General features: G+C 70.3%; 33 protein-coding genes and 3 pseudogenes (1 of these 36 running past the window's edge). 24 read left to right on the forward strand and 12 right to left on the reverse strand.

The annotated features are described in order from the left end of the window. The 4 genes and pseudogenes from GTY84_RS09010 to ribB all read left to right on the forward strand — a co-directional run. On the forward strand, positions 1-339 hold the 3' end of the coding sequence (locus GTY84_RS09010; protein ID WP_161225618.1) for an LLM class flavin-dependent oxidoreductase. 963 nt of this gene lie to the left of the window's left edge; only the last 339 of its 1302 coding nucleotides appear in the window; its start codon lies off the left edge, out of view; it ends in the stop codon at positions 337-339. Between the two features lie 329 nt (positions 340-668). Then, positions 669-1367 (forward strand): tRNA-dependent cyclodipeptide synthase, encoded by a 699-nt coding sequence (locus GTY84_RS09015; protein WP_161225619.1) that lies wholly within the window; start codon positions 669-671, stop codon positions 1365-1367. Between the two features lie 203 nt (positions 1368-1570). Further along, positions 1571-2092 (forward strand): pyridoxamine 5'-phosphate oxidase family protein, encoded by a 522-nt coding sequence (locus tag GTY84_RS09020; protein WP_161225620.1) that lies wholly within the window; start codon positions 1571-1573, stop codon positions 2090-2092. A gap of 235 nt (positions 2093-2327) precedes the next feature. Then, positions 2328-2924, forward strand: a pseudogene (ribB, locus tag GTY84_RS09025) (3,4-dihydroxy-2-butanone-4-phosphate synthase); the annotation flags it as partial. Positions 2925-3153: 229 nt separating this feature from the next. On the opposite strand, the gene GTY84_RS09030 reads toward ribB, so the two are convergent. Further along, positions 3154-7050: an amino acid adenylation domain-containing protein gene (locus GTY84_RS09030; protein WP_161225621.1), complete on the reverse strand. Its 3897-nt coding sequence runs from the start codon at positions 7048-7050 to the stop codon at positions 3154-3156. Between the two features lie 612 nt (positions 7051-7662). Here GTY84_RS09030 and GTY84_RS09035 point away from each other — a divergent pair. From GTY84_RS09035 to GTY84_RS09060, 6 genes are all read left to right on the forward strand, one after another. Beyond that, positions 7663-8934 carry an alpha/beta fold hydrolase gene (locus GTY84_RS09035; RefSeq protein WP_161225622.1) on the forward strand — a complete coding sequence of 424 codons (1272 nt, stop codon included), beginning with the start codon at positions 7663-7665 and terminating at the stop codon, positions 8932-8934. A gap of 182 nt (positions 8935-9116) precedes the next feature. Next, positions 9117-10379, forward strand: coding sequence for a hypothetical protein (locus GTY84_RS09040; RefSeq protein WP_161225623.1), 1263 nt, complete (start codon positions 9117-9119; stop codon positions 10377-10379). A 174-nt stretch (positions 10380-10553) separates the two neighbouring features. Beyond that, entirely contained in the window at positions 10554-12167 is a 1614-nt protein-coding gene (locus tag GTY84_RS09045) for a TIGR02677 family protein (RefSeq protein WP_161225624.1), read from the forward strand. After that, on the forward strand, positions 12164-13453 hold the full coding sequence (locus GTY84_RS09050; protein WP_161225625.1) for a TIGR02678 family protein: 1290 nt from the start codon (positions 12164-12166) through the stop codon (positions 13451-13453). Before GTY84_RS09045 ends, GTY84_RS09050 begins: the two co-directional genes overlap by 4 nt. 8 nt (positions 13454-13461) lie before the next feature. Then, entirely contained in the window at positions 13462-17694 is a 4233-nt protein-coding gene (locus tag GTY84_RS09055) for a TIGR02680 family protein (protein ID WP_161225626.1), read from the forward strand. Between the two features lie 176 nt (positions 17695-17870). Next, positions 17871-19043 (forward strand): TIGR02679 family protein, encoded by a 1173-nt coding sequence (locus GTY84_RS09060; RefSeq protein ID WP_345943377.1) that lies wholly within the window; start codon positions 17871-17873, stop codon positions 19041-19043. 228 nt (positions 19044-19271) lie between these two features. On the opposite strand, the gene GTY84_RS09065 is transcribed toward GTY84_RS09060, so the two are convergent. Further along, positions 19272-20801 carry a UDP-N-acetylglucosamine 1-carboxyvinyltransferase gene (locus GTY84_RS09065; protein ID WP_161225627.1) on the reverse strand — a complete coding sequence of 510 codons (1530 nt, stop codon included), beginning with the start codon at positions 20799-20801 and terminating at the stop codon, positions 19272-19274. Positions 20802-21506: 705 nt separating this feature from the next. Here GTY84_RS09065 and acnA point away from each other — a divergent pair. The 6 genes and pseudogenes from acnA (at position 21507) to GTY84_RS09095 (ending at position 33866) form a co-directional block, all read left to right on the forward strand. Then, the gene (acnA, locus tag GTY84_RS09070) at positions 21507-24221 is read left to right on the forward strand and encodes an aconitate hydratase AcnA (protein WP_161225649.1); all 2715 of its coding nucleotides are present in this window, start codon (positions 21507-21509) and stop codon (positions 24219-24221) included. A 405-nt stretch (positions 24222-24626) separates the two neighbouring features. After that, complete coding sequence (locus GTY84_RS33595; protein WP_237532148.1) at positions 24627-24752, forward strand: hypothetical protein; 126 nt, start codon at positions 24627-24629, stop codon at positions 24750-24752. A gap of 136 nt (positions 24753-24888) precedes the next feature. After that, a complete protein-coding gene (locus tag GTY84_RS09080) occupies positions 24889-26181 on the forward strand; it encodes an IS256 family transposase (protein ID WP_161225628.1) in 1293 nt (430 codons plus the stop codon). A 479-nt stretch (positions 26182-26660) separates the two neighbouring features. Then, on the forward strand, positions 26661-26837 hold the full coding sequence (locus GTY84_RS09085) for a hypothetical protein (protein WP_161225629.1): 177 nt from the start codon (positions 26661-26663) through the stop codon (positions 26835-26837). A 415-nt stretch (positions 26838-27252) separates the two neighbouring features. Further along, positions 27253-33047: pseudogene (locus GTY84_RS09090) on the forward strand (DNRLRE domain-containing protein); the annotation flags it as partial. 534 nt (positions 33048-33581) lie between these two features. Then, positions 33582-33866, forward strand: a complete 285-nt coding sequence (locus GTY84_RS09095) for a hypothetical protein (protein ID WP_161225630.1) — start codon at positions 33582-33584, stop codon at positions 33864-33866. 211 nt (positions 33867-34077) lie between these two features. Here GTY84_RS09095 and GTY84_RS09100 read toward each other — a convergent pair. From GTY84_RS09100 to GTY84_RS09135, 9 genes and pseudogenes are all read right to left on the reverse strand, one after another. After that, positions 34078-34509, reverse strand: a pseudogene (locus tag GTY84_RS09100) (helix-turn-helix domain-containing protein); the annotation flags it as partial. A gap of 389 nt (positions 34510-34898) precedes the next feature. Continuing rightward, on the reverse strand, positions 34899-35153 hold the full coding sequence (locus tag GTY84_RS34875) for an IS3 family transposase (RefSeq protein WP_161225631.1): 255 nt from the start codon (positions 35151-35153) through the stop codon (positions 34899-34901). A 304-nt stretch (positions 35154-35457) separates the two neighbouring features. After that, the gene (locus tag GTY84_RS09110; protein WP_161225632.1) at positions 35458-35634 is read right to left on the reverse strand and encodes a transposase; all 177 of its coding nucleotides are present in this window, start codon (positions 35632-35634) and stop codon (positions 35458-35460) included. A gap of 144 nt (positions 35635-35778) precedes the next feature. Further along, the gene (locus tag GTY84_RS34550; protein ID WP_272919172.1) at positions 35779-35904 is read right to left on the reverse strand and encodes a hypothetical protein; all 126 of its coding nucleotides are present in this window, start codon (positions 35902-35904) and stop codon (positions 35779-35781) included. An 85-nt stretch (positions 35905-35989) separates the two neighbouring features. Further along, the gene (locus GTY84_RS09115; protein WP_202550209.1) at positions 35990-37189 is read right to left on the reverse strand and encodes an acetyl-CoA C-acetyltransferase; all 1200 of its coding nucleotides are present in this window, start codon (positions 37187-37189) and stop codon (positions 35990-35992) included. Between the two features lie 238 nt (positions 37190-37427). Continuing rightward, positions 37428-38264, reverse strand: coding sequence for an N-acyl homoserine lactonase family protein (locus GTY84_RS09120; protein WP_345943371.1), 837 nt, complete (start codon positions 38262-38264; stop codon positions 37428-37430). Positions 38265-38275: 11 nt separating this feature from the next. Further along, positions 38276-38701, reverse strand: coding sequence for a carboxymuconolactone decarboxylase family protein (locus GTY84_RS09125; RefSeq protein ID WP_161225634.1), 426 nt, complete (start codon positions 38699-38701; stop codon positions 38276-38278). Beyond that, positions 38701-39624, reverse strand: a complete 924-nt coding sequence (locus GTY84_RS09130) for an NAD(P)-dependent oxidoreductase (RefSeq protein ID WP_161225635.1) — start codon at positions 39622-39624, stop codon at positions 38701-38703. Before GTY84_RS09130 ends, GTY84_RS09125 begins: the two co-directional genes overlap by 1 nt. A 192-nt stretch (positions 39625-39816) precedes the next feature. Next, entirely contained in the window at positions 39817-41583 is a 1767-nt protein-coding gene (locus GTY84_RS09135) for a GAF domain-containing protein (protein WP_161225636.1), read from the reverse strand. Positions 41584-41693: 110 nt separating this feature from the next. Between GTY84_RS09135 and GTY84_RS09140 the strand changes: the two genes are divergently transcribed. Genes GTY84_RS09140 through GTY84_RS09170 form a run of 7 tightly spaced genes read left to right on the forward strand, consistent with a single transcriptional unit; the run spans position 41694 to position 48205 of the window. Further along, positions 41694-42614 carry a 3-hydroxyacyl-CoA dehydrogenase NAD-binding domain-containing protein gene (locus GTY84_RS09140; RefSeq protein ID WP_345943372.1) on the forward strand — a complete coding sequence of 307 codons (921 nt, stop codon included), beginning with the start codon at positions 41694-41696 and terminating at the stop codon, positions 42612-42614. Continuing rightward, on the forward strand, positions 42611-43966 hold the full coding sequence (locus GTY84_RS09145) for an MFS transporter (RefSeq protein WP_202550210.1): 1356 nt from the start codon (positions 42611-42613) through the stop codon (positions 43964-43966). The genes GTY84_RS09140 and GTY84_RS09145 overlap by 4 nt, the downstream gene beginning before the upstream one ends. Then, the gene (locus GTY84_RS09150) at positions 43963-44745 is read left to right on the forward strand and encodes an SDR family oxidoreductase (RefSeq protein WP_161225638.1); all 783 of its coding nucleotides are present in this window, start codon (positions 43963-43965) and stop codon (positions 44743-44745) included. The genes GTY84_RS09145 and GTY84_RS09150 overlap by 4 nt, the downstream gene beginning before the upstream one ends. A gap of 20 nt (positions 44746-44765) precedes the next feature. Then, a complete protein-coding gene (locus GTY84_RS09155) occupies positions 44766-45695 on the forward strand; it encodes a 3-keto-5-aminohexanoate cleavage protein (protein WP_161225639.1) in 930 nt (309 codons plus the stop codon). Then, the gene (locus GTY84_RS09160) at positions 45692-46786 is read left to right on the forward strand and encodes a 3-hydroxyisobutyryl-CoA hydrolase (protein WP_161225640.1); all 1095 of its coding nucleotides are present in this window, start codon (positions 45692-45694) and stop codon (positions 46784-46786) included. Before GTY84_RS09155 ends, GTY84_RS09160 begins: the two co-directional genes overlap by 4 nt. Further along, positions 46786-47571 carry a CoA transferase subunit A gene (locus GTY84_RS09165; protein WP_345943378.1) on the forward strand — a complete coding sequence of 262 codons (786 nt, stop codon included), beginning with the start codon at positions 46786-46788 and terminating at the stop codon, positions 47569-47571. Before GTY84_RS09160 ends, GTY84_RS09165 begins: the two co-directional genes overlap by 1 nt. Beyond that, positions 47564-48205, forward strand: a complete 642-nt coding sequence (locus tag GTY84_RS09170; protein ID WP_161225642.1) for a 3-oxoacid CoA-transferase subunit B — start codon at positions 47564-47566, stop codon at positions 48203-48205. Before GTY84_RS09165 ends, GTY84_RS09170 begins: the two co-directional genes overlap by 8 nt. Here the strand turns inward: GTY84_RS09170 and GTY84_RS09175 are convergent. Continuing rightward, a protein-coding gene (locus tag GTY84_RS09175) for an IS5 family transposase (protein ID WP_345943373.1) occupies positions 48202-49112 on the reverse strand; the annotation gives its coding sequence in 2 pieces (ribosomal slippage) (positions 48202-48764 and positions 48764-49112; 912 coding nt in all). The two genes, GTY84_RS09170 and GTY84_RS09175, sit on opposite strands and share 4 nt — an antisense overlap. Positions 49113-49181: 69 nt before the next feature. On the opposite strand from GTY84_RS09175, the gene GTY84_RS09180 reads away from it, so the two are divergent. Next, positions 49182-49955 (forward strand): transposase, encoded by a 774-nt coding sequence (locus tag GTY84_RS09180; protein WP_161225643.1) that lies wholly within the window; start codon positions 49182-49184, stop codon positions 49953-49955. The last annotated feature ends 56 nt before the right edge of the window (positions 49956-50011 follow it).

Below are 50011 nucleotides of genomic sequence, written 5' to 3' on the forward strand. Positions count from 1 at the left end.
GTCATCCTGCTGCAGGCGGTCGGCCACAACCGGCACGAGCACATCTGCGAGTCGCTGGAGCTCTTCGGCAGGGACATCCTGCCCCCGTTCCGCGCCCGTGACGTACTGGCGCAGGCGCGGAAGGACGAGAGCCTCGAAGGGCATTTCGCCGCGGCCCGGGACAGAAGGGCGCGGCTGACGCGGTATCCCCGGAGCGAGGACATCCCCGTGATCCGCGCCGCGGCACGCCAGGAGGCCCTGAGGGACCGGCTGGTCCCGCCCGAGGGGGAGATCGGCGGTGGGCTGCCCATGCTGCACGAGAGTCCCGGCGCGGCCCGTCCCGGCCAGGACTCCGGCTGAGGCGGGACGGGGAAGCGGGGAGGGGCAGCGGGAAGGGGCACACGGGGCGTGCCCGCCGCCCCGCCGGAGCCGGCCGTGGCCACACCCCGGGGGAGCCGGGGCCGCGCGGTGGCGGGGCCCCGAGCCCGTGGATCCCGCCGACGGACCGCCCCGGGGAGCCCCGGCGGCGGAACGCGGCGGGGCGGAACGGACGCGGAACGGACGCGGAACGGACGCGGAACGGACGCGGAACGGACGCGGAACGGACGCGGAACGGATCAGGCGGAACCGATACGAGACGTTCGTCCTCGGAACGGTCATCGCCCGGGGAGGAACGAAAGGAGCCCGGGATGTCCCCGACGGATCCCTCAGTGGATGCCCTCTTCACTCCGATCGACCCCAGGAGCGCGCGACTGCTGGACAGGGCCGAGCACGGCATGCTCACACTCAGCGTGTTCAACAGCTACTTCAGCCAGGAGATCATCAACTTCAGCGTGCTGGCCGTGCACAGGCGCTTTCACACCTTCGACGTGGTGACGCCGGGAACCGAGCTGGGCATCCTCCTGGAGGCCGCGGGATACAGCCCCGAGAGGGCCGAGGCGAAGGTCCGCAAGAACCTCGCCATGCTCCGGGGACGCATCCTCAAGGCGTACGACCTCATCGGTGTGCCGCGCCTGACCGCCGAGCGGCACATCCTCACCTTCGGCGGCATGCGGGGGAATCCCGTGTACGAGGAACTCTCGGCCGTCATCAGCCGGGAGATCGACCGCGACGCCGTCTTCCGGGACGCCTGCTGCAACATATCCCGGCGTGTCCTGGGGCGCATCAACCAGGGCTCGCGGCCCACCCGGGAGCAACTCGACGCGGGAGTCAGGTACTACATCGGAGAGGCCGCGGTCATGACCGACGCGGCCGGGATGCTCGGCCACGACAGCTCGGTCACCTGCTACCGCCATGTCATCGAGTTCATCAAGCCCCTGTACGAGGGCAGGCTGAGATGGCGGCCGGCCGAGAACCAGGGATACGCGAGCCTCCGGCCGCTCCCCTGATCACCGCACGTCCGGACTGCCGGGGGTGCCCCGGCCCTCCGGCGGTCGTCCTCCCGTCCCGGGAACCCGTCCCCCCAGGAGGTTGCCGTGTCCCTTCCCACCGAGCCCCGCCGACGTCCTGACGGCCCGTCCCGGAGCCGTCGCCCCCGCGCGGGCGCGGCCCGCGGCACCTGCCCGGTCCCGCCCGGCACGGGGTCGTGGGTATGACGGCCCGGCGGCAGGTCTCCCGCCCCACCATGTCGCGGGCCGAGGTCGACGCGTTCCTCGGGGAGCAGCGTGTCTGCCGGGTCGCGACCGTGTCCCGCGAGGGCGTCCCGCACGTGACGCCGATGTGGTTCGTGTGGGACGGCTCCGCCCTGTGGCTGTACTCCCTGACTCGCAGTCGGCGATGGGCCGACCTCGAACACGATCCGCGGATCGCCGCCGTCGTCGATGCCGGCGGGGCGTTCGACGAACTGCGCGGTGTGGAACTGTCCGGGCGGGCCGAGTTCGTCGGGGAGGTACCGCGGACGGGAAGGCCGCACGGGGCGCTGCGAGAGGTGGAACGCGCCTATGCGCGGCAGTACCTCGACCTGCCCGAACTCCCGCACGACGGTCTCCACGGATGGGTCCGGATCGGGCCGCGGGCGATCCGTACGTGGGACTTCCGGAAGCTCGCCGAACCCCACTGGCCGTTCTCGGCCGCGTCCCGCCCCGGCACCGACGGGACGCGTCGGCCCGGATAGGCGGCCGGAGCCGGTCCGCGGGGGAGGGCGGCTCCGTTCCGGGCCGGGGTGCCGTCCGTCCGGAGCACGTGAACGGCTCCGCCCTGCGGCGGAATTCCGCCCACCCCACACACCGGAGTCCCGTATGACCACGCCCGTGCCCGACCCGCCCGGCACTCCGCGTCTCCCGGCCTCCCGGCACCGGCCGCCCCGGGGCCGGCCCCCGGGCCGCTCGACGGGGACCGCGCTCGATCCGGTGGAACGCGCCATCACCGACATCGCCGCCGGCCGTCCTGTCGTCGTCGTGGACGACGAAAGGCGCGAGAACGAGGGAGACCTCGTCATCGCGGCCCAGAAGGCCACTCCGGAAACCGTCGCCTTCATGATGCGCGAGTGCCGCGGGCTGATCTGCGCGCCCATGGCAGGTCCCGAACTGGACCGGCTCATGCTGCCCCAGATGGCCGAGCGGAACACCGAGGCCATGGGCACCGCGTTCACCGTCTCCGTCGACGCGAGCAGCGCGCACGGGGTGTCCACCGGCATCTCGGCGGCGGATCGCGCCACCACCCTGAGACTGCTGGCGAGCGGTGGAGCGGGGCCCGGGGACTTCGTGCGCCCCGGGCACCTCTTTCCGCTGCGCGCCCGGCCCGGGGGCGTCCTCACCCGTCCCGGCCACACCGAGGCCGCCGTCGACCTGGCACGTTCCGCCGGAATGCGTCCGGCGGGAGCGATAGTCGAGATCGCCGCCCCGGACGGGTCCATGCTTCGGCTTCCCGGCCTGCTGGCCTTCGCCCGTGAGCACGCGCTGTCGATCATCTCCATCGAGGACCTCGCCGCCCACCTGCGCGGAGCCCGGGGCGGACGGATCCGCGGTCCCCGCGACGACGGAGTCGGTTCCGCCCCGTAGTGACGCGGGCGCGGGGGACACCACGACGGCGTGCCGCGGCCGGTCCGTCGACGGAGCCCGCGCTCCGGGCGCCGCGCGTCCCGCCCCGGCCGGGAGCCGGCCCCGCGCGTGAGTGAGGGGGGAGCAACGGCGGCGCGGAGCGGAGGGGGCGGGTCCCCGGCTTCGGACGCCGGTCTCACAGCGCGGCGACGGTGCGCCAGTAGGAGGTGAGCACGTGGTCCAACCGCTCGGCGGCCCGCACCAGTGCGGCGGCGGGCTCCCCGGCGCCGACCGCGTCCTCGGCGAGGCGGGTGGCGGCGGCTCGTAGCCCGGTCGCGGGCTGGACGAAGGGGACGAGGTACGCGCGGACGGGGTCCGGCACCGGTGTGCGGGACACGGACAGGCCGTGGACCAGTTCCGCGCACACCGCGGGCCAGAGCACGAGTTCGTTGCGCAGTACCACCGCGGCGGCGCCGGCCGACGCGGTCCGGGCGAGGTCGGAGTGGAAGTCCGCGAGTTCACGTGCTCCGGACGGGACGGGGCGGTCGTCGGCGCCGGTGACGGGCAGCCCCAGGGACGCGGCTGCGGCTTCCAGCGGTCCGCGGACCAGATGCAGGGACCGCGCGGCGTCCCGGAACAGCCGGCCGGCGGCACCCGCGGGAAAGCGCGAGGCGAGCCGGTCGAACGAGGCGGCCTCGGCGGGCTGGGCATGCAGCTCGCTGACGATCAGGCGCCGGATCTGCTCCATGGTGACGGCCCCCCGCAGGAGCGCGGGGCGCAGAGCGTTGGCCCGTAGGTGACCGGCCACGTGGGGCAGGAGGTCCTTCACCAGGCGACGGGAGGTGTCCGGGGTGCGCTCGGCGGGGATCCGGGGCGCGCCGTTGATGAACGGCGGACGCGGCGCGGGAGCCGGCGTGGCCGGGGCGGTGGCCCGGGGAGCGGCGGTCGGCGCGCCGAGGAACCCGGAGTCCTGGAAGTGCCGCAGGTACAGGTCGATCAACTCCGCGTCCACCGGTGGGAGTACCAGGCCGGCACCGCGGGTGCTCCGCTCGGTGTTGTACCTGCTGAACTCCGGGAAGGTCTCGGCGAAGTACATCTCCTTCACCGTGATGTCCGCGCCGGCGGCACTGTCGTGGAACATCGGCATGAACGCCGTCATGGGGTGGCGGGGGTCGCGGCGGGTCAGCCGGGTGACGGCGTCGGTCCATTCGCCGTACGGGACCTCCCGCACCGGGTACCCGAGAGCGCGGAGCCGCTCGACGAGGAGGCCCAGCCGGGCATCGCGGGGGTTGGTGAGGTGGTACACCCGGCCGTCGGGTTCCTCGTTGCGCAGGATGTGGACGATGGCCTCGGCCGTGTAGTCGACGGGGACGAAGTCGAGCGGCAGGCCGACGTCGGGTGCCAGCCCGGTCTCCGCGATCGTACGGAACCAGGCGCACATGAGGGTGTCGGTGTTCCAGATGCCGCGGTCCCGGGTGCCGGTGATCTCGTACGGACGGTACAGGGAGACGGGGAGGCCCGCCCCGGCGGCCCGGCGCACGAGCTCCTCCGCGACCCACTTGCTCTCCGCGTATCCGAGCGTGATCCGCTCGGGGAAGGCCGGTGGCCGGTCCTCCATCACATAGCGTTCCCCGGCCGTCCCGAAGCCCACCAGGGAGATCATCGTGGAGACGTGGTGGAACGGCTTGAGACGGTGGCGGGAGGCCAGTTCCAGCAGGGTGCGGACCCCGTCCACGTTGGTCGTGCGGAGAGTGGTGTACGGATAGGCGAAGTTGACCAGGGAACCGGAATGGACGATCGCGTCCACCGACCGGGCCAGGGTGTCGAAGGCGTCGGGCCCCAGCCCCAGAAGAGGCCGGGACAGGTCACCGGGGACGGGGACCACGTGGTCGCGCACCGCCTCGGGGTCGAGGCCGTAGCGGCGGGCGCGTCCGGCAAGGCGCCGCAGGACATGAGCGTCGTCGTCGGCGCGCACCAGGCAGTACACCTTCCCGGTCCCCGACGCGACCAGCCGGTCGAGGAGGAACACCCCCAGGAATCCGGTGGCGCCCGTCAGGAGAACACGGCGCGGGTCGCGAGGGGCGTCGACCGGCGGGGCGCCGAAGCCCACGGCCGGGGGGAGCGCCGCCTCCGACGCGAAGTCCACCGGAGCGGCATCCGTGCGCCCGGGGGCGAGGGCCCGGAGGTCCTCGGCGAAGGCGACCGCGGTGGGGTTGCGCAGCAGCGACCGGATCACCTCGCTCTCCCGTCCGGCCGGTATGCCCAGCCGCGCGGTGACCGCTGCCGCCACCTGGGCCGTCTGCAACGACTGGCCGCCCAGGTCGAAGAAGTTGTCCGACCGGCCGACGGGTGTACCCAGCACGCGCCGCCACACCTCGGCCACGGCCCGCTCCGTGCGCCCGAGCGGCTGCTCCTCCCGCGGCACCGCTGCCGCCGCAATCACGCCCCGGGAAGCCGTGAGCGCCGCCCGGTCGACCTTCCCGCGCGCGTCGACCGGCATCGCCTCCACGAGAACGATGTCCTGCGGCACCATGAACACCGGAAGTCTGTCCCGCAGGTAGGTCCGCAGCCAGCCGGGCAGCGTCCGCGGGTCGGCCGCCTCCTCCGCCACGGCCCAGCCGCGGAGCCGCTCCGCACCATCCTCCTCGACCACGGCCACGGCGGCCTCCCTCACCCGGGGGTGAGCCGCCAGCACGGTCTCGATCCCCCGCAGGTCGACGCGGAAGCCGCCGATCTTCGTCTGACGGTCCCGCCGCCCCAGGAACTCGATCACGCCGTCCGTACGCCACCGCGCCATGTCCCCGGTGCGGTACAGGCGCGCCCCTGGGCGCGAGCCGAAGGGGTCGGGAACGAACCGTTCCGCGGTCAGTCCGGGCTGCCCCAGGTAGCCGATCGCCACGCCGTCGCCCCCGACCCACAGTTCGCCCTCCTCCGACACATCCGCGAGGGAGCCGTCCTCACGGACCACGTAGGCGGTGCAGTTCGACAGGGGGCGGCCGATCGGTACCGGTTCCCCTTCCGGGGGGGCCTCATCGATCACATGGGCCGTGCACAGGACCGCGTTCTCCGTCGGCCCGTAGCCGTCGACCAGCCGTCCGGGCGCGCCGTGCTCCAGCACCCCGCGCACCGCCGCGGGGCTCACCACGTCGCCGCCGACCACCAGGCACCGCAGCGTGCCGAACATCCGCGGGCGGAGCCTGGCCAGTTGGTGGAAGAGCGCCGCCCCCAGCCACATGACCGATATCCGCTCCCGCACCAGCAGGCCCTCCAGAGCCACCGCCGACAGCAGTGTCGCCTGGGTGGGGACCACCAGCCGCGCTCCGTTCAGAAGTGCTCCGAACAGATCGAAGACCGACAGGTCGAAGGTCAGGTTCACGGTCGAGCACACCGTGTCCTCGGGGGCGAACCCCATGACCGGCTGGCCTCGCACCAGGCGCACTATGCCCCGGTGCGGGACGACCACGCCCTTGGGAGCCCCGGTCGAACCCGAGGTGTACAGCACATATGCCGGGTCCTCGGCCCCCACCCCGGGGAGCACGTCCCGCAGCGGTTCCCGCATGGCCCCGGCGATGTCCACGCGCTGCGTCACACCGCCGGACGGTCCGCGGTGATCGCCCCTGGAGACGATCGTGACACGGCATCCGGCGTCCCTGACGACGGACTCGATGAGCCGGGTCGGAGAGTTCAGGTCCAGTGGTACGTAGACCGCCCCGGCCCGCAGGATGCCGAGGATCGCCACGTACCCCTCGACGGACCGCTCCAGGGCCACGGCCACCCGGTCCCGCGGGCGCACTCCACGGGCGGACAGCGCCGACGCCACCCGGTCCACCCGGTCCAGCAGTTGTCCGTAGGTGAGGTCGTCGCCGCCCTCGGGGGAGAGCGCCACCGCGGTCGGCCGCCGCCGCGCCGTCTCGGCGAACAGCTCGTGCGCCGTCGCCTCCCGCGGGTACTCCCTCTCCGTACGGTTCCACTCCCGGATCCGCCGCGGCAGGTCCTCCTCGGTCCCGGGCGCCGCCGCCCCGTCACCGGCCGACGGAGGTCCGGCGGGCGTGGCCGAGCCGTCTCCATGGGGATGGTGTGTACCGGCCGCCATGTTCATCACCGCACTCGCCGAGTGCCGTCCCCTTCGATCGACGGGTCACGGGAAACGTCCGAGTCGCGTGACGGGATCCCCTCGGCCCCGGCGGCCCCGCACGGCTCCGGATCGCGGGGGACCGGCGAAGGGCGGCATCGGGCACCTGCCCGGACGTTCCTCCAGTGTGTGCGGCATCGGCGGGTGCCGGGAAGCGCCGGCGCCCGGGTAGCCGTGAACACGTTGAAGGCCCGGCGCGGAGTGCGCCGGAGGCCGCGTCCGGAGGCGGGAGACGCCGGAGCGCGCCGGGGCTCCGCGGACGCGTCAGGCCGTCGATCCGCTCGGGCGGGGCCGTGTCGGCCCGGTTTCGGATGCCGGGCAGTGGGCCGGCGGAGGGTCCCGGGCGCTGGGCGGTTCCCTCCCGGCAGACGGGCGGATTCAACGCGTTCACGCGTCGGACGGCATCCGGGTCTTCCCCCGCACGGGCTGCCCGGTCCTACTGGAAGCCGGGTGAGAGCCCGGCACGCGCGGGCGTCGCCCGCACCGGCCAGGAGACCCGACCGCCTCCGCACGCCTTCGAGCGGGGCGGCCGGGGCGAGCCCCTGGACCCGACCTCCTGTGAAAGGTGCTTCCATGCCCGCTGAGAGCCGCTCCCGTACGTGCCCCGGGCTGGTCGGTGTCTGGCATCTGACATCGTTCACCGTGCGCGACCGGAGCGGCGGCGTCATCGGACATCCCATGGGCGTCTGTCCGACCGGAGTGCTCACGTACGGTGCCGACGGTTCCATGTCCGTGCACCTCGGCGCCTCCGGGCCCGCTGTCCCCGGGGACGGAGCACCCCACCCGGAGGGTACGGAGGGCCTGGTCCGCCAGCGGCCCTACCTCGGGTACGCGGGTACCTTCGCCCACACGGGCGACCGCGTCGTGCACCGACTGGAGATCGCCTCGGTTCCGCAGTGGGTCGGGACGGAGCAGGTGCGCGCCGTCCGCTTCGACGGTGACGAACTCACGCTGTCGCCGCCTCCCGAGAACGACCGCACACTCGCCCTGACCTGGCGACGGCACCGCACGTCCACCGGTCCGCGGCCCAGGAGCGGGTTCATCGGCCTGCCGGCGGGACGGTTCCACTACCTGTCGTGGGCGGCCGACGGCACCCGGCGGCCCTGCGCGGTGCTCCTGCACGGCAACGCGGGTTCGGCCCGGGGCTTCGGCCGTCTGGCACCGGACCTCGCCGAGCGGTACCGGGTGTTCGCCCTCGACATGCGCGGGCACGGCTCCAGCGTGCGACCGGACCCGGGCGACTACGGCCTGCGCGCGGCCGCCGATGACGTACGCGGCTTCCTGGCCGCTCTCGAACTCACCGACCCCCTGGTCATGGGCCACTCCTGGGGCGCGGCCGTCGCACTGGTCCTGGCCGTGGGCGCGGAGTCGCGGGAGCCGCCTCCGCGCCTGTCCGGGCTCGTACTGGAAGACCTGCCCGCGACCATGGCGTTCCCCGACGACGTCGTCGTCAAGCTGCAGAAACTGGTCGCCACCCCGTACCGGGATCTGCGCTCCCGACTCGAAGCGCGCAATCCGTCCTGGCACGCGGCGGATCTCGACGCCATGGCGTGGGGGCTCCAGGAGGCGGACCCCTCCCTCGTCCGCCGGCTGTGCGAGGACGGCGCCCGGTCGGGCGATCTGCTCCCGCTCCTGCGACGGGTGGCCGCCCCGCTGCTGCTCATGCGGGCCGACCCGCGAAGGGACGGAGTGCTCGACGGTGCCGCCTGGGCGCGGGCGCGCGCCCACCTGCCCGCCCGCGCGATCACCGCCGAACCGGCGGGTGTGTCCCACAACATGCACTACGACGGGTACCGGCGGGTCCTCGACACCCTCCTCGACTTCACGGACGGCCTGGAGCGCTGAGGCCCGTACCCGGCGTCCCGCGTCTCCGTGCGCCCCGTCGGCCCGGAACCGACGACCCGATCACGACCCGTAGAGGGGAGGAGGGCACCCTGACCGCACCGAGGCTTCCCAACTCCGCGCTGAGGACGCTGCTCGCCGAATGCGGCTGGACCGGTGTGCGGCTCGCGCGCGAGGTCAACGACATGGGACGCGAAGCGGGGCTGCACCTTCGCTATGAGCGGCCGTCGGTCGCCCAGTGGCTCGCGGGCACGCATCCCCGTACTCCGGTGCCGGCCCTGGTGGCCGAAGCCCTCAGCCGCCGGCTCGGACGTACGATCACGACGGCGGAGGCGGGGTTCACCGGCCGAAGGGCCGAAGGACGGCCGCCGGTCCGGCCCGAGGAGACGCTGACGCTCCTCGCGCGAGCCGGAGGCGCGTCCCACCTCGCCTACACGGTGACGGGACTCGCCGACGTTCCCCGCGCGGCCGGGACGGGATGCTACGAGGGCCCGCGCAGGCCGGACGGGCAGGCGGCCGGACTGTCCGAGGCACTGGTGGAGTGGTCGAGGGCCACCACCACGATGTTCGCGCGGTCCGGCGACCTCCTGGGCGCGGGGGCGATACGCACCCCCCTGGTCGGCCATCTGGCGAACGTCGTCCCCTCGGCTCTGGCAGCACCGGGCAAGCCGTCCCTGCGGCGGGAGATGCTCATCGTCGCCTCCGGCATGGCACGGCTGTCCGGGTCCGTCCACTGGGACGACGGACTCCACGGCACGGCCCAGGCCTACTACCGGGTCAGCGCGCGCCTCGCCGACGAATCCGGTGACCGGAACAGCCTCGCCAGGGTCCTGCGCACGCTCAGCATGCAGGCGGGACACCTGGGGCACCCGTCCGCCGCGCTCGATCTGGCACGGGCGGCGCTGGACCAGGGCCAGTACGGCGATGTCGCCCTGCGGGCCCTGCTGCACGGCCAACTCGCCAGTGCGGGTGCGGCGGTCGGCGACGACCGCGCGGCCCGCGCGAACATGGAGGAAGCCCGTGCCCTCGTCTCCTCGGGACACGACCGGAACCTGTCGCCCCGCAAGGTCGCGGTCGTCCGGGCACAGCTCGACTGCCACCGGGCGACACTGGCCCGGTACCAGGGCGACCGGGACCGGATGATCCAGGCCCTGCGGGAGGCCGTGCGCCGCTGCCCCTGCGAGGCGGCCCGGCGGCGGGTCCTCATGCTGGCGCGGCTGGCGGAGTCACAGGCGGGGAGCGGCCATGTGGAACGCGCCTGCCTGACGTGGACGCGGTTCCTGGAAGAGAGCACGATGATCCGCTCCCGCAGCGTCGAGCACGCCGTGACCGAGCTGCGGTCCCTGCTCCGCCCCCACCGTGAGCGGAAGCCCGTCAGGGAACTGCTGCGCAGAGTCGACCGGAGCCGGGGCCCCGCGGGACGGGACGTGTCCCGGCACCGGTACTGAAGCGTTCGCGGCGCCGGCTGCCGCCGCTCCGGCCCGGCGGGTCCCGCCGCCCTCCGGGGCCGGCACCTCCGGCCGGGAGATCCGGGCAGGACGGTCCGGACAGGACGGTCCGGGCGGAGCGAGTGTTCGCGACTCCCATGTGGGCCAGGGGTCCTGGTGGAAGAATGCGGCGGGATGACCGCCAGTGACTACTCTCCGTTCGCCCACCTCACCGCCCCCAACGCCCCCCTCTACCGCCAGGTCATGCGCGCCTTCCTCGCCGCCAAGGAGCGGTTCGCGGTGCATCTGCGACCGGAGGACGTGCACGCCGCCCTGGACGCCGGGAGCAGGCCCGCCGACCCGGACGCGGTGACGCAGGCGCTGGACCAGCTCGTGGAGTGGGGCAACCTGCGGGCCGACCCCGATCACGCGCGGGTGACGGCGGTGGAGGACTTCTACCGCAGGCGGTTCATCTACCAGCTCACCCGGGTCGGTGAGGCGGCCGAGGCCGCGCTGGGGACGTACGACGAGGTGCTGGGGCGGCGCGGCGAACTCCAGGCGGTCGCGCTGCACGACATCGTCACGCAGCTGCGGGCGCTCCTGGTGATCGCCGCGGAGGACGGGCCCGACCCGGCCAAGGCACACCTCGCTCTGTCCGTGCTGACCGCGCGGTTCACCGACCTCGCCGACAACGCCCGCGCCTTCATGGGCTCGCTCCAGCGCACCATCGACCTGCACGACATCGAGGTGGAGGCGTTCCTCGCCTACAAGGACCGGTTGATCCAGTACCTGGAGCGGTTCATCCAGGACCTCATCACCCTCGGCGGGCGGATCGCCCTGCTCATCGGGGAGCTGGAGGAGCAGGAGCGGGTCGGTCCGCTGCTGCGGATCGCCGCCGCCCGCGAGGCCGCCGACGCCGCTCCCGAGGACGCCGAGCGGGCGGAGGCGGTGGCGTACGAGCGGTGGGCCGCCCGGTGGTCCGGGCTCGCCGAGTGGTTCGTGTCGGGAGAGGGGCGGGAGTCGCAGGCCAGACTGCTGCGTGGGCGGGCACTCGGCTCCATACCGCAGCTTCTGACCGTCGTACGGCAGCTCAACGAGCGGCGGGCCGGACGCTCGGACCGCTCGGCCGACTTCCGCACCCTCGCGCGCTGGTTCGCCCAGGCCCCGGACGACGCGGCGCGGCACCGGCTGTGGCGCGTGGCGTTCGGGCTGCACTCCTCCCGGCACCTGACCGTCGACGCCGAGACCCTCGACGGACGGACGGCCGACCCCGAGCCGGCCTCCATCCCGTGGAGCGAGGCGCGACCACTGAGGATCAGCCCGCAGCTGCGCCGCACCGGCAGCTATGAGAGGCGCGGCAGGCCGCGCCGGGTGGCCGACCGCGGGGAGGCGAAGCGGCGGCTCGCCGAGATCGCCGCCCGGCAGACGGAGGAGACCAGACGGGCGCGGGACCGTCTCGTGACGGACGGACCCGTGCGGCTGTCCCGGCTCGGCGGACTCGACCCGCATGCCTTCCAGTTGTTCCTGCGGCTGCTCGGCGACGCGCTCGCCACCTGGCGGCCGGGCACCGTCACCACCGTCGCCACCAGCGGGGACGGTTCGATGGAGATCCGGCTGACCGCCCCCGGCGACGGATCGACAGCCGAGGTGCACACTCCCGACGGCGTGTTCAGCGGTCCCGACCACCTGATCGACATCGTCGACCTCACGGCGGGACGCGGCGGCCCCGCCGCCGCCCCGCCGACGGCATCCGTACCCCTCCCCGCCCCGCGAGGGGACACCACTGCCCGACTCCTGGAGGACCGATGAGCGGCCCCCTCGCCGAGGTCCTCGACGGCCAGCGGCAGGCAGACCTCCGGAAGGCCGCGCGCGCCCTCCTGAAGCAGCCGCTGCTCACGGCCGACGGGCCGTACGCGGACGAGTTCAAGCTGGTGCGTCGGCACACCGCCGAGCTGCGGGAGTGGTTCGAACGCAATGTCGGCTGGGCGCTGCGCACGGACGCCGACGCCGCACGGCTGCGCAAGACACCGGGCACCCTCACCGACGCCACACACCCGGCGCGCGAGGCCGCCCGCAGCGCCCTGCCCTTCACCCGCCGCCGCTACGTCCTGCTCTGCCTGGCCCTGGCCGCGCTGGAACGGGGCGAGTCGCAGGTGGCGCTCGGCCGCCTCGCCGAACAGGTCGTCCTTGCCGCCGCCGATCCCGCGCTCGTCGCGGCCGGGATCACGTTCACCCTGGAGCGGCGCGACGAGCGCCTCGACCTCGCGGCCGTCGTCCGTCTGCTGCTGCGGCTCGGCGTGCTGCGGAGGGTCGCCGGCGACGAGGACGCCTACGTCAGCGGATCGGGCGACGTGCTGTACGACGTGCGGCGGCGCGTGCTGGCCGGGATGCCCGCGTCCCTGCGGGGTCCCTCCCTGGTCGAGGCCGAGGGCTTCGAGGAGCGCCTGGCGGAGATGACCGCGCCGACCGTGCTCGACAGCGACGAGCTCAGGTTCCGCGCGCTCCGCTGGAAACTGACCCGCATCCTGCTGGACGACCCGGTGCTGTACTACGACGACCTGACCGACGACGAACTGGCCTACCTCACCCGGCAGCGCGGATTCATCACCGCCCGCATCAACGAGCTGACGGGACTCGTCCCCGAGACCCGGGCCGAGGGCATCGCCATGGTCGACCCGCTGGACGACCTCACGGACGCACGCATGCCGGAACAGGGCACCCACGGTCACATCACCCTGCTGCTGGCGCAGCACCTGGCCCGGGCGGACGGGCCCGTCGACCCGGCGGAACTGGCGGTCCGTGTCCGCGAACTGGCCGTGGAGCACGGCGGTTTCTGGTCCAAGTCGGCGAGGGAACCGGGAGCGGAGCCCGAACTGGTCGAGCAGGCGCTGGCCAGGCTGGTGGCGCTGGGGCTCGCCGAGCGCACCGGAGGGGGCGTCGTACCGAGGCCGGCCCTCGCGCGGTACGCGGTCGGTGAACCCGTGGTCACGGCACCCGGACGGACCCGCCGGTCCGCCACGACGGAGCAACCCGCGCACCCCGCGCACTCCGCGCAACCCGTGCACCCCGCGCAACCCGTGCAGGACGAAAGGTGAACCGCCCCGTGACCGCGCTCTCCGGACCCGATTCGCCCGGCCCCGCCCTGCCCGCTCCCGCGCCCGGCCGGTGGCGGCCCCTGCGCATCGGACTCGTCGATCTCTTCCACTACGACGTCGAGGAGTTCTGGTTCCGCGACGGCCGGCTGCTGCTGCGCGGCAACAACGGCACCGGCAAGTCGAAGGTGCTCGCCCTCACCCTCCCGTTCCTCCTGGACGGCGACCTCTCCGCGCGCCGCGTCGAACCCGACGGCGACCCCGGCAAGCGCATGGAGTGGAACCTCCTCCTGGGCGGCGCGCACCCGCACCCCGAACGGCTCGGATACACCTGGATCGAGTTCGGACGACTCGACGACGGTACGGGTGAGGCGCACTTTCGCACCCTGCTGTGCGGACTCAAGGCGGCCGCCGGACGCGGTATCGCCCGCCACTGGTTCGCGGTCACCGGCCAGCGGGTCGGCGCCGGCCTCGACCTGCTGGACGCTACCGGGACGGCCCTGTCCCGGGACCGGCTGGCCGAGGCGGTCGGCTCCCACGGCATGGTGTACGACACGGCGAAGGCCTACCGCAGGGCCGTCGACGAAGCGCTCTTCGGACTGGGGGAGCGGCGCTACGGCGCCCTCGTCGACCTCCTGATCCAGCTGCGTCAGCCCCAGCTGTCCAAGCGGCCCAGCGAGGCCGCCCTCTCCCGGGCGCTGACCGAGGCGCTCCCGCCGATGGACCAGGCGGTCGTCGCCGACGCGGCGGAGGCCTTCCGGTCGCTGGACGAGGAGAAGGAGGAACTGCGGGCGGCCCGCGAGGCCGAACAGGCGTCCACGGCGTTCCTCGACCACTACCGCCGCTACGCCCGCCTCGCCTCCCGGCGCCGCGCCCGCCTGCCCCGCCGCGAACACGCCCGTTACGAGAACCTGCAACGGGAGCTCGCCAGGACACAGGCGGACCGGGACCGGGCCTCGACGGAACGCGACGAGGCCGCGGCGAGGGGCGTCGTCCTCGACGAGCGGGCCGCACGGCTGGCCGCCCAGGAGGCCACGCTGCGCTCCCGGCCCGAGATGCGCGACGCCCGTGCGCTCGACCGGGCGGCGGACGACGCCTCCCGCACGGCGGGAGACCTGAAGCGGGCCGAGGCGGACCGGCGTACGGCGGCCGAGGCACACACCCGGGCCCTGGGCCGGCTCGCCACCGCGGACAACCGGCTCACGGCAGCCGGCGAGGCGTTGGACGGGATCCGGGACCGGACGGCCGAGAGCGCGCTGGCCGCCGGTCTCGAACCCCCCAGGACGGAGGGAGCCCTCGACGCGGTTCTGCGCCGGGAGGCGGACGCGGCGACCGCGAGGAGGCAGCGCGCCGTCGAGCACGTGGCGGAGCTCGTCACACGGGCCGGGCAGGCCGAGGAGCGGCACCGTGCGGCTCGGCTGCGCGTCGACGAGGCCGATGCGGAGGTCGTGCACGGGGAGGAGCGACTGGCCGAGGCGGAGGAGGAGGTCGACGGGGAGCGGCGGGCGCTGGTCGCGGCCGTGCGGGAGCGACTCTCCGGGTGTGCGGAGCTGCGGGTGCCCGGGCTGCCCGGGGTCCTGGACGCCGTGCAGGACTGGTCGAGCTCTCTGGACGGCCCGATGCCGGCCCGTACGGCGGCGAGCGAGGCGCATCGCGCCGCCGCCTCCCGCCTGGCCGACCGGGCGGCCGGACTGGCCCACCGCGAGGCGGCGACGGCGGAGCGGCAGCGACTGGCGGGGGAGGAACTGACCGCCCTCGAATCAGGCGGGGAGCGCGGTCCCGCGGCTCCCCCCACGCGCACACCCGGCGTACGGGACCGGGGCCCCGGCGCGCCGCTGTGGAGGCTTGTCGACTTCCACCCGCACGTCGCCGCGGCCGACCGCGCGGGACTGGAAGCCGCGCTGCAGGCTTCGGGGCTCCTCGACGCCTGGGTGCGGCCGGACGGCTCCGCGGTCGCGGCGGACGGACACGACGTGCTGCTCGACCCGGTCGGGCTGCCCGGCGGGCCCGGACTCGACCGCGCGCTGTGCCCGGCCGTCGACCCCGCGGACGCGGCGGCCGCCACCGTGGGGAAGGAGGCGGTCGCACGCCTGCTCGCCTCGATCGGGCTGGTCGCGGGCGACGGCGACGGGTCCGGCGAGGCCTCCTCGGCGGCCGGCGGCCACGACACCTGGGTCTGCCGGGACGGGCGCTTCCGCGTCGGGGCGCTCACCGGGAGCTGGGCCAAGGAGAGTGCCCAGTACGTGGGGGAGGGCGCGCGGGAGCAGGCGCGCCGTGTCCGCGTCGGGGAACTGCGCGCCGAGATCGACGGCCTGACGGCGGAGCGGGAACGGCTGGCCGAGGAGTCCCGCGCCGTGGCCGGGCGCCGCTCCACGCTGGACGCCGAACTCGCCGCACTGCCAGGCGACGACGACCTGCGGCGCGCCCACGCACGCGTCGCCGCCGCGGCCGAAGCGGTCCGCCGGGCCCGGGCCCGGCGGGACGAACGTGCCGCGGAACTGGCTCCGGCGGCGGAGTGGGCCGATCGTGCGGCGGCCGAACTCACCGACACCGCGGCGGCCCTCGACCTCCCCGCGGACCACACGGCACTGGGCGCCGTGCGCCGTGCGCTCACCGACCACACCGCCCTCCTGGCGGCCCTGTGGCCGGCGCTGCGCGAGCACGCGGAGGCCGAGCACGCGGTGGCCGGTGAGCGGGAGGAGACCGGGAGGGCCGAACTCCACGTGTCCGAACTCGCGGAGCGCGCCACGGAGGCGGGCCGGTCGGCCGCGGCGGCGGACGAACACCTCACGACACTCCGCTCCACCGTCGGCGCGGCCGTCGCCGAGTTGCAGAGGAAACTGGAGGAGACCGCCGAGGCGGCCCGTGCCTGCGAGAGCGAGCAACGGCGGGCGCGGGCGGAGTACGGTGACGCCGACCGGCGGGCCAGCCACGCCGGGGGACGCATCGAGCGGCTCACCGAGGACGTCACCGAGGCGACCGCCGCGCGGGAGGAAGCGGTCGCGGCGCTCCAGCGGTTCGCCGCGACGGGACTGCTCGCCGTCGCACTGCCCGACATCGATGTACCGGACGACGGCGGAGGGACATGGGCGGCGACCCCCGCCGTCGCCCTCGCGCGGGCGATGGAGTCCCGGCTCTCCGCGGTCGACGACACCGACGCGGCCTGGGAGCGCGTGCAGAAGCGGCTGAGCGAGGAGTTCGGCAGGCTTCAGGACGGGCTGTCGCGGCACGGCCACACCGCCACCGCCCGTCCGAGCGAGGACGGTATGCGGGTCGACATCGTCTACCAGGGCCGGGAACGTGCCGTGCCCGAACTCGCGGAGGCGCTGGCCGTGGAGGTCGCGGAACTGACCCGCATCCTGTCCGTCCGCGAGCGCGAGATCCTCCAGACCCATCTGATCACCGAGGTCGCCGGGACGCTCCAGGAACTGATCGGGGCGGCCGAACGGCAGGTGGCCGCCATGAACGGGGAACTGGAGGAGCGCCCGACCTCCACGGGCATGAAGCTGCGGCTGGTGTGGAGGGCCTCCCGCCGGGCTCCGCAGGGACTGGCTCAGGCCCGCGAACGGCTGCGTCAGTCGGCCGACGCGTGGTCGCCCGAGGACCGGGCCGCGGTCGGCGCGTTCCTCCAGGAGCAGATCGCCCACCGGCAGGCCGACAACAGCGCCGGCAGCTGGCTGGAGGACCTCACCGCGGCCCTCGACTACCGGTCCTGGCACGAGTTCGGCGTCGAACGCCACCAGCACGGCAAGTGGGTGCCGGCCACCGGCCCCGCCTCGGGAGGGGAGCGGGTGCTGGCCGCCTCCGTGCCCCTGTTCGCCGCCGCGTCCTCGCACTACGCGAGCGCGGGCGGCGCGCACGCCCCGCGCCTGGTCACCCTGGACGAAGCGTTCGCCGGCGTCGACGACGACTCACGCGCCAAGTGCCTCGGTCTGCTGCGCGCCTTCGACCTCGACGTCGTCATGACCAGCGAGCGCGAATGGGCCTGCTACCCCCAGGTGCCGGGCATCGCCATCGCCCAGCTCTCCCGCGTCGACGACATCGACGCCGTACTGGTGACCCGGTGGGAATGGGACGGCAGCGAACGTCGGCGCGGCACGGAGCCCGCCGACCGGGCGCACGCGTTCGCCGCCGCTGCCGGTGACTCCGGCCAGTCGCCCGACGGACCTGTGAGCCCATCCCGTGGGCCCGGGCGGACCGCCGTGGTCGACAGTGCCGACGGACAGGAGGCCCTGTGGACGTGAACCGTGCGACGGCCCCGCCCGGCCACGGCGGAGGCGGGGCGGCGCCCGGACGCACGACTGGGCCGGACGCCACCGCGGACGCGGTGCCGAAAAGGCTCGCACCGGCGGCAGCCGGTCCCGGCGTCGACACCGAGCGCCTCGGGCGCCTGCTCGGCGATCCCGGCCTCGGCTGGTTCGTGGACCGCGTGCGGCAACGGATGGCACGCGGCCGGCCGCTCACGGGCTCCGTCACCCTGTCCGACCCTGAGGAATCCCAACGCCGGGCCGCCGAACGTCTCCTGGGACGGGCACCACGAGCCCGCGGCGCCCTCGGCATTCGCCTCGAGACCGTGGACGAGATCCTCCGTCGCTCCGGTGTCAGCCCGGGCGGACTGACGGTGGCCGTCGTCGCCCTCGCCGGGCCGGTCGTACTGCACACCGAGACACGGGAGAGGGAGGAACGGGCCTGGGAGGAGGCGTACGCCCCACTCGGCACCCTCGACGCGGAGCTGGCCCCCTGGGCCGAACGGATCCGCGGCGACGGTCTCGTACGACGCCTCGCCCGCACACCGGAGGCGGCGGCCCCCTTGGTGGAGGCCGCCGTGCGCGCGTTGCGCGCGCTGCCCGCGTCACCGCCGACGTCGCGGGCGACGTTCGCGGCACGGAACCTCCCGGGCGCGCATGCCCTGGACGAGGGGACGCCGCTCGCCACTCTCGTCCTGTCCGGCATCCGGTGCCTCACCGGCTTCCCCGACGGCTCCGGGGCGCAGTGGCGGCGGGAGGCGTGGGCCTCGGCAGGCCTGCTCAAGGACGACCTGTCATCGACCGTCCTCACCCTCAACCTGCGCGGTACCCCGGCCCTGGACTGGCTGGCCGACGCCGGGGAGCCGGCGGTGCTGACCCTCCGCTCCCTCACCGGCCGCGCACCGGTTGCCTCCGTTCCCCTGACGGGAACCGTTCACGTCTGCGAGAACCCCGCGGTGCTGTCCGCTGCCGCCGACACCCTGGGCCGGGCGTGCCCTCCCCTGGTGTGCCTTCAGGGGCAGCCGTCGGCCGCCGCGCTCGCGTTGCTGCGCGACCAGTCGTCGCGGGGAGCCCGCCTTCTCTACCACGGCGACTTCGACTGGGGCGGGGTGCGCATCGCCACAACACTGGCGCGAAGCGTCCCTTGGCGTCCGTGGCGCTACACGGCGGCGGACTACCGAGCGGCGGTGACCGCAGTGGCCGGGGCCCCGGCGCTGACGGGCCCGCCCGCCGCGACCCCCTGGGACCCGGCCCTGGCCGTCGCACTCGCCGAGTGCGGTGTCCGGGTCGAGGAGGAGACGGTGCTGAACGACCTGCTCACGGACCTAGGCACGGAGCCCCGCTGAGGCGTGCCCCGTGGCCACGGCGGGCGCGCAGCTCTACGAGTACCGGCGCACTCCCTCGACCTGCGCCTCGTTCCGACGAGGCGTCGTGTGGAGTGCGTGCGGCTCCAGGGCCTTCACGCCCGACCGGAAGCCCCGGAGCGGCCCGAGAGGCGCCTGCCCGCCCCCTCCCGCCTCGCGTTCACGCGACTCGGGAGGGAGCGGGTGCGGTGGTGGTTTCCCGGGGAGCCCTCAGATGTCCCGGAACGTCTCGATCTGCGCCCCGATCGAGTTCAGCCGCTCCGCCAGGTCCTCGTAGCCGCGGTTGATGACGTACACGTTGCGGAGCACCGACGTGCCCTCGGCGGCCATCATCGCCAGGAGGACGACCACGGCGGGACGCAGTGCCGGGGGGCACATCATCTCGGCCGCGCGCCAGCGGGTGGGGCCCTCGACCAGGACGCGGTGCGGGTCCAGCAACTGGAGGCGCCCGCCGAGGCGGTTGAGGTCGGTCAGATAGATCGCGCGGTTGTCGTAGACCCAGTCGTGGATGAGGGTCTGGCCCTGCGCGGAGGCGGCGATGGCCGCGAAGAACGGCACGTTGTCGATGTTCAGGCCGGGGAACGGCATCGGGTGGATCTTGTCGATGGGCGCCTCCAGCTTGGAGGGCCGGACGGTGAGGTCCACCAGCCGCGTGCGGCCGTTGTCCGCGACGTACTCCGGGGTGCGGTCGTGGTCGAGGCCCATCTCCTCCAGGACCGCCAGCTCGATCTCCAGGAACTCGATCGGCACCCGGCGCACCGTCAGCTCCGACTCCGTCACCACCGCCGCGGCCAGCAGGCTCATCGCCTCGACCGGGTCCTCGGAGGGGGAGTAGTCCACGTCGACGTCGATGACCGGAACGCCGTGCACCGTCAGCGTCGTGGTGCCGATGCCCTCGACCTCGACGCCCAGGGCCTCCAGGAAGAAGCAGAGGTCCTGGACCATGTAGTTGGAGGACGCGTTGCGGATGACGGTGACGCCCTCGTGCCGGGCCGCCGCCAGCAGCGCGTTCTCGGTGACCGTGTCCCCGCGTTCGGTGAGGACGATCGGGCGGTCCGGGCGCGCCGAGCGGTCGACGGCCGCGTGGTACTGGCCCTCGGTCGCCGCCACTTCCAGACCGAACCGGCGCAGCGCGATCATGTGCGGCTCGATGGTCCGGGTGCCCAGGTCGCAACCGCCCGCGTACGGGAGCATGAAGCGGTCCATCCGGTGCAGCAGCGGGCCCAGGAACATGATGATGGAGCGGGTGCGCACCGCCGCCTCGGCGTCGATGGCCTCCATGTCCAGCTCGGCCGGCGGCACGAGTTCCAGGTCGACGCCGTCGTTGATCCAGCGGGTGCGGACGCCGATGGAGTTGAGGACCTCCAGCAGGCGGTAGACCTCCTCGATGCGGGCGACCCGCCGCAGCACCGTCCGCCCCTTGTTGAGCAGGGAGGCGCAGAGCAGGGCGACGCACGCGTTCTTGCTGGTCTTGACGTCGATCGCCCCGGAGAGGCGGCGGCCGCCGACCACCCGCAGATGCATCGGTCCGGCATAGCCCAGGGAGACGATCTCGCTGTCCAGCGCCTCACCGATCCGCGCGATCATCTCAAGGCTGATGTTCTGGTTGCCGCGTTCGATGCGGTTGACCGCGCTCTGGCTGGTACCGAGCGCCTCCGCGAGCTGGGACTGCGTCCAGCCGCGGTGCTGCCGCGCATCACGGATGAGCTTGCCGATGCGTACGAGGTAGTCGTCTGCCATGAGGTTGAGGCTATCTCAGATATGAGATGGCGCCCGCCAGGGGGGTCCGTTCGGGTGATGCGCCGCCAGAACGGCGCCGGTGCCGGGTCCGTGTCGGGCCCGCGCGGTGCGCACGGCCCGCCCACGCCCCGCCCGTGCCGTGCCCGCGTGGCTCCTTCCGGTGGCCCGGCCGCCCGGGGCCGGGCCTTCTGCTTCCCGGTACGGCGCAGCGTCCGGCCCCGGTTGCCCGGCACGGCATGGTTTGTCACCCCGGGGGCGGTTCCGGCCGCGAGGTGACGAGTACCCCCCTCCATCGAAATGACGACTGTTTCCGCGCGATGGCGATCGCCTCCGCCGCGATGAAGGTTGACCCCGTCCATCCCGGTGAGGGATCCGCCGTTCCGGGGACCCGGGCTCCGGGCGATCCTGGACGGGCGGGGTTCCCGCGCCCCGCGCGCCCTCCGTCGCCCCGCCCGGGCGCGGCCCGGCGGCCGCTCGCTCCTCCCGGATGCGGGCGCCCTGGGGCGCGCGGTATCCACGAAGTGGTCCGGACATGACCTGTCGGCCCGCATGTATTACAGTTATCTCGACATCGAGATATCTGCCAGGCGCACCGCGGTCGCCACCCAGTGAGGGTTACCTAACTAAGCCTTACCTTAGCGGATCGGTCGGGCCGGTGTGGCGGCAGGATGCGGTGGTACGCGCACATCAATGAAGGAGACTGTCGTGTCGGCGAACAGCTTCGACGCCCGCAGCACGCTGCAGGTGGGCGACGAGTCGTACGAGATCTTCCGGCTGGACAAGGTCGAGGGCTCCGCGCGCCTTCCCTACAGCCTGAAGGTGCTGCTGGAGAACCTGCTCCGCACCGAGGACGGCGCGAACATCACCGCCGACCACATCCGTGCCCTCGGCGGCTGGGACTCGCAGGCCCAGCCGTCGCAGGAGATCCAGTTCACGCCGGCCCGCGTGATCATGCAGGACTTCACCGGCGTGCCCTGCGTCGTGGACCTCGCCACCATGCGCGAGGCCGTGAAGGACCTCGGCGGCGACGCCGCGAAGATCAACCCGCTGGCCCCGGCCGAGCTGGTCATCGACCACTCCGTCATCGCCGACAAGTTCGGCACCAACGACGCCTTCAAGCAGAACGTCGACCTGGAGTACGGCCGCAACCGCGAGCGCTACCAGTTCCTGCGCTGGGGCCAGACCGCGTTCGACGAGTTCAAGGTCGTCCCGCCGGGCACCGGCATCGTCCACCAGGTGAACATCGAGCACCTGGCCCGCGTCGTCATGGTCCGTGACGGCAAGGCCTACCCCGACACCCTGGTCGGCACCGACTCGCACACCACCATGGTCAACGGCCTGGGCGTGCTCGGCTGGGGCGTCGGCGGCATCGAGGCCGAGGCCGCGATGCTCGGCCAGCCGGTCTCCATGCTGATCCCGCGCGTCGTCGGCTTCAAGCTCACCGGTGAGCTGACCCCCGGCACCACCGCCACCGACCTCGTGCTCACCATCACCGAGATGCTGCGCAAGCACGGTGTCGTCGGCAAGTTCGTCGAGTTCTACGGCGAGGGCGTGGCCGCGACCAGCCTGGCCAACCGCGCCACCATCGGCAACATGTCGCCCGAGTTCGGCTCCACCGCCGCGATCTTCCCGATCGACGACGAGACGCTGAACTACCTGCGCCTGACCGGCCGCAGCGACCAGCAGGTCGCCCTCGTCGAGGCGTACGCCAAGGAGCAGGGCCTCTGGCTGGACCCGAAGGCCGAGCCGGACTTCTCCGAGAAGCTGGAGCTCGACCTCTCCACGGTCGTGCCCTCCATCGCCGGCCCGAAGCGCCCGCAGGACCGCATCGTCCTCGCCAACGCCGCGCAGCAGTTCGCGTCGGACGTCCTCAACTACGTGGACGTGGTGGACGAGGCGGGCAAGGAGTCCTTCCCGGCCTCCGACTCCCCGGCCGTCTCCAATGGCGCCCCGAGCAACCCGGTCCCCGTCACCGCCCCCGACGGCACCACCTACGAACTGGACCACGGTGCGGTGACGGTCGCGGCCATCACCTCCTGCACCAACACCTCCAACCCGTACGTCATGGTCGCCGCCGCCCTGGTGGCCAAGAAGGCGGTCGAGAAGGGCCTGACCCGCAAGCCGTGGGTCAAGACCACCCTCGCCCCGGGCTCCAAGGTCGTCACCGACTACTTCGAGAAGTCGGGCCTCACCCCGTACCTCGACAAGGTCGGCTTCAACCTGGTCGGTTACGGCTGCACCACCTGCATCGGCAACTCCGGCCCGCTGCCGGACGAGGTCTCCAAGGCCGTCAACGACCACGACCTGGCCGTGACGTCGGTCCTCTCCGGCAACCGGAACTTCGAGGGCCGCATCAACCCCGACGTCAAGATGAACTACCTGGCGTCCCCGCCGCTGGTCGTCGCCTACGCGCTGGCCGGCTCCATGAAGGTGGACATCACCAGGGACGCCCTGGGTGCCGACCAGGACGGCAACCCGGTCTACCTGAAGGACATCTGGCCCTCCGAGGCCGAGGTCAACGACGTCGTCGCCAACGCCATCGGCGAGGACATGTTCACCAAGTCCTACAGCGACGTCTTCGCGGGCGACGCCCAGTGGCAGGCGCTGCCCATCCCCACCGGCGACACCTTCGACTGGGACGCCGAGTCCACCTACGTGCGCAAGCCCCCGTACTTCGAGGGCATGGGCATGGAGCCGGCCCCGGTCGAGGACATCACCGGCGCCCGGGTGCTCGCCAAGCTGGGCGACTCGGTCACCACCGACCACATCTCCCCGGCGGGTGCCATCAAGGCCGACACCCCGGCCGGCCAGTACCTCACGGAGCACGGCATCGAGCGCCGCGACTTCAACAGCTACGGCTCGCGCCGCGGCAACCACGAGGTCATGATCCGCGGCACGTTCGCCAACATCCGCCTGCGCAACCAGATCGCGCCGGGCACCGAGGGCGGCTACACCCGCGACTTCACCCGCGACGGCGGCCCGGTGTCGTTCATCTACGACGCCTCCCGCAACTACATCGCGCAGGGCACCCCGCTGGTCGTCCTGGCCGGCAAGGAGTACGGCTCCGGTTCGTCCCGCGACTGGGCGGCCAAGGGCACCGCGCTGCTCGGCGTCAAGGCCGTCGTCGCCGAGTCCTACGAGCGCATCCACCGCTCCAACCTCATCGGCATGGGCGTCCTCCCGCTCCAGTTCCCCGAGGGCCAGACCGCGGAGAGCCTCGGCCTGACCGGCGAGGAGTCCTTCTCCGTCAGCGGCGTCACCGAGCTGAACGACGGCACGACCCCGCGCACGGTCAAGGTCACCACCGACAGCGGCGTCGAGTTCGACGCGGTCGTCCGCATCGACACCCCCGGTGAGGCCGACTACTACCGCAACGGCGGCATCCTGCACTACGTGCTGCGCGAACTTGTCGGCAGTTGACCTGATGTGAACGGGCGCCCCGCCTCTGTATCTCGCGCAGAGGGCGGGGCGCTCGCGTGCGACGGGGCGGAAGATGCGCAGGCGACCATGAACGCATGCGATCCGTTACCGGGGCGAAGCTGAGCATCCCACGACCACAGAAGAACCCGCACCTGGTACCAGGTGCGGGTTCTTCTGTGGTCGGGTCGCCGGATCACGTTGCCGTGCCCCGGCCCCCTCGGAACCGGACGCATCAGCCGCCCTGGCATTCAGAGCAAGCAACCGCCGCTTCGGATGCCCCGGATCCGGACGCCTGCCCCTCACCGCATCGGCAGCGCCAAGGACCACATCGGCTACCATCTGGTCGTCCACCTCGCCCTGCACACCTAACTGCGGCGCAACAACCGGCCCGTCCCGGGCTTCCTCATGCTTGACCAGCCCACCCAGGCGTTCTTCCCGGAAAAACCCCGCGACGCCTCCACCATCGAAGACGCCGACTGGGCCACCGTCACCGCGTACGTCCCGACGCCGAAGGCAATCGCACCGCGCTGATGCCGTTGGACTGGCTCGACTGACGCTGCCACCGCGGCCAGGCCGTCTGTGTCGAACCAGACACTGCCATGCCCAGCGCTAGCACGCCGGGACTGTAAAACGTTCGGTGTAGCTCCCGATCATGGAAGATGCATCGATGACCAGCAACAACATGACCGAGGCCGAGTCCGTCGAGCCATCTGAGGCGGCGCCGGCAAAGTCGGTGGACGACCAGCTGATCGACGAGCTGGTGGGCCGGGCTCAGGCCGAGGGCCTTCGGCTGACCGGCGAGGGCGGGCTGCTCCAGCAGCTGACCAAGTGGCTCCTGGAATCCGCTCTCGAGGGCGGGATCACAGACCATCTCGGCTATGACAAGCACGACCCGGCCGGGAAGAACGGCGGCAACTCACGCAACGGCATCCGTGCCAAGACCGTGCTCACCGACGTCGGCCCGGTCGGGATAGCCGTGCCCCGCGATCGGGAAGGCAGCTTCGAGCCGAGGATCGTCAAGAAGCGGCAGAAGCGTCTGACCGGCGTGGACGAGATGGTCATCTCGCTCGCTGCGAAGGGCCTAACCGCCGGGGAGGCCCAGGCCCACCTTGCGGAGGTCTATGGCGCCGACGTATCCCGCCAGACGATCTCCACGATCACCGACAAGGTCCTGGACGGCATGGCCGAGTGGCAGAACCGGCCGCTCGATGCCGTCTATCCGGTGGTCTTCATCGACGCCATCCACGTGAAGATCCGCGACGGCGCCGTGGCCAACCGGCCGATCTACGTGGCCCTGGCCGTCACCGTTGAGGGCCGGCGCGACATCCTCGGGCTGTGGGCCGGCGACGGCGGTGGGGGCGCCAGGCCCTGGATGCACATCCTCACCGAGATCAAGAACCGTGGCGTGAACGACGTGCTGATGCTGGTCTGCGACGGGTTCAAGGGCCTGCCCGAGGCGGTCGAGACGGTCTGGCCGAAGACGATCGTGCGGACCTGCGTGGTGCACCTGCTGCGGAACTCCTTCCGCTATGCCGCCCGCCAGGACTGGGACAAGATCGCCCGCCTCCTCAAGCCCGTCTACACCGCGGCGACTGAGGAGGCCGCCCTGGAGCGGTTCGCGGAGTTCGCCGACGCCTGGGGCCGGAAGTATCCGGCGATCGTGGGGCTCTGGGAGAACGCGTGGGAGGAGTTCACCCCGTTCCTCCGCTTCGACACCGAGATCCGCCGGATCGTCTGCACGACCAATGCCATCGAGTCCGTCAACGCCAGGATCCGGCGGGCGGTCAAGGCCCGCGGCCACTTCCCCAACGAGCAGGCCGCGTTGAAGTGCGTCTACATGGCAATCATGTCGCTCGATCCCACCGGCAAGGGCCAGGCTCGCTGGACCATGCGCTGGAAGACCGCACTGAACGCCTTCGACGTCACCTTCGACGGCCGCCTCTCCGCAGCCCGTCAGTAATCCTCAACCACCCTGGTTACACCACTCGTTCGACAGACCCCCCGCCGGTGCGGCTGGCCCGCCACCACGTGCCCACCGACCGCTCGGAGACCCGAACATCTCCGCCGCCTGGCCGTACGTCCGAACCCGCCCCGACTCCAGCGCGCTCACCACCCGCAACCGCAGATCCTCCTGCGCAGCGGGCGGCAGACGCCGCATGTCCCCACCCTCGATCACACCAGATCAACGAGCAGGCAACCCATCAGTTCCGGCTCAATATGTGAGAGTCCGCCGCGACAAGCCTTTGACCCGCACGGTAACGGGCCCCGTACTGGTGGTGACGCATAGGGGCCGGCCGACTCCTGACCGTAGGCGTCGGTGTCGGCGCTCGGCGCTCGGCGCTCACGGGATGCCTCCCTTACGGTGCGGACCGTCATGAGCTGTCGGTGGGCGAGCAATTGCCTCGCCCTCGCCCCACACGGGTCCTGACGCGGCGCGAGGTGCCCGCTGCCAACCGTGACGACCGCAGCGTGGCCGGCTCCGCCTCGCACTCCATCCCGGCCTCCGGCCCGCCCAAGCGCCTTGCGTCGATCCTCCAACTCCCCGGCCGGGAGCCCGCGGATTTTGCTGTACTGCTCGCCGTACGCGGCCTGAGGCAGTACGTCTGGGCGAACTGATCGGTCGATCGCGTCGAGGTCGACGGGCCCCTGGACCTCGACGGCCCTGTCGACTGGACGCGCTTACCGGCCGGAGTTGCCAGTCGACACCTAAAGGCGTATCAAATGAGCCATTTTTTAATGGCCTGCGACTGCACGCATGATTTGATTTTATTTGGGCATTCCCTCTGCTTTTTCATTGCAAAGCGATCACGATCCATTGGGTTTTCTGTCAGTAATGCCGCTTTCCTTCCTTCCTGATCCTGTTTTAGGTCATTTCCTCCTCGGTACCTTCACCGGGCACATCACATTCGTGGTGCAGTCACAATGAAGAAATCGAGGAATAGCGATGAGCCACATACGCGCGCCGGAGGCGCGTGGTCGGATCTGGTCAGGGAGAAGCCTGCGCCATGTAGCGGGGGCTCTTGCCGTGGCCTTGTCCGTCACCCTTCTTGACGGCGCGAGTCCAGCCACCGCGGCCCCTCCTCAACCCGTTGCTGCTCCGAAGGCACTAACGGTCACACAGGCTGCGGACATCGCTTCCGCGGGTGTGGCGGCGCGGCTCTCGGGCGAGCGGGTCGAGGCCCTGTCCGAGCGGAGCGAGACCTCTCGGACCTGGGTGAACAAGGACGGCAGTCTGACGACCGAGCTGACCGCCGGTCCGGCCCGCTTCCAGCGGGACGGCAAATGGGTGGAGGTGGATGTCGAACTGGCCCGGAATCCGGACGGCTCGGTTGCCTCCAAGGCCCACCCGTCGGGGCTGAGCCTGGCAGGGCGGGGCGGCGCGGTGCCGAGGACCCTGGGCGCCGCGGAGACGGCCCCGGCCCGGGACCTCGTGACCCTGGGCGAGGGGGACGAGCAGGTCACGTTGCGGTGGAAGGGCGGCCTGCCCGAACCGAAGCTGGACGGCACTCGCGCGACCTACCCCGATGCCCTGCCGGGCGCCGACCTGATCGTGGAAGCCACCCGCACCGGCTTCGAGCAGTTCGTCGAGCTGAAGGAACGTTCCACCACCGAGGGTTATTCCTACACCCTGCCGCTGCGGACCGACGGGCTGAAGGTCAAGCAGCTCAAGGACGGCAGCCTGCTGTTCACCGACAAGAAGTCGGGCAAGAAGAACCGCGCGGTGATGCCCGCACCGGTGATGTGGGACGCGAGCACCGACAAGGTCTCCGGCGAGCACGCCAACCGGGGGAAGGTCGATCTGAAGTTCGTCAGGACCGAGGACGGCGTGGATCTCGTCGTCACCCCGGACGCGGAGTTCCTCGCCGATCCCACGACGCGGTACCCGGTGACGGTAGACCCCTCCACCTCGGCTCTGTCCAACGTCTTCGACACTCTGGTCAAGCGCGGCGAGACGGTGGACTGGTCCACCAACACCGAGCTGCACCTGGGTAATCCCGGCACCACCAACCCGGACGGCACCACCCGGGTGTCACGCTCGTTCATCACCTGGAACACCGCGCCGGTCTCCGACGCGCTCGTCTCCAGCGCCAAGCTGAGCCTGTGGAACGTCCACTCCGGCAACGCCGACTGCAAGCCGTACCAGTGGACGATCTGGGAGACCGGCGCCGCCTCCACCGCCACCCGCTGGGACACTCAGCCGGCGTGGGTCGCGCAGCACCACTCCTCCACCGAGACCAAGGGGCGCGCGGCCTGCGGCGGAGCGGGATGGATCAACGCCGACGTGACCGGCCTGGTACAGAAGTGGGCCTCGGCCAAGGCCACCCGCGGCCACATGGGCCTGCGCGCCGCCACCGACGCGACCACCCACTGGAAGCAGGTCAGCTCCGCCAACGCCGCGTCCAACCAGCCCAAGCTGGTGGTGACGTACAACTACCGGCCACGCACCGGCACCAAGCAGGAGGCCGGCCCACCGTACTTCTCCTACGGCGGCGACTACGTCGTCAACACCACCACACCGACGCTGCGGGACACCTTCGTCGACGCCGACGGTGACAAGGTGAACGGCACCTTCCAGATATACGACAGCGCCACCGATACACAGGTCGGCAACGTCATCGTCTCGGAGTACGTACCCTCCGGGCAGGTCGCCTCGGTGACCCTTCCCGCAGGTATGCTCACGGATGGCAAGACGTACAAGTTCCGCACCTCGCCTTACGACGGCAGCCACTACAACGTGGGCTGGTCGGCGTGGAAGACATTCACGGTCGACACCAAGGCACCCGCCCCGCCCGTCGCGGTCACCTCAACCGACTACCCGGCGGGCCAGTGGGTCAAGGGCGCGGGACAAGCAGGTGCCTTCATCATCACCCCGCCGGTCACGGACCACCACTGGCTGGAATGGTCTCTGGACGGGGTCACCTGGGCCAAGGTCACCACAGGCGGTGCCACCGGTAACAAGACCGTCTCCATCACGCCGACCGACAACGGGGCCCAGTCATTGCTGGTGCGCGCCGTCGACAAGGCGGACAACCGGTCCTCCGTGGTCGAGTACACCTTCAAGGCCGGCGCCGGAGGCTTCCTTCGCCCCGCGGCCGGCGAGCAGACCGCGCGACGCCTGATCCTTGAGACGGTGACCGACGGCGGCAAGTACAACGCCGCCTCTTTCTCCTGGCGCCGTTCGGCAGCTGACGACTGGCAGCGCATTCCCGCCAACAGCGTTACACGGGACGGAGCAGCGCTCTCCGACTGGCCGGTGGCGCTGAGCAACGGCAAGAGCGCGCCCCTGGTCTGGAACGCCTCCTCAACCGTCACGCCCGACGGGACGATCGAGGTCAAGGCCGACTTCACCGGGCCCGGCTCGGCGACAGGCAGTACCGACCCCATTTCGGTCGTGGTCAACCGCAACGCCGACGGGGCCGCTAGCGAAGACATCGGTCCCGGCGAGGTCAACCTGCTGACGGGTGACTTCACCCTCGCGCAGGAAGATGCTTCCTTCTTCGACTTGACCGTCACCCGTACCGCCTTCTCCCGCCGCCCCGACGCCGGTTCTCAACGTGAGGAGCAGGCACCGATCTTCGGGCCACAGTGGGTATCAGGCTTTGAGGCACAGGTGAGCGAGTCGGACTACACTCATCTGAAACGGATCTCCGACACCGCCATCAGCGTGGTTCTGGCGGACGACAGCCCCATCCACTTCACGGCCAACGTGGCGAAGAACGGATGGATTCCGGAACCGGGCGCCGAGGAGATGATCCTCAAGGGCAGCTTCAGCGGGGCCTTCACCCTGTCCGACAGTTCAGGCACGGTCACCGAGTTCAAGCGGACCGGCTCACAGTCGACCGCCTGGCAGGTCAGCAGCACCCTGGTCGACGGGCTCTCGCACTCGACCACCTCGGTCATGTCGGAAACCATGACCGTGGATGGCAAGACGCTGGCTCGGCCGACCCGGATTATCGCGCCTACCTCCGCAGCCACCGCGGCAGCCTGCGCGGCACAACCGGGGACCAAGGGCTGCCGCCTCCTGGAGTACGTGTACGCCTCCACCACGACTGCCACCGCATCAGCGCTGGGTGACATCTCCGGACAGGTCCGCGAGATCCGCCTGTGGTCCACCGAGCCCGGAGCGGCTGCGGCCACGGCCAAGGCCGTCCATACCTACCAGTACGACGCCACTGGACGGCTCCGGCGTGCCTGGAACCCGCAGATCACGCCGTCGCTTATCACCGAGTACGCCTATGACTCGGCAGGACGGGTCACCTCCCTCACTTCGCCTGGTGAGCTGCCTTGGACCTTCACCTACGGCAAAGCCGGCAACGACCCCACAGCGGGCGAGGGCATGCTGCTCAAGGCCACCCGTGCCGCGCTGAAGCAAGGTACGGCGAACACGGTCGAGGGCCAAGCGACGACCAGCGTCGTTTACGACATTCCGCTGTCCGGGAGCGCTGCCCCGTACCAGATGAACGCAGATGCGGTACGGGCGTGGGGTCAGCAGGACATCCCCGCCGACGCCGCCGCGGTGTTCCCCGCCGACGCCGTCCCCCCTGCTCACTCCGGATCGGCCCTCACGGCGTCCGACTACCGGCGGGCGACCATCCAGTACCTCAATGCCTCGGGACAGCGCACGAACCTTGCTGAGCCGGGCGGTCACATCGACAGCACCGACTACGACAGGTACGGCAACACCGTGCGCGAGCTGTCGGCAGGCAATCGGAAGACCGCTGTCGGTACGACCACCGAAGCGAAGGCCGCGCTCGCAGAGCTCGGTCTGAGCGACAGGCCCAGCGCTGAACGCGCCGAACTGCTCTCCACCCGGGCGGTGTACAGCGACAGCGGCACCCAGGAACTGGAGAAGTTCGGGCCGCTCGGCCGGATCGAACTCGGCAAGGATCTGAAGTCGGGCAGCACCACCCTCGTGGCGGCGGGATCTTCCGTAGTCGCGCGCAGCTGGACCAGCAAGCGCTACGACGAAGGCCGCCCCTCGGGCGAGACCGCCCTCACCAGCAATCAGATCACCAGCACCACCGAGGGGCCCAAGTCCGTGAGCACCCGGAGGTCATGGCCGACGCCCAGGTGACCACAGTCGCCTACGACTGGTCCAAGGGCCTGCCCACCAAGGTGGTCCAGGACCCGGCGGGTCTTGCCATCACCACCACGACGCAGTACGACGACCAGGGCCGGGTGACCAAGCAGGGAGCTCCCGGTACCTCGGGCACGGACGCAGGCACCCAGCTCAGCACCTATTGGTCCGCCACCGGCACTGGAGCATGCGCAGGCCGACCGGAATGGGCGGACCTGCTGTGCACGGCAGGCCCGGCAGGGGATATCTCGGGAGGCGGCAGCAATCCCGCGCAACTGCCTGTCATGACCGCAGAATACGACCGCTGGGGCAACACAGCCAAGACCACAGAGAAGTCCGGGAGCTTGACCCGGACCATCACACGCGGGTACGACGCCGCAGGCCGGAGCACTACTGTTCAGATCACCGGTGGTATCGGAGCGGACGTACCTGTCACCACCACAAGCTACGACGCCGCGACTGGCCGCGCGACGAAGACCACGTCGCCGACCGGGGGCACCCTCACCCGGGTCTACGACAGCCTGGGCCGCGAGACCTCCTACACCGACGCCGACGGGGGAACCACTACCACCGCCTATGACCTGCTGGACCGTCCGGTCAAGGTGAGCGACGGCGTGCCCAGCTCCGTGGTCTACACCTACGACAGCGCCGTCGAGGCCCGCGGGCTGCCCACCAAGGTCACGGACTCGGTCGCCGGCAGTTTCTCCGCCACCTACGACGCCGACGGCGCCGTGGCCGCCGAGAAGCTGCCCGGTGGCTACACGCTTACGGCCGTCAAGGACGCCGCGGGTGCCGTCGTCGAACGCACCTACACCAGGGACAGCGACGGGACGATCGTCTACAACGACGCCGTCACCACGACCATCCACGGCCAAACCGCCTCGCACTCGGGGTGGTCACACCAGAAGTACGGCTACGACGCCGCCGGACGCCTGACCCGTGTCGAGGACACCAGCGACAACGTATGCTCCTTGCGCACCTACACCTTGGACAAGCGGTCCAACCGCACCGGCACTACTTCGGCCGCAGCCGTGCCGGGAGCGGACTGCCCCACCGTCGCCGGAGCCACCACGACCCGTGCCTACGACACTGCGGACCGAACCGCCGAGACGGGCTATCTCTACGACGCGTACGGACGTACCACCACTCTTCCCGGCTCCACGCTGGCGTACTACGTCAACGATTTGATCCGTCGGCAGACCACTGGTGACCGTCGCCAGACCTGGCAGCTGGATGCCGCACTGCGCTTCCGGTCGGCGACCGTGGAAGACAACAGCGCAGGTACATGGACCCAAACGTCCAGTAAGGTCAACCACTACGGGGACGGCTCCGACAACCCAACGTGGATAGAGGAGGACGCTCAGGGAACGGTGACTCGCAACGTTTCCTCCGCCACCGGCACGTTCAGCGCCACCACCGGCAAGACGGGCAGCACAGTCCTGCAACTGTCCAACATCCACGGTGACATCGCCCTGCAACTGCCGCTCGACACGAGCGTCGCACCCACGGTGATTGACACCGACGAGAACGGTGCTTCCCGGACGGACAAATCCACTCCGCGTTACGGGTGGTTCGGCCTCAACCAGAGGTCCGGCGAGACCCTCACCGGACTCGTCCTGATGGGCGCGCGTCTGTACGACCCTGCCTCAGCACGCTTCCTCCAGATCGACCCGGTCTTCGGAGGCAACTGCAATGCCTACGACTTCGTGTGCGCGGATCCGGTCAACGGAGCCGACCTCGACGGCCGCTGCGGAGCTTGGGGCAACCCCTTCAAGGCATGCGACAAGTGGCGCATCCTCATGTGGTCGCGCTCTCCCGGAAGCCACTGGAAGACCATCCGCGAGGGCAGCACCTCCAGCGTCAAGGCGAACGGCAAGAAGTACGGCAAGTTCGGCCTCCGACACATCAAGGACAAGCACGTCGGGAAGGGGAAGAAGTCTGCCTGGAAGTCCAGCTCCACCATGCTCAGCGATCTGAAGAAGACGCTCACATCCGGCAAGTGGAGAAATGACTGGGGCGGCGTCTACGATGGAGCATGGAAGGTCACATACTCATACTGGACCGGCTGCGGGTGCCGCAAAAAGAAGAAATACACGGTGACTGCGTTCTACCGCACCACTGCGGCACCTGACGGGAAGCCGCTCGGCGTCACTACGGCCTACATCAACAAGACCGGCTGACACGCGATTCCTGCGGTGGCGGAGAGGGTAAACCTCTCCGCCACCGCAGGAGTTCGCCCGTGCAGCGGCACTCACTATCACAGAGAAACGGTATCCCGATAAATGCAGCCCACCGAATCACCCGATGCCCTCCTGCGGTCAACTACCGAGAACATTGCGCGCCGAGCATCGGAACAGAACCATTATTCTGCGTCACTGGGGTCGATTCTTGAACTGATCGACAACGACGAGGTGGAGCTAGCCCTGGATGAGCTCGCCAGAGTAGTCGAGTACTTCCGCATCCCGATCCTTCGATCCGAATACGACCGGCTCGCCACAGTGGCAACCCTACTGGATTCCATGGATTCGCTGACGGAGACTGGAATCCATCGATTTATTACTGCGTGAAGCCGCTGAACAGCAGCAGGGAAAAGGCTCGGACCATCACCTGAGCTGTCCCGGGTTTCGTAGAGTCCGATGATCTTGTTTCAGGCAGACTGCGGGGCGGCTTCCTGTTGTCGCCACCATTCGCGTTCGTACTCGGCGGGCGGCACGTAGTCGAGGGCGGAATGGAGCCCTTCCTCGTTGTACCGGGTGACCCACTGGAGGACCGCCCGTGAAGCCGGCGGGAGATCTGCTCCGGGCTCCATGCCGTCGCCCATCTTCTGTCCTGGCGGTGCGGCTTGTTCAGGCGCTTCCACGCGGGCGTCCTGGGCCCGGTGACGATCGTGCCGTCGGGACGACGGACACTGCCGGCGAGCCGTTCCTGTACGTATCCACGCAACCTGTCGTTGCCTGCGATTCTGGCTGCCTTCGGGCGCTTCGCGGCCTGTTGTGCCTTCCACTGCGCGACCGTGGCCCGGTACTCCTGCTTCCCGCTGCGGGCGGCGGCGTTGCGGCGCAACTCGCGCGAGATCGTCCCCGGGTCACGCCCGACCGCGCGGGCGATCTCTCGCACGCCCTTGTCCTGGGCACGCAGAATCGCGATCTCCTCGCGCTCCTCGAAGGACAGGTAGCGGCCGGTGGGCCCGGGCAGAGAGATCGGCGGCATGCCACCAGCGTGACGAAACCACCGAGAGCCGACCGGCACCGAAACCCTGACCACCAGCGATGCCTCAGCCGTCGTGATGCCCGTGGCGATCAGCCGCCAGAACTGCCGCTGCACCACCCGCGACGGATCAGGCCGGCCAGGCGAGCGCATCGCCGGTCTTCCTGTTCCAATCCTTCGTAGCGATCTCGAACACCTCCGAAATGAAGGCGTTGCGACGACCGATTGAATCCGCCCTGTGCCCCGTGATCGGTGTGCATCACGGCTCCGATGAGGCTGCCGCGGGTCCTGATCGCGGTGGTGAGGGCGTCGATGACGAGTTCGGTGCGTATGTGGTCGGCGATCGCCCAGCCGGCCAGACGCTGTGAGCAGAGATCGATGACGGTCGCGAGTTAGCAGAACTTCTTGCCGCCGATGGGCAGGTAGGTGATGTCGCCGACGTACTTCGTGTTCGGGGCGCCGGCGGGGAAGTCCCGGCCGATCAGGTCCGGTGCCTTCGCGGCGGCCGGGTCCGGGACGTTTGTGCGGTGCCGGCGTCGCAGACGGACTCCCTCGATCCCGATGGTCCTCATGATCCCCGCGACACGCTTGTGGTTGACCGCCCGGCCGTCGTCGTCGCGGAGTTCGGCGGTGATCCGCGGGGGCACCGCGGGTGCCGTCGGATTCCTTGTGGATCTGGCGTATCCGGGCCGCGAGCCGGCCCTGGGCAGCCCGGCGGGGCGCCCGCGCGGGGGCAGTGCAGCGCCAGTAGTAGAAGCTGGAACGGGCGATCCCGAGAATGACGCAGAGCCGCTCGACGCCGTATCGGCGCTGGTGACCGTCAACGAACTGGCAGCGGTTCACCAGTGCGTCGCCCCGGCGGAATACCGGGCAGCCTTGCGGAGAATGTTACGCTCTTCCTCCAGCTCACGGATCCTCTTCCTCGCGGCGGCCAACTCCGCCTGAACCGCGTCACCGCCAGACTGCGGAGCGGGCGCCGGAGCGGAGTCCGTCGGCGGCCCGGATCCAGTTCCGCAGTGTCCCGGTGTTCACTCCGAGGTCGGCGGCGACCGACTTGCTCGTCGCTCCCGGACGCGACCGGTACAGCGCGACTGCATCCGCCTTGAACCCGGCGGGGTAGTGCTTCATCCCCACGAGGACTCCGTTCCCCTGGACCATCAAGATCCAAGTCTCTCCGGTGTCCAAGATCCGAGGCCAGGGCCCTTCGGTGATCTCGCCCTCCAGGGCGGAGTCCAGCACCCGCTTGGTCAGCTGCTGCAGCCTGCCCTCGCCTCAGCTGCGCCCCTCCGTGCAGGCGCAGTCCACCAGCATCGCGATCAACCGCTTATCCTTCACCGTACTTGACGGAGCCTGGACCGGCTGCTCAGCAGGTTCGTGTTCAACGACAGGGTCGGTCATCTCTGGCGTTTCCTTGATCACCAGATCTGCCGTTGACTACATGGATACTCCCTCGGGTAGGCAGTGCGAGGCTCTGGCCGGTTGCTCAGACCCGGGGTACCCGGACGATCAGGGCGTCACCCTGGCCGCCGCCGCCGCACAGCCCGGCCGCGCCGACGCCGCCGCCGCGCCGCTTCAGCTCCAGAGCCAGGTGGAGTACGAGACGTGCGCCGGACATTCCGATCGGGTGACCGAGTGCGATGGCGCCGCCGTTCACGTTCACCTTTTCGGTGGCCACGCCGAGGTCCTTCATTGACTGCACGGCCACGGCGGCGAACGCCTCGTTGATCTCGATGAGGTCCAGGTCGGAGACCTCCAGGCCCTCCTTCTTCAGGGCGTGTCGGATGGCATTGGACGGCTGGGAGTGCAGCGAGTTGTCCGGGCCGGCCGCGTTGCCGTGGGCGCCGATCTCGGCGATCCAGTCCAGGCCCAGCTCCTCGGCCTTGGCCTTGCTCATCACGACCACGGCCGCGGCGCCGTCGGAGATCTGCGAGGAGGAGCCGGCGGTGATCGTGCCATCCTTGGCGAAGGCCGGGCGCAGCCTGCTCAGCGACTCCGCCGTGGTGTCGCCGCGGATGCCCTCGTCCTTGCTGAACAGGACCGGGTCGCCCTTGTGCTGGGGGATCTCCACCGGGGTGATCTCGGCCTCGAAGACGCCGTTCCTCTGCGCTGCAGCGGCCCGCTGGTGGGACAGGGCGGCGATCTCGTCCTGCTCGGCGCGCGCGAGGCCCAGGCGGGTGTTGTGCTTCTCCGCCGACTCTCCCATGGCGATGCCCTCGAAGGAGTCGGTCAGACCGTCGTGGGCCATCGCGTCCAGCATCTGCACCGCGCCGTACTTGTAGCCCTCGCGGGACTTCGGCAGGAGATGCGGGGCGTTGGTCATGGACTCCTGGCCGCCGGCCACGACCACGTCGAACTCACCCGCACGGATCAGCTGGTCGGCGAGCGCGACGGCATCCAGTCCGGACAGGCACACCTTGTTGATGGTGAGCGCCGGGACACTCATCGGGATACCGGCCTTGACCGCGGCCTGCCGCGCGGGGATCTGCCCGGCACCGGCCTGCAGCACCTGGCCCATGATCACGTACTGCACCTGGTCGCCCCCGATTCCCGCACGGTCGAGGGCGGCCTTGATCGCGAAGCCGCCGAGGTCGGCTCCCGAGAAGGGCTTCAGCGAGCCGAGCAGTCGTCCCATGGGCGTACGAGCGCCCGCGACGATCACCGAGCTGTTCGTTCCGGAAGACATGACTTGAGATCCCCTTACCAGCCTTCACGGCTGAGCATTGTTCTCGAGGGTTTCTTGATGACGCGTGCCCAGTGCGTGAAGTGGCTGAGCTGACGCACGGACAGGTCATCGAGGTGCTGGTCGCCAGCTGGCGGATCAGGTCCTCCCCGCTGGTCCATGTGCGGGAGTGGGCCATAACGTGGGCGGTGGATGTCTTTGTCGCTTGGTCACTGTTGTTGCGGCCCCTTCGGTCGCCGGGTCAGCTGTTCGAGCGGATCGGCGTTCCCGGCAGGGCGCCGATCACCCCTGCGTGCTCGCCGATCGGTCCCGTGAGGCGGAGGAGGTGGTCGAGTTCGCAAGGATCGTGCCCGGTAACGATGCGCCGCACTGCGCCGGAACTCATCAGCTCCGAGACGAGGCCGAAGCCCCGGTACATGCCGGGCAGATCGGTCACTGAGATGAACGGCATGCGCCGCTCGAGCTCCTCAGTGAAGTGCACGACGTCGGAGGTCAGCAGTACGACGCCCTCGAGGGTGTTGACTGTGACCATGCTCTGGCCTGGCGTGTGCCCGCCGACAGCGACGACCTCGATTCCTGGTGCCGGGGAGGCACGCGAGACGAAGGTCGTCACGCGTCCTAGGCGGTGGAGCCGGACCAGCCTGTCGACCTCATCGCGCTCGGCGAAGTGGGAGAGCAGGGGAGCGGACGCGGCCTCCGACGTCCAGAAGTCGAGCTCGGCCTGCGCGATGTGGAAGGTAGATCGCGGGAAGAGCCCCAGGTTCCCGATGTGGTCCCAGTGCGCGTGGGTGATGATCACCGGATGCCCCGCGCCGACGTCGACTCCGAGTTCGCGATACGCCGTAGCCGGTGGGAGGAGCACAGTACGTCCGCGTCGGGCCGCCGGTGTGGCGGCGAACCCGGTGTCGATCAGCATGGTCCGGCTGCGGTTGCGGGCCACCCACAGGTAGTAGTCGGTGGTCTGCGGCCCGTCCGGCTCGCCGTATGTCGCATAGCTCAGATATGCCTCGCTGCGCAGGCCGGTGCGGGTGCCGTGCCTGACGACGACGAGCTCGTAGAGGTCGTCGTCGTCAGGCACCGGTGACAAGGTCACTTCGTGGTGGTGGCGTTCGCCGTCGCGCCGTCGAAGACCTCGACCGCCGGTTCGAGCCCCTCCGCGCCGACCAGCTCGCGCCAGGCCTCGAAGCCGTCCTGGAAGGCGACGATGCCGGCCTCGGGCAGGGCGATCTCGATGGCCTCCAGAATCTCCTGCTCGGTCGCGCCGGATTCGAGGGCGACCCGGATGTGGCTCTGGATGTGGCCCTTCGAAGCGCGCAGCACCGTGAGGCTGCAGATGAAGATGAGCTCCTTCGTCTTGCGGTCGAGCGTCCGCTGCTTCAGATACGCTGCCGAGACGAGGCCGTTGGCTGCCTTGAGGACGTCGAAGTCCTGCTTGGCCATCACCTTGTGGTAGTTAAGAACGTACCCGCGGGACCGGGCCATCTCGTCGATATATTCCTGTGCTTCGCTGCTCATTACTGCTGTCCTTCGTTTGGCTTTGCTACCGGGCGGGAGCGGAACGAAATGTTGTTCTGGAGCTCGTACCAGCGTGCGAGCTCGGTGTGGTCGAGGTTCTCCCCTGGCAGCCCGTCCTGGGCGGCCCGTGCCACCTCGCAGGCGGTGGCGGTGACGGGGGAGTCGACGTCGAGGGCGGCCGCGAGGTCGCGGGCGATCCCCAGGTCCTTGACCATGAGGTTCATGGCGAATCCGGACTGGTAGGTGCCGGTCAGGATGTGCTGCGGGTACTTCACCTTGGTTGCCTGGCTGCGGCCGGTCGAGGCGTTCACCACCGCGACCATGGTCGCGGGGGCGATGCCGAAGAGAGTCGCGATGGCGAGGACCTCGGCGGCCGCGGCGACGTTGGTCGCCGACAGCATGTTGTTGAGCGCCTTGGCGGCATGGCCTGCGCCGGACGGGCCGACATGGATGACGCTGTCCGCCATGGGCTCGATGTGAGGGAGTGCCCGCTCGACGGCATCGGCGGCACCGCCCACCATGACCGCCAGCTCGCCCGAGCTCGCTTTGGCGACACCCCCTGAGACAGGGGCGTCGACGTAGGCGATGCCCGCGGCGGCGGCCTGCTCCGCGAGCGCCCGTGTCGACGCGGGCACCGACGAGCTCATGTCGATGACCAGCGATCCGGGCGGGAGGAGGTGCAGAAGCCCCGAGTCGTCGCCGTCGAGAACGGACTCGACGATGACGCTGTTCGGCAGCATCAGGATGACGGTGTCGACATCGCCGGGGATCGCCTTGAGCGTGGAGAGCGCTGTCGCTCTCAGTTCGGCCGCGAGGTCGGCAGCCGAGGGGCCGACGTCGTAGAGCACGACGGCGTGCTGTGCGGCGTAGTTGCGGGCCATCGGCACGCCCATCTTGCCAAGGCCGACGAAGAGGGTGCTCATCGTGGCTGCTCCCTTGTAGAACGTCGGACCCATGTCGTGATGCGCGTGAGCGGCATGACTTCCTTTCCGCTGTGGTTCCCGTCTTGGTCCGGGGAACGGCGTAGCGCCACGATAGCTACGCGAGAAGCGGGAAATGAGGTGGACAAACGCCACTGAAGTCGGGGTTCGGTGGTGGACTGTCCCACCGGCCGCTCACCCGGTGAACGATGGATCGACTTGCTCGACGAGGGTCCGCAGCTGGCACGCGAGCGCCACGAGCGTGCTGCGCGGAGTGTGCCGCCAAGTCGGGCCGAGCAGCTCGTCGACCCGGCTGAGTCGCTTCACGAGCGTGTTCGAGTGGATGAACAGGGCGTCAGCTGTGCGGCGCAGACTGGCGTCCTGCGCGAAGTACTGCGTGACCGTCCCTGCGAGATCGGTCCCGCGGTCAGCGTCGTACTGCAGGAGCGGCCCGAGGTGCCCTTCGACGAAGGCAGCCAGGTCAACGTGCCGAGAGGGGTCGAAGACCGTCGCATACGGCGTGAGCGTCGCCGTTTCCACGGGAGCGCCGGTCATGCCGAGCGAACGGGCCACGAGCGTGCTGCGCACGAGCGTCGCCAACTGCGCTTCGACGGGCCGGCGCGCGCTGAACGGCGCGTAACATACGGCGAAGGCGTGCGCGCCGGTGCCCGCGACCGCGCTGGTAACTCGCGCCGCACGCTCGGCGGCTTCACCGCCGCACAGCCCGACGATCGTGCCGCGGAATTCGCCGAAGAGGGCCGACTTCCCATCGCCGGTCGCGTTGACCGCAGCGAGGGTCGAGGAGATTCCTTCCGGATCCATCGCGACGCAGATGCTGTGCGAGTACGAGTGCACCGTGATGCCGCGCGCATTCGCTCTGGCCAACGTGTCGCGTTCGATCGGACCGCGGGTGCGGAGGATCTCGCTGGTCAGCTCGCCGCGGGCGCGCTGACCAGCTTCGACGACGGCGCGGTTGCGCAGCACGAGCATGGCGAGGATCTGACCGCAGCGTTCGATGATGTAGTTGTCCTCGCTGCTCTGCACTCTCTCGGAGACGTGGACGAGGAGGCCGAGTCGGTCGTGTGCGGCGACGACATCGACGATCAGGGCGTGCAGCCCGGCGTCGACATCGACCTGTGCGACGCGCGACGCCGCGGTGGCTTTGTGTGAGCGATCGGGCAGCACGTGTGGGACGGCTATGTCGGGGGCGCCGTCGCTGCACGCCAGGACGTTACTCCGCCCGTCGAAGAGGATCGCGTGCCCGGGCACGGCGTGCGTGAGCTGGTCGAGCACCTCTGCGTAGCCGCCCCCCTGCAGGACGGTGTTGGTGAGCGCGTCATGCACGTCGTTGCCCCGACGCAGCGATCCGGCAGTGCTCTCCACGACCTCTTGCAGCGCAGTGAGCTCATGCACCGCATCCTGGCTGCGTTGGTACAGGCTGGCGTTGCGCAGGGTGACCGAGGCGTGGTTGGCGAAGGCGCTGAGCATCGCGATCTCGTCGGGCTGGAATGAGCGAGGCGAGCGCTGACCGGCGAACAGAACGCCGCGCAGCTCGCCGCCGTCGAGCAGGGGCACGCCGAGCAGGGCGACGATGCCCTCGAGTCGCATCCGACGGTCAAACTGCTCGCAGTGCGGGAAGGAGTCGTCGGCGAAGTAGTCGGCTGTCCAGGCGGGGGCGAGGGTCATTTCCACGAGGCCGGCGATGCCCACGCCCTGCTCGAGCTGGGCTGCGCGGAACTCCTCGGAGAAGGTGCCCTCGGCCGCACGTATGACGCGCTGCCCGTTCTCGAGCACGGTGAGGTAGACGAGGTCGGTGGCGATGAGCGGATACGCGTGCCGCACGATGGACTGCAGCACGTCGTCGACCGCGGCGAGCTCGGTGAGCGAGCGCGCGGTCGCATACAGCGCGCGCAGCCGACGGGACTGATCGCGGACCTCAAGGCCCGGTTCTATCGGCGACATGGCATCTTCCCGTTGATGTAACCGCTTGTGGTGAACTATCACAGTACGTCGGCGAAGTGGTGGTGGAATCACACCTTCGTTGGCCCAGGAATGCTCATTAGCGTCCTCCTGTGCCTCAAGAAACGACAGCATTGCGTGAACCGCGTGTCTCCGAGCTGACCATCGCGGTGCTCGGCGCCGGACTGATGGGCCACGCCATCGCGGCAGTGTTCGCCGCGGCCGGAGCGCCCGTCCGCCTGTACGATCCCTCTCCGACCTCTCTCGAGAAGGCGCGCGAGGTGCTGGCTACGAAGCCGGGCGCCGGGGGCGTCATGTTCACCGCCGACCTCGACGAGGCGATCACGGCCGCCGACCTCGTGCTTGAGGTCGTCCCGGAGGTGATGCAGCTCAAGGCCGAACTGCTGCGCACGGTCTCGCGCGCCGCGCCCGCAGCGGTCATCGCTACCAACACGTCCGCGTTCCGGATCACCGAGCTCGCGGAATCCGTCCACGACGCGACCCGCTTTGTCGGGGCGCACTTCTTCAACCCGGCCGATCTCATCCCGCTTGTCGAGGTCACACCCGGCGAGGGCACCGATCCCGAGACGGCGCGCTGGATGGGCGAGGTGCTCACCGCGGCGGGCAAGCGGCCGGTGCACTTGAGGAAGGACATCCCCGGCTTCATCGCGAACCGGCTGCAGCATGCGCTCTGGCGCGAGGCGTTCGCCCTGGTCGACGCTGGTGTGTGCGAGCCCGAGACCATCGACATGGTGGTCCTTCAGAGCTTCGGCCCACGGCTCGGCACCGTCGGGCCGATGGAGAACGCCGACTACATCGGCCTCGACCTCCTGGCGGGGGTGCAGGACTACCTCCTGCCCCACCTCGCCAGGGAGACCTCCGCCTCACCGCTGCTTGCGCGGCTCGTCGCGGAGAACAAGGTCGGCCGCAAGACCGGCTCAGGCCTCATGGACTGGACTCCTGATCGTGACCACGCCGTTACCAGCCGGCTGCAGTCCCACCTCATCGCCAAGTCAACGACGACCAAAGGATGACCATGTCCGCATCCCCCGCATCGGTGGCAGCGGCACCGCAGCGCCCGTCAGCCGAGACGATCGCGCACATCACGCGACGCCTGCTCCCCATCCTCCTGCTCATCTACGTGATGTCGTTCCTCGACCGCACGAACCTGGGCCTCGCCCAGCGTGACCTGGAGGCCGACCTCGGCATCTCCGCCGCCGCTTACGGCCTCGGAGCCGGGCTCTTCTTCCTCACCTACGCGGTGTTCGAGGTACCCTCCAACCTGATCCTCGCCAAGGTCGGCGCCCGCCTCTGGCTGTTCCGCATCGCCATCACCTGGGGCATCATCGCGATAGCGATGGCGTTCGTGTGGAACGAGACGTCGTTTTACGTGATGCGCTTGCTGCTCGGCGCCGCCGAGGCCGGTCTGTACCCGGGCGTGCTGTTCTTCCTGACCAAGTGGTATCCGCACGCCGAGCGGGCGAAGATCCAGGGGATGTTCATCCTGGGCGCCCCCATCGCGTCGGTCATCGGCGGCCCGCTCGGCGGCGCACTGCTCCAGCTCGACGGCGCCTCCGGGTTCCACGGCTGGCAGTGGATGTTCGTCATCGAGGGCATCCCGACGCTCATCCTCGCGTTCGTGCTGCTCGCGACCCTGCCCGACCGGCCTACGAAGGCCAAGTGGCTCGACCCGCTCGTCGCGCAGCAGGTCGAGGACTTCGTCGAGGCCGAGAACAAGGCGGGAGCCGAGCGCAGCGGGAACCACAACTTCCTCAAGGTGCTGCGTGACCGGCAGATCCTCGTGATCGCGATCGCGTACTTCTCGACCCAGGTCGCGGTGTACTCACTGTCCTACTTCCTGCCGTCGATCATCGCCCAGATCGGCACCTTCGATAACAACGTAGTGATCGGCGTGCTGTCGGCCGTGCCGTGGCTGTTCGGCGGCATCGGCTCCGTGCTCATCACGCGCCGTGCCCGTAGCAGGAACACGTCGAGGTTCTGGATCATCATCAGTCTCGCGGCCGCCGTCGTCGGGCTCGCGGTAGCGGCCTCGGTCGGCGCATGGATCGGCTTCATCGGATTCTGCTTCTTCGGCTTCTTCATGGTGGCCCCGCAGGCACTGCTACTCAGCCTTGTCGGGCTGCGGATGCAGGGCATGGTGCTCGCCGCCGGAATCGCGGCGGTCAACACCTTCGGCCTGATCGGCGGCTTCGCCGGCCCCTATGCGATGGGCGCGATGCAGTCTGCGACGGGCGGCAACGCCGCCAGCGGCGTGTGGCTCATCGTCGGCATGAGCGCGATCGGCCTGCTGCTCTCATTCATGCTCACCCGCCGCGCCGTCGTGGACTTCAAGCCCCCCGCAGCCGAGGCGGGCGAGGCACGATGAGCGCCGCGGACCCCTTCGGCCTCAGCGGCCGCCGCGTGTTCGTCTCGGCCGGTGCGAGCGGCATCGGCCTGGCGACCGCGCAGCGTTTCCAGGAGGTCGGAGCCGAGGTGCTCGTCTCCGACTCCGACGCGAGCGCGCTCAAGTCCGCGGCGGCCGCGGGGCTGCGGACGATCAAGGCGGATGCCGCTTCCGGCGAGTCGATCGTCGAGGTTGTGGCCGCCATCGGGAAGGAACTCGGCGGACTCGACGTCCTCGTCAACAACGCGGGCATCGCAGGGCCGACGGCCGCCATCGAGCAGGTCGAACTCGCCGACTGGCAGGCGACGATGCGCATCAACGTCGACAGTCAGTTCCTGCACATCAAGCACCTGACGCCGCTGCTGTGCGCCTCCAAGGCCCCGGCCATCGTCAACTTGTCGTCGGTAGCCGGCCTGCGGGCCTTCCGTGACCGCTCGGCCTACTCGGCCTCCAAATGGGCGGTCGTCGGTCTTACGAAGACAGCGGCGGCCGAGCTCGGCCCCGCGGGCATCCGCGTCAATGCGGTATGCCCGGGCGTGATCGCCGGACCGCGCCTCGATCGCGTCATCGCCGCGAAGGCCGACGCCCTGGGCATCGGCATCGACGAAGCCCGCGGGCTGTTCGTCGCGCAGACGGCACTCGGCAAGGAATCCACCGCCCGTGATGTCGCTGACGCAATCGTATTCCTGGCCGGCGATCTGGCGCGCACCATCTCCGGGCAGGTGCTGTCGGTCGACGGCTTCATCGAAAAAATGGCGTAGGAGAAAGGACACATACACCCATGGCGAAGCGCAAGGTAATCATTTCCGCCGCGGTCACTGGTTCCATCCACACCCCGAGCATGTCCCCCTACCTTCCTGTGACCGCGAAGGAGATCGGGACCGCTGCCATTCAGGCCGCCGAGGCCGGCGCGGCGATCGTCCACCTGCACGCCCGCGACCCCGAGCAGGGGCAGCCGTCGCAGGACCCGAAGCTCTACGAGCCGTTTCTCACCCGGATCGGCAAGGAGAGCGACGTCGTGGTCAACATCACCACCGGCGGCAATCCGCTCATGACGCTTGAGGAGCGCCTGGCACCGGTAGCAACCTTTCAGCCCGAACTCGCCTCGCTCAACATGGGCAGCATCAATTTCGCGATGTACCCGATGCTGCAGCGCTTCACCGAGTTCAAGTACGACTGGGAGCGCCCATACCTGGAGAGCAGCAAGGACTTCGTCTTCCGCAACACCTTCGGTGATATCGAGCGCATCCTCGAAAAGGGCGCTGCGAGCGGGACTCGGTTCGAGCATGAATGCTACGACATCGCGCACATCTACAGCCTGGCGCACTTCATGCAACGAGACCTCATCTCGGGTCCGCTGCTCGTGCAGTCGGTGTTCGGCATCCTCGGCGGAATCGGTGTGCACCCAGAGGACGTCACGCACATGCGCCGCACCGCTGACCGCCTGCTCGGCGACGAGTATCAGTGGTCGGTTCTGGGTGGAGGCCGTCACCAGATCCCGATCGCCACCATGGCCCTCGCCATGGGATCACACGTGCGCGTCGGGCTCGAGGACTCCCTCTGGCTCGGACCCGGCGAGCTCGCGAACTCGTCTGCGGCGCAGGTGACGAAGATCCGCGCCATCATCGAAGAACTCGGCATGGAGGTCGCCACGCCCGACGAGGCGCGTGCGATCCTGCAGCTCAAGGGCCGTGACAAGGTCGCGTTTTGATATTCGACGCATTCGTGGCCGGCAGTGACCGGCCCGTCATCGGCATCGTGCGCGGCGGGGTCGGCTGGCTGGTGCTCAACCGTCCGAGGGCCATCAACGCGATCGACGCGGAAATGATCGACGCGGTCCGCGTCCGGCTCGACGCATGGGCGGTCGACGACGCGGTCACCGGCGTGGTGATCGGCGGCGCCGGCGACCGCGGCTTCTGCGGCGGTGGCGACATCCGCGCAATGCACGCCGCCATCGCACGTGACACAGACGGATTCGCTGCGGTGCTCGCCCGACAGTACTCCCTCGACCTTGTGATCTCCGCCTACCCTAAGGCTCTCGTCACAATCCTCGACGGCATCGTGCTCGGCGGCGGGGTCGGTCTCGGCTCGCACGCAGCCATGCGCGTCGTCACCGAGCGAACGAGGATCGGCATGCCCGAGGCGAGGATCGGCTTCAGCCCCGACGCGGGCGGCACCTACCTGCTCGGCCGCGCCCCGGGCCGCACCGGCGAGCACCTCGCAGCCACAGCAGGCACGATGGGCGCCGCGGACGCCATCTACACCGGCTTCGCCGACGCCTACGTCCCCGCTGCCAGCCTGCCCAAGCTGATCACGCTACTCGAGCGGGCGGGCGGCCCGCCGTTCGCCGAGGTCGTGGCCAAGCTCGCCGAAGACCCTGGCGAGCCCGCTCTCCGCGCTGCGCGTGAGTGGATAGATGAGTGCTATGCGGGCCATGACGCAGGTGACATCGTCGTCGCACTGAGGGAGCGCGGCGAGCCGGACGCGCAGCGCGCCGCTCAGGAGATCGAGGGCAACAGCCCGCTCAGCGTCGATGTCGCCCTCCGCGCAGTGAGGGCCGCGCGCAAGGACACACTTGAGCGAGCGCTGCGGCGCGAACTCGAGGTCTCGCGGGTGATGCTCCGCACCGAAGATATCCGCGAGGGCATCCGCGCGCAGGTCATCGACAAGGACCGCAATCCGGCGTGGCCAGCTCTGGACCGCGAAGGCACATCGTGGCGCGCCGCTGTGATGGCCGTCGACCAAGAGCCACGGCCCCTCGAGCCATTCTCGCCGGACTGCACCGCAGAAAGGACAGCATGATCGACAAGACCTGTTCGGACGCGGCATCCGCCGTGGCCGACATCCCCGACGGGGCGAGCATCGCCGCAGGCGGCTTCGGGCTGTGCGGCATCCCGGTGGTGCTCATCGACGCCATCCTGCACGCTGGCGCCCGCAAGCTCCACGTGGTCAGCAACAACTGCGGTGTCGAGGACTGGGGGCTCGGCGTGCTGCTCTCGGCCGGCCGGATCGCCGCAATGACGTCGTCGTACGTGGGGGAGAACAAGGAGTTCGAGCGGCAGTACCTCTCCGGCGAGCTCGAGCTTGACCTCGTGCCGCAGGGCACGCTTGCCGAGAAGTTGCGCGCAGGGGGGTCGGGTATCGCCGGGTTCTTCACTCAGGCAGGCGTAGGTACGCAGGTTGCCGAAGGCGGCCTGCCACGCCGCTACGACGCCCAGGGCAATGTCGCCGTGGCGTCCCAGCTGAAGGAGGTGCGCACCTTCACCTATGCGGGCCGCGACCGCGAGTTCGTGTTCGAGGAGGCGATCACCACCGACTTCGCCATCGTGCACGCGCGACGGGGTGACGCGCACGGCAACCTCGTCTTCGACAAGTCGGCGCGTAACTTCTCGCCGCTGGCCGCGATGGCCGGTCGCGTGTGCATCGCCGAGGTCGAGCAGTTCGTGCCCGTCGGAGCGCTCGACCCCGATCAGGTGCATCTGCCCGGCGTGTTCGTGCACCGGGTGGTCAAGGTGGGGACCGAGATCGACAAGCGGATCGAGAGGCGGACCGTCCGTCTGGAGGAAGGAGCCGGCTCACATGCTTAGCCGCACCGGGATGGCCGCGCGCGCGGCCCGCGAACTGCGCGATGGCCAGTACGTCAACCTCGGCATCGGCCTGCCGACGCTCGTCCCGAACTTCATCCCACGGGGCGTCGACATCGTGCTGCAGTCGGAAAACGGCATTCTCGGCGTCGGCCCGTACCCGGCGCCCGATCAGGTGAACCCCGACCTCATCAACGCGGGCAAGGAAACAGTGACGGTGCTGCCGGGTGCGTCGTTCTTCGACTCCGCGACGAGCTTCGGGATGATCCGGGGCGGGAAGATCGACGTCGCGATCCTCGGTGCCATGCAAGTGTCGGCCCAAGGAGACCTCGCCAACTGGATGATCCCCGGCAAGATGGTCAAGGGAATGGGTGGCGCGATGGACCTCGTCCACGGCGCCGAGCGGCTCATCGCGCTGATGGAGCACACCACTCGTATCGGCGACGCGAAGATCCTCGAGCACTGCACACTTCCCCTGACCGGCCGGTGCGTCATCGACCGGATCATCACCGACATGGCTGTGATCGATGTGACGGAGAACGGCCTCGTCCTTGTCGAGACCGCCACCGACGTCAGCGTCGATGAAGTGATCGCCGCCACGGACGCGAAGCTCACGGTTGCGGTCGCGAAGGCCTAGGACCTGTCTGACAAACGATCTTGGGTGGGTTCGCGGAGCCAGAGGATGAGCGAGGCGAGGTGTACTCCGGCCTTGTAGCGGGCGGCAAGCTTGTCGAAGCGGGTCGCGATCGCGCGGAACTGCTTGAGGCGGTTGAAGCAGCGTTCGACCATGTTGCGGGCCTTGTAGAGCTCGCGGTCGAAGGCCGGCGGTCTCCCGCCGGCCTTCCCTCGCCGCACACGGTTGGCCTTCTGGTCTGCCCGTTCCGGGATCACCGTCCGGATGCCCCGCCCGCGCAGGACCTGGCGGATTGCGCGGGACGAGTAGGCCTTGTCCGCGATGACCGTGTCGGGCCTGCGGCGGGGCCGTCCGGCACCGGCCCGAGGCACTCTCAGCTCGTCCATGACCGTGCCGAAGACGGTGGAGTCGTTGACGTTGCCCGGCGTGACGACGACGGCCAGGGCCAGACCCCGGCCGTCGCAGGCGGGATGGACCTCGGTGGTCAGCCCACCGCGGGACCGGCCCAGCGCCTGGCCAGCCGACGGACGTGCCGGATCTTCCAGTTCGTCCCCCGTCGCCGCCCCTTTTTGCGGGCACCGGCAGAGTGCTGGTGAGCCCGGCTGACCGTGGAGTCGACCGACACGGTCCACTCCACGGCTCCGACGGAGTCGTCCCGGACCTGGGCCTGTTCGAGCAGGCGGGCCCAGGTTCCGTCCGCCTCCCAGCGGGCGAACCGCTCATAGACCGTCCGCCACGGCCCATATCGCTCCGGCAGGTCACGCCACGGAGCACCGGTCCGCAACCGCCACAACACCCCGTTGATGACCTGCCGGTGTTCCCGCCACGGCCGTCCACGCCCGTCAACACCAGGCAACAAGGGCGCTATCCGCTCCCACGCCGCATCCGTCAGCTCACCACGACCCACCACAAGATCAATTATCAGACAGGTCCTAGAGGTTGTCCCGTAACTGCTGGTCAGAGGTGAGATGATCTCGCCGTGGCTGGTGTGATCACGGCGTCGGAGCCCTCGTGGATAGGTCCGTTCACCGGGCTGAGCCCGCGGCAGTTCAACAAGCTGATCACCGCGCTGCGGCGTGAGGGGGCCGATCCGGTCCGCAAGGGCCGGCCGTGGTCGCTGCCGTTGGAGGACCGGGTGCTGCTGGTGGCCGCGTACTGGCGCACCAACCTCACCCTGCGTCAACTTGGCCCGCTGTTCGGCGTCTCGAAGTCGGCGGCCGACCGGATCGTCGCCCACCTCGGGCCGGCTCTCGCCCTCCAGCCCCGGCGGCGGTTCCGTAGGGAGACCGTGCTCATCGTGGACGGCACGCTGGTCCCCACCCGCGATCGGACCGTGGCCGCCTCCAGCAAGAACTACCGCTACTCCACCAACCACCAGGTCGTCATCGACGCTGACACCCGCCTCGTGGTCGCCGTCGGCAAGCCGCTGCCCGGCAACCGCAACGACTGCCGGGCCTGGCAGGACTCCGGCGCGAAGGCCGCCGTCGGCACCACCCCCACGGTGATCGCCGACGGCGGCTACCGGGGCACCGGCCTGACCATCCCGCACTACCGCCGGCACAAGGAGGAGGAACTGCCGGCCTGGAAGGAGGAGCACAACGCCTCCCACCGCAAGGTCCGCGCCCGCGTCGAGCACACCTTCGCCCGCATGAAGAGCTGGAAGATCCTCCGCGACTGCCGCCTCAAGGGCGACGGCGTCCACCACGCCATGCTCGGCATCGCCCGCCTACACAACCTCACCCTCACCGGATGACAGGCAAACAAGCAGGTCAGCCAGCATGTCCCAGAGCATTTACGGGACACCGTCTA

This window comes from Streptomyces sp. SID8352, from assembly GCF_009862265.1.
Taxonomy (GTDB): domain Bacteria; phylum Actinomycetota; class Actinomycetes; order Streptomycetales; family Streptomycetaceae; genus Streptomyces.

Excerpts from the sequence above, each read along its gene's own strand:
- GTY84_RS09145 (WP_202550210.1), top strand. The coding sequence starts at position 42,611 with ATGACCATGTCCGCATCCCCCGCATCGGTGGCAGCGGCACCGCAGCGC.
- GTY84_RS09125 (WP_161225634.1), bottom strand. The coding sequence starts at position 38,701 with ATGAGCAGCGAAGCACAGGAATATATCGACGAGATGGCCCGGTCCCGC.
- GTY84_RS09015 (WP_161225619.1), top strand. The coding sequence starts at position 669 with ATGTCCCCGACGGATCCCTCAGTGGATGCCCTCTTCACTCCGATCGAC.
- GTY84_RS09155 (WP_161225639.1), top strand. The coding sequence starts at position 44,766 with ATGGCGAAGCGCAAGGTAATCATTTCCGCCGCGGTCACTGGTTCCATC.
- GTY84_RS09150 (WP_161225638.1), top strand. The coding sequence starts at position 43,963 with ATGAGCGCCGCGGACCCCTTCGGCCTCAGCGGCCGCCGCGTGTTCGTC.
- GTY84_RS09095 (WP_161225630.1), top strand. The coding sequence starts at position 33,582 with ATGCAGCCCACCGAATCACCCGATGCCCTCCTGCGGTCAACTACCGAG.
- GTY84_RS33595 (WP_237532148.1), top strand. The coding sequence starts at position 24,627 with ATGCTTGACCAGCCCACCCAGGCGTTCTTCCCGGAAAAACCCCGCGAC.
- GTY84_RS09115 (WP_202550209.1), bottom strand. The coding sequence starts at position 37,189 with ATGTCTTCCGGAACGAACAGCTCGGTGATCGTCGCGGGCGCTCGTACG.
- GTY84_RS09020 (WP_161225620.1), top strand. The coding sequence starts at position 1,571 with ATGACGGCCCGGCGGCAGGTCTCCCGCCCCACCATGTCGCGGGCCGAG.
- GTY84_RS09135 (WP_161225636.1), bottom strand. The coding sequence starts at position 41,583 with ATGTCGCCGATAGAACCGGGCCTTGAGGTCCGCGATCAGTCCCGTCGG.
- GTY84_RS09170 (WP_161225642.1), top strand. The coding sequence starts at position 47,564 with ATGCTTAGCCGCACCGGGATGGCCGCGCGCGCGGCCCGCGAACTGCGC.
- GTY84_RS09130 (WP_161225635.1), bottom strand. The coding sequence starts at position 39,624 with ATGAGCACCCTCTTCGTCGGCCTTGGCAAGATGGGCGTGCCGATGGCC.
- GTY84_RS09065 (WP_161225627.1), bottom strand. The coding sequence starts at position 20,801 with ATGGCAGACGACTACCTCGTACGCATCGGCAAGCTCATCCGTGATGCG.
- GTY84_RS34550 (WP_272919172.1), bottom strand. The coding sequence starts at position 35,904 with ATGACCGACCCTGTCGTTGAACACGAACCTGCTGAGCAGCCGGTCCAG.
- GTY84_RS09080 (WP_161225628.1), top strand. The coding sequence starts at position 24,889 with ATGACCAGCAACAACATGACCGAGGCCGAGTCCGTCGAGCCATCTGAG.
- GTY84_RS09045 (WP_161225624.1), top strand. The coding sequence starts at position 10,554 with ATGACCGCCAGTGACTACTCTCCGTTCGCCCACCTCACCGCCCCCAAC.
- GTY84_RS09030 (WP_161225621.1), bottom strand. The coding sequence starts at position 7,050 with ATGGCGGCCGGTACACACCATCCCCATGGAGACGGCTCGGCCACGCCC.
- GTY84_RS09050 (WP_161225625.1), top strand. The coding sequence starts at position 12,164 with ATGAGCGGCCCCCTCGCCGAGGTCCTCGACGGCCAGCGGCAGGCAGAC.
- GTY84_RS09040 (WP_161225623.1), top strand. The coding sequence starts at position 9,117 with ATGGGACGCGAAGCGGGGCTGCACCTTCGCTATGAGCGGCCGTCGGTC.
- GTY84_RS09035 (WP_161225622.1), top strand. The coding sequence starts at position 7,663 with ATGCCCGCTGAGAGCCGCTCCCGTACGTGCCCCGGGCTGGTCGGTGTC.
- GTY84_RS09110 (WP_161225632.1), bottom strand. The coding sequence starts at position 35,634 with ATGAAGCACTACCCCGCCGGGTTCAAGGCGGATGCAGTCGCGCTGTAC.